A 54,913-nucleotide genomic window follows, 5' to 3' on the forward strand; every position below is an offset into this window, starting at 1 on the left:
CGCCGCACGTCCGATGGGCGCCACGGAGGGCAGCGAGAGTCCGAATCTGCGTGCTGGGTCGAGCAGGCGCATGCGTGCAACACCGAATAGCGGCCGGGTTGCGGCGACGCTCGCCTCCCGAAGCGTATTCGCCGTGGGGGCGGTCTTGCTCGGTGCCGCCGTAGTCGCAGGACTCGGTTACGTCGGCCGAGTTGCTTCGCATCAGGGAGAGCGTGTCGTGTACGAAGGCTCCCTTGCAGACGAGAACTCTTCTGATGCGAGCTTCGAAGTTCATCTGGGACTCAACGACCGCGGTGCACTGCGCACCATCCGAGCGGACTTTGAGGCCAAGGACATCGAAGACTGGCAGCTGGAGGAGATCACGCTCAGTCTCGATCGGGGCACCGAACTTCGTGAGGCATCCAACGGACTCGTCTGCGAAGAGTCCGCCTCCGAGGTTGTGTGCCGGCCTTCGGCGACGACCGTTCTTGGGGAGGGGTTCGTGTTCACCGTTAACGACCGTCGTCCAGGTGGCACATTCACACTCGATCTACGTGCTCGCACCTCAACTGAGCGATCCAGCGGTAAGGCCGAGGCTCGCTGGTAACCGGATCGCGACAGATTCGTAACCTTCGCGTGTCCTGGTAAGGGGCCCCTCATGCGATGATCCATACCATCCGTGCGGGATGCAATGCAAATCACTCAATGGGAGAAGTATGTTTAAACCATATCGGCGAACCATCGCTGCCGCAAGTATTGCGGTCGCGATGGTCTTCGGGGGCGCCGCGGCAGCCAGCGCAGTTCCAAACCCGGACAGCGGGCCAGTGACCGGCGGAACCCTTGTCAGCGTTGACGAACCTCGTGTGACCTTCACTCAAATCAGCACTGGGCGAGACCACTCCGTTGGAATCGCCTCAGACGGCAACACCTACTCGTGGGGCTCGAATGACAACGGACAGCTTGGCATCGGAACAAGTGGCCCGGCGAAGCTGACTCCTGTCCGAGTGAATGCGCCCGCGGGAGTCACTTTCACGCGGGTAAGCGCGGGGTTCCGTTCGTCGATGGCTCTCGGCTCCGACGGGAAACTCTACGCCTGGGGATACAACGGCAGCGGCGCACTGGGTGACGGGACCACCACAGATCGGTTCGCCCCCGTCCCGGTCCAAACTCCTGCCGGGGTGAGTATCACTGAGTTCAGCATGCGATCAAACGCCTCGATGGCGGTCGGTTCCGACGGGAAAACATACTCCTGGGGTGCCAATCTCAATGGCCAACTGGGGGATGGAACCTTCAACAACCGCCCAACACCTGGCCTGGTGACAACGCCAGCCGGAGTAACCTTCACACGCCTCAGCGCGGGCGACGGGCACATGCTGGCTATCGGCTCTGACCAGAAGCTCTACGCCTGGGGAAGCAACGTGAATGGCGAGCTCGGCGATGGCACGGCGACGCTCCGCACGCTGCCAGTCGCAGTACACACGCCTGCCGGAGTCACCTTCAGCCAGGTCAGCGCCGGATACGCCCAATCACACGCTATTGGGTCCGACGGAAACACCTACGGATGGGGCTCCAATCTCTTCGGGCAGCTCGGGGACGGGACGACGACAAACCGTTCGACACCCGTGACGGTTCAGCTTCCCACGGGCGTCACCTTCACGAGCGTCGTATCGAGCGACTACGACAGTGCCGCAATCGGTTCCGATGGTCACACTTACACCTGGGGGCAAAACTCCAACGGTCAGCTTGGCACCGGAACTACCACCCCGCGGACTGTTCCAGGGCAGGTGCAGGAACCGGCCGGAGTCACCTTTACCCAGATCGATGGAAACGGTAGCCGCTACCTCGCAGTTGGTTCTGATGGAAACGGGTACGGATGGGGCTCAAACTCTGGTGCTTTGGGAAACGGTGGCCTCACCAACTCCCCGCTCCCCGTGATGGTGCTCATGGACGTGCAAATCACTGGAGTCACTTTCGACGGTTTGGACGGAACTGGCCTCGTTGACAACGGAGACGGAACTTGGTCCGCGACCACACCGCCGCACGCCGCAGGTCCGGTCGACGTGGTGGTGTCCTGGACGCTGAACGGCGTGGCGCAAACCCCGGTCACCTACGGGGATGGCTTCACCTATGAACCGCTGGCAGTCGCACCAACAATCACTGATCCCTCGGATCAGACCGTGGCGGATGGCGCCACTGCAACGTTCGAGGTCAGCACTACGGGCACCCCGAATCCCACTGTTGTGTGGCAGGTCTCCCGAGACAACGGCGCAACCTGGGAATCGATCACCGCAGACCCTGACGCGACGGTCTCGAGCGACGGACTGAAGGTCACCGTCAAGGGCAGCCCGACGAATGACGGCTACCTGTACCGGGCGACAGCGACCAATAGCGCTGGCAGTGCGACCAGTGCAGGGGCAAAGCTGACTGTTACCAAGACACCGCCGATTCAGGTGGCTCCAAAGATCACGAACCCGAAGGATCAGGTCGTCAAGAACGGGACTTCGGCAAAGTTCACTGTCCAGGCAACCGGTACTCCCACTCCGACAGTGAAGTGGCAGGTGTCTCGCGACGGTGGGCAGACCTGGGAAGCCGTGAGCGCTGACCCCACAGCGAAGCTCTCGAACGGCGGACTGACACTGACTGTCACGGGAAGCAAAGCCAACAATGGCTACCTGTATCGAGCGACGGCATCCAATAGCGTCGGCAGCGCCACGAGCGACGTCGCGAAACTCACGGTGACGCAGAAGGATGAGAACGGCGGCGAAACTCCGAAACCGACCACGCCCCGGGAGACGAAAGTCGATAGCAGTCTCGCGATCACCGGTGCAGGCTCCGAGCAGGGACTGTTGTTCCTGAGCCTCTCCGCTCTGATTCTGGGTGGCGGTCTTGTCGTGACCAACCGTGTTCTGAAGAGGCGCCAGAAGCACTAGAACAGGAAGTCCTTGCAGCAGGCCTTTTAGTCTGCGCATCCGGGCAGCAGTTGCGCCCCACGATGCCGTGCTCGGCAGCGTGGGGCGCAGTGCTCATTTCCGGCTGATCGCGAGAGTCTTGGCCCGAACGTAGCCGTATTCGAGGCATGCGGCCCCGAAGCCGGGACCTTGGTCTCAGCCATTTGGGCCTCCTGCTCCAGCTCACCGATCAGAGCCGCGAGGCGCGCCTGCTTCTCGTTCAGTTCGTCCTGCTTCGGCCAGCCCGCCTGCTCAAGCGCGCGCAGCTCGGTCACCTCCTGCTGGGTCGCATCGAGCTCGACCTGGTGCTCCGCGGTCCTCGCCGGGAGATCCCGCGTGGCCCGCTCGAACGGCAGGGGGAGCTGACGGGGCTTTCCGTCGAGCATTCGCGAGTACAGCATCTGTACCTGGAGCGCCTTGTGCGTGCTACCCGCGACGAATTCGACCAGCGGATCATCCGAGGCGAGCCGGTTCCAGAGCAGTGCCGCTTCCCACACGATGCCTGGGAGGCCACCTGGAGCGATCGCGGGTGCGGAACGTGTTGTGGGGGGCCGAGACCGTGCGAGCCGAACTGCTCGCGGGGGTGCACGACCGAGGTGCGGAGCGCCTGCCCGAGGTCCTTCTGCCCCGTCGATCTCGTCGCCTGCGCCCACGAGGGTGGCTGCGCCGAACCCTGGAACAGCTCCGCCCGGGTATCGGTGACGTGCGGAGCGCGACTCTGCGTTGCCTTGAAGGCGTGCTCAAGCATGTTCGCGTACGACTGCAGGAACAGGCCCTGGTCTCGATCGACCCGATCTGCAGCTGGGGCGTGCCAATGCCGGCCGAGTTTCTGCGTCTCGGGGCGGAGTTTCGCGGCCTCCAGGAGGCGTAGGTCGTCTGCGGTGATGGCCTTCGCTTCGCCGTTCCGGTTCTTCTGCTGGAACATGAGGTCTTCGCGGAGGCCTCGACCCAGCAGAAAACCCCCGCCGAAGCGGGGGTCTCTGGCCCTGGTGAGGAGTGGGCCCGGCGGGGCTCGAACCCGCGACCCGCGGATTAAAAGTCCGATGCTCTGCCAACTGAGCTACAGGCCCGGAACCAACTTACCCGGTCGGGGCCGCCGAGTCATATCGGGTGCTGGCGCGACCGATCTTGGCGTAGGGGGGGCGAGCGAGGGCATGTGGAGCGAAGTCAACCCCGTGTGGTTCCGCACGTTTGCGATCTACGCTTCGACCATGCGTTTCATACCGGCCTCCAGCGATGACCCGCTCCTATCGGCCGATCGTGTGCACTGGTGCCGGCTGGTGAATCCGACCCGCGCCGAGCTCGACGCCGCACGCGAGCGGCATGGTCTGCACCCGCTCATCGTGGAGGACCTCCTCGGTGGACGCCAGCAGCCGAAAGCGGAGCGGTTCGATGGGCATCTGAGCCTCTTCGTCTGGGATGTGCACCGGCGCGGACCCGGCCCGGCGACGACGGATGTCGACCTCGTTCTGATACTGACCGCGGATGTGCTGCTGATCGTGCAGCGCGGCGATGCCGAGGAGGTCCGGCCGCTCGATGCGCTCCTCGCAAAGGCGGGCCCGGTGCCGGTGGATTCTCCGATCTCGGCGGCCTATTGCGTCCTCGAGGCGGTCGTTCGGGACTTCGTGGATCTGGGGACTCGGGTAGAGACCGACCTCGATGAGCTCGAAGCCGAGGTCTTCGACAGCGAGGTCCGGGAGGACTATCGGAAGATCTATCGGCTCCGGCAGCAGATCGGGCGTATCGATCGGGCTGTTCGGGGGCTGTCGCACGTGCTGGACGAAGCCCATTCCGACATTCAGCGGGCGACCGCTCGTCAGCCCGAGCTCAGGCCCTACTTCCGCCATCTCGAGAACGATGCGCGCGGGGTCGCCGAGCTCACGGCCACCGAGTACGCCTCGCTCGACGCCATCGTCTCGAGTCACGAGAGCAATGTGGCGGCTCGACAGAACCAGGACATGCGCACGATTTCCGCGGTCGCGGCACTCCTTGCGATCCCGACCGTCATCGCCGGCATCTATGGCATGAATTTCAAGAATCTTCCCCTGGTGCAGTGGGAGGGCGGCTGGATCGTCATCGGAGTTCTGCTGGCCGTCGTCGACCTGGGTGCCTATCTGATGTTCCGTCGCCGTGGTTGGCTGGGACCCGAACGGCCATCGCAGGAGTAGCGCCGGATTTCGTCGAGACCGAGTTCGTGGGGGGGGGGAAGCTCCCATCGCGAACCCATTCCCGGACTCGTGTCAGCATATGATCGACTGGCGCCCGATGCTCGCGGCGCACCATCATCACCGAACGAATTGGTACCCGTATGTCGCACCCGCAGCAGCCCGTCGATCCGAGCCAGCCCCAGGCCCAGCAGCAGCCGGCCCAAGCGCCGCTCCCGCAGCAGCCCTACCAGCCGCCGCAGGCGCCCCAGAAGAAGGCCATCACGGCGATGCGCCAGGGCGTCATCTCGATCATCACGGGCGGCGTCTCGCTCTTCCTCTTCCCCGCGATCCTCGGCACGATCGGCTTCATCGTCGGCATCTCGGCCATCGTGCTCTCGATCAAGGAGATGAACGCGGGAGCGAAGAATCCGGCGCCGCTGATCCTCGGGATCCTCGGCACCATCATGGGCGCGGTCGGAGTCGGCGGGGCGCTCCTGCTCCAGTTCGCCCGATAGGGCCCGCGGTGCCGGTGATCCGGTACTCGGGGCCGATCCGCGAAGTCGGATTCGCCCCTAGCGTCGAAGGGTGACCGTGCAGATCCCTTCGACCCGACCGACCCGAGCGGGCCGTGCGCTGACCGCCGCCGCCGCGCTCGCCCTCGCCGCCGCGCTGGCGATCATCTGGGCGGGGCGACTCCTCCTCGAGCGACCCGTCTACGTCAGCGAACTGGGGGCGGAGGAGCCGACGGCCCGGTGGTTCAAGTACGCCCTGCTGCTGATCGTGTTCGGAGGTGCGATCGTCGCCTGGCGGGCGAGGGGCGTTCGCCTGCGGCGACGGGACGCGATGTTCGTGCGGCCGGCGGTGCTGCTCGCGATCTCCTCCGCCTGCTTCTTCGTCGCATCCCAGGAGCCCTGCACTTCGGGGTGCCCGATCCCGTTCGCGGACGAGATCCGCTGGCAGGACCTCGTGCACACCTCTTCGGCCGTGATCGCCTTCGGGGCCGCGGCGCTCGCGATGCTGGCGGTCGCGTGCAGCGACGCGGACCGGTCGCTTCGCCGAATTTCGCTGGGGGCTGCCGGCTCGGTGGCGGTGATCGCTGCGACCGGCGGGATCTTCTCGCTGCTGCGGTTCCGCACCGACATCGGCGGCCTGCTGGAGTTCGTCGCGACCTCGATCGGGGTGCTCTGGCTGCTGTGGTTCGGGCTCCGAGTGCAGGCCGGTTCCGGCCGGAGCCGCTCGATCGCCGCGACCGTGCACGCCCCGGCCGGACCGGGGCGTGCACGGCGCGGCCGCGGCCGGAGCGCTGAGACTAGCCCTGCACCGCGGCGAAGCGGCGCTGCACGTCCTCCCAGTTGACGAGGTTCCAGAACGCGTTCACGTAGTCGGCGCGCACGTTCGCGTAGTCGAGGTAGTAGGCGTGCTCCCAGACGTCGAGCTGCAGCAGCGGCGTGACACCCATGGGGGCGTTGCCCTGCTGGTCGAAGAGCTGGAAGATCACCGGCCGCTTGCCGAGCTCGTCCCACGCGAGCACCGACCAACCGGAACCCTGCACGCCGAGCGCGGTCGCCGTGAAGTGGGCGCGGAACCGCTCGATCGATCCGAAGTGCTCACCGAGCGACTCGGCGAGGGCGCCCTCGGGATCTCCGCCGCCGTTCGGCGACAGGTTCTCCCAGAAGATGCTGTGGTTGAGGTGCCCGCCGAGGTTGAAGGCGAGGTCCTTCTCGAGCTTGTTGACGTTCGCCAGGTCGCCGCTCTCGCGGGCGTCGGCGAGCTGCGCGAGCGCGGTGTTCGCGCCGGTCACGTAGGCCTGGTGATGCTTGGAGTGGTGCAGCTCCATGATCCGCGCCGAGATGTGGGGCTCGAGGGCGCTGTAGTCGTAGGGCAGGTCGGGAAGGGTGTATTCGGGCATTGCGATTCCTTTTCTGTCGGCCGCGACGGGTGGCCGCGGCGGGTCGGGGTGCGCGTCGGACGCGCGGCTCAGAGCACGGATCCGGCGTTCCGGAAGGTGCGATCGAGGTAGATCATCGGCTGGGTCGCAGGTGCCGGAGCCTCCGTGAGGATCTCGACCACCTCCGCGACGACGAGCATCGAGGAACCCACCGGGACCTGCTGAATGCTGCGGCTGCGGAGCGCGACCCGCACGCTCTCGAGGTGGGGTTCGCCGGTGTCGAGCGTGCGCCAGCCCTGCGCGGTGGTGAAGCGCTCGCCGCCGGACACCGCGAATTCACGGGCGATCGGCGCGTGCCGGGCGTCGAGGAGGTGGACGAGGAACGAGTCGGCCGCGAGGATCCGCCCGGCGCTGCCGGTGGTGCGCGTGACCGAGAAGACGAGTGCCGCGGGATCGACGGCGACGGAGGCGACGCTGGAGGCGGTGAGGCCGACCGGCCCCTCGGGCGTCGCCGCGGTGATGAGGGCGATGCCGGCGGGATGCTCCCGGAACGCGGCCTTGAACTCGGTCGCGAGGTCGGTGGCGGTGAGGGTCATCGGGCGTTCTCCAGTGCTGCTGCGGGGTCGGGGGCCGAGGGGGCTTCGTCGGACACCGGGTCGGGCGCCGCTGCGCAGCGGAGCAGCTCGGCTCGGTCGGCGATCTTGGTGCGCTCCCGTTCGCGGATCGCGCCGAGGGTCCGTTCGGCGGTGTCGATCCGCAGCCACCCGGCCCAGTCGACCCGGGCGTCGAGGCGCGAGAGGAGGGTTTCGCGCTCGGCCGCGGGCGCGCGTTCGGCGCCGCGCCCGGGGCGCGATCCACCGGACTCGAGGTCGGCGAACAGGCTCGCGACGGTCTCCGCGGCATCGGACTTGGTCGAGCCGATGAGGCCGACCGGTCCGCGGCGGATCCAGCCGGTGGCGTACAGCCGGGGGATCGGCGCGCCGCCCGGGTCCAGCACGCGTCCGTCGGCCTCGGGGATCCGCCCGAGCGCCTCATCGAACGGGACGCCTCGGACCGGGGAGGATCGGTAGCCGATGGTGCGGTAGACCGCACCGACCTCGTGCCGGACGGTCTCGCCCGTGCCGGCGTACCGGCCGAGCGCGTCGGCACGCGTGCGTTCCGCTTCGAGGGCGGTGACGCGGTCCGGCCCGATGAGCCGCGCGGGCTGCTGCCCGAAGTGGAGGTGCACGCGGCGCGAAGCGGTGCGGTCGGCGGGATCGATCGCCGCCCATTCCCGCAGCGTCTCGACGATCAGGCGCCGCTGAGTGAACTGCGCGATCATGCGTTCGGTGTGCTCGTCGGGTCCGACCTCGGCGGGATCCACGATCACGTCGACGTCGTGCCTGGTGCCGAGCTCGCGCAGTTCCAGCGGTGAGAATCGCACGTCGGCGGGGCCGCGCCGGATGAGCAGGTGCAGGTCGCGCAGCGGGTTCTGCGCGAAAGCGGCCTCGACGTGGTCGGGGATGTCGGTGTGCGCGAGGTGCTCGGCGTGGGTGATGAGCATGCGGGCTACGTCGAGCGCCACGTTGCCGGCGCCGATCACCGCGACGGATTCGGCGTCGAGCGGCCACTCGGGCGCCGCGTCGGGATGGCCGTCGTACCAGGCCACGAAGTCGGCGCCGCCGAAGGATCCGGGCAGGTCGGCGCCGGGGATCCCGAGCTCCGCATCGCGGTCGGCGCCGGTGGCGAGCACGACCGCGTCGTACGCGTTCCGGAGCTCGTCGATCGTGAGGTCCGCGCCGATCTCGACGTTGCAGTGCAGCCGGATGCCGGGATGCTCGAGCACGCGGTGCAGCGCGTCCTGGATCTTCTTGATCCGGGGGTGGTCGGGCGAGACCCCGTAGCGCACGAGGCCGTAGGGGGCGGGGAGCTTCTCGAACAGGTCGACGCGCGCCCCGGGGTCGCGGGCGAGGATCAGGTCGGCGGCGTAGACGCCGGCCGGGCCGGCGCCGACGATCGCGATGACCGGCGCGGCCGTGGCGGCCCCGGACGCTCGATCGGGGGAGGCGGCCGTCATACCGTGACCTCCTGCGGGGGCAGGGCCGCCACGATCGGGTGATCGCCCGGGATCGGTCCGGTGCGCGCGGCTCCGCCCGGTGCTCCGGCCTGGTCGAAGAACTCGACGTTGGCCCGGTAGTAGTCGGCCCAGACCTCGGGCAGGTCGTCCTCGTAGTAGATGGCCTCGACGGGGCAGACGGGTTCGCAGGCGCCGCAGTCGACGCACTCGTCGGGGTGGATGTACAGCATCCGATCCCCCTCGTAGATGCAGTCGACGGGGCACTCGTCGACGCAGGCGCGGTCCTTGAGGTCCACGCACGGCAGCGCGATCACGTAGGTCACGCGCACCTCCTTCGTTCGGCATCGGGTCCCGGAATCGGCCCCGCTCCGGTAGGCTAAAACCTCAAGTCGGCTTGAGGTCAAATCGAAGGGGTGGGCGATGGTCGCGGAGCGCATGCACAGTCCGGAGGAGCTGCTGAGCGTCGGCGAGATGAGCCGGCGCACCGGGGTGCCGGTCTCCTCGCTGCACTACTACGAGGGGCTCGGGCTCATCGCCTCGCAGCGGACCGCGGGCAACCAGCGTCGGTACCCGCGCCACATGCTGCGCCGCGTCGCGCTCATCTCGGTGGCGAAGCGGCTCGGGATCCCGCTCGACGACGTGCGCGACGCCTTCGCCGACGTGCCGCTCTCGACCATGCCGAGCCATGAGGACTGGCAGCGCGCCTCGCGCCAGTGGAAGAAGACGCTCGAGCAGCGCAGGCGGGGGATCGAACGGCTCGAACAGGAGCTGACCGGCTGCATCGGCTGCGGCTGCCTGTCGATGAGGGCCTGCAACCTGCTGAACCCCGACGACGAGCTCGGCGAGACCGGCTCGGGTGCGCGGCGCGTGCCCGTGTGACCGCGCGGTCGCTACGATCGGGGGCATGGCACCGGAGCGCAGGCGGCAATCACGTCCGATCATCGTCGTGGGTGCCGGCGTCGTGGGCGCGGCGATCGCGTGCCACCTGGCCCGCGAGGACCGCCCCGTGGTCGTGCTCGACGGCGCCCGACCGGGCAGCGGCGCGACCGGCGACTCGTTCGCGTGGATCGGGCTCGCGAAGAACCGCGCCGACGTCTTCGCGGATCCGCTGCGGCAGCTCGGTGCCGAGGAATTCGACCGGCTCGTGCAGGACCTGCCCGAACCGGTCGGCCTGCGACGGTCGGGCGCGATCACCTGGGAGGACACGGTCGCGCGGACCCGGGCCTTCGTCGCGGCCCACCGCGCCCGCGGGCACGCGGTCGAGCTGCTGAGCGCTGCGGCCGCGCTCGAACGGGAGCCCGCGTTGCGCTGGGCACCGGACGTCGTGGCCTTCGCGCCGGACGACGGAGGTGTCGACCCCGTCGCCCTCACCCGGGCCATGCTCCGCGATGCCGAAGCGCACTGCGCGGAGATCCGGCTCGAGGAGCCCGTCGGATCCGTCATCGTCGAGGAGGGGCGCGTCGTCGGCGTCGAGACCTCCGCGGGCGAGGTGCGCGGCTCGACGGTCGTGCTGGCCGCCGGAACGGCGATCCCTGCGCTCGCCGCGACCGCCGGCGTGCGCGCAGAGGTCGAGAGCTCCCCGTGCGCGCTGATCCGGTTCCGGACCCCGGAGCCGCTGGTGCGCGGGATCCTCTCGACCCCGGACTTCGAGATCCGGCAGCTCGACGACACGACGCTGATCGCCGCCGAGGACGTGCCGCCCGGGTTCGACGGCGACCCGCGCGAACTCGCCGAGCCGACGCTGCGCGCGATCCGCGAGGAACTGCGCGGCGGGGACCGGGTCGAGCTGATCGACGCGGTCATCGCGGATCGACCGATCCCGGCGGGCGGGCGGCTGCTCGGTTTCGCCGACGGGATCGACGGGCTGTACCTGGCCGCGGTCCACCCGGCGATCATGCTCGCGGGTGCGATCGGCGCCCGCGTCGCGCGCGATCTCGCCTGAGCGCTCGGGAACGGCGGTTTCCTGACTTCAGTTAGGATCGTGTGAGCATCTCCCGACCCGCGCCTACCGGAGGCGCACGCATCCCCCTCGGAGCCCGCACATGAATTCGAACGACTGCGTACTCGCCGCGACCGGATCCGGCCTCCCGCTCGGGCCGATCCTGCTGATCGCCGCACTCCTGCTCGTGGTGGGCGCCGTCGTGCTGCTCGCGGTCTCGAAGCGCACCCGCGCCGCGCTCGCGACGCTCGCGGTCGGTGCGATCCTTGTCGGCGCCCTGGGGATGCCGGCCGACCCCGCCCAGGCCGCGAGCGGTTCGGATTCCTGTGCGAAGCCGACGCCGACCACGCCGATCGACCCGGATCCTCAGCCGACGCCGACGCCGACGCCGACGCCGACGCCGACGCCGACGCCGACCCCGACGCCGACGAAGAAGTTCCCCGACCTCGCGGCTTCCACCGTGTTCCCGAAGGGGGAGCTGGAGATCGGCTCCGAGGGGTCGATCGTGTACACGGTGCGCAACGCGGGAGCCGTGGCCACGACGGCGCCGATCGATGCGACCATCTCGCTCGCCCCCATGTCTCCGTTCGCGCTCGTGTTCGATCATGCGACGACCAGCGCGACCGTCGACGGCAGCACGATCACCGTGAGCAATCCGACGGTCTCGGTGACCGGCACCGGCACCGCGACCAACCCGTTCGAACTGCGCATCGGCGCGGTCCTCGAGCCCGGAGACTCGGTCTCCGTGGCCATCGGGATCCGGGTACCGAAGGGTGCCGCAGGCGCGTCCGGATCGGCCGATCTCTTCATCACGAAGGGTACGGGCGGTGGAGAGCGCCCTGCGACCAACAACCTTGCGACGGCGCTGCTGCGCGCGGCCCCGGCTGCGCAGGGCTGCACGGCGATCAATGACAAGTCCGCGACGGCCGATACCGACGGTGACGGCGTCGTCGATGCCTGCGACCTCGACTCCGACAACGACGGCATCCTCGATAGCGAGGAGGACCTCGATCGCAACGGCCGGTTCCTCGACGACGACACCGAGGGCGACATCCTGGTGACGCCGGTGCTCGGCGACGGGGTGTCCGCCGCCTTCGATCTCGACTCCGACAACGACGGGATCCTCGACCTGATGGAGGGGCGTCCGTTCACGCGGGCGCAGATCGATGCGTTCGACGCCGATCGCAACGGCGTGTTCGACGCGGGCCAGGCGTTCGGTGCGAACGGGCTGCTGGATGCGCTCGAGACCGCCCCCGATTCCGGAGTGCTGAAGCCCGAGTTCGTGTCGATCCGCAATACCGACGGAGATGACAAGCCCGACTTCGTGGATCTCACGAGCAACGGGACCGATCTGGACCTCTACGCGATCGGACGGTCCGATCTGGATCTCCTCGGCGGCGGGTTCGTCTCGGTCGGGGTCGACGCGGATCGCGACGGCATCCAGATCGGGGTCGACACGGACCTCATCGTCCGGGGTGCTCCGGCGTCGCCGTACTCGCCCTATTCGAGCTGAGCCGCCGTCTCGGTTCCGGTCTCGACCGGCGGCAGGAACGCCGCCGCGATCCAGGTGGTGATCGGCATCGCGAGCACGAGGCCGATGCTGCCGCAGAGGGTGCGCACGATCTCGGTCACCAGGTCATCGCCGGTCAGCGTCGAGAGCAGCGGCCGGTCGGTCAGGGCGAGCAGGATCAGGACCCCGAGGGATGCGCCGGCGTAGGCGAACACGATCGTGTAGACGGTCGAAGCGATGTGGTCGCGGCCGATGCGCATCGCCCGCTTCGCGATCTCGCCGCGTCCGAGGTGCGGGGCCGCCGCGCGCAGCTCCCAGACCGCGGAGGCCTGGGTGATGGTGACGTCGTTCAGCACCCCGAGCCCGGCGATGATGATCGCGCAGGTCAGCATGCCCCGGAAGTCGATGCTCCCGGCGACGCCCGAGAGGCGCGCTGCGGCCTCGTCGCCGAGCCCGCTGAGCCGCGTCGCGTGCACCGCGAGGGTCGAGATCCCCGCGGTGATGAGGATCCCGCACAGCGTCCCGACGAGCGCGGCCGTGGTGCGCAGGTTGGGGCCGTGCACCGGGTAGAGGATGATGAACACGATCGCGAAGGAGCCGACGATGCCCACCAGCGCACCGGGTGCACCGGTCACGATGGCGGGCAGGACGAAGGCGAGGATCACGCCCCCGCTGAGCGCGAGCGCCCCGAGGGCGAGCAGGCCGCGCAGGCGCCCGACGGCGAGCAGCACCACGAGGAACAGTGCCGAGAGCACGACGAGGGCGAGTCCGCGATGGATCCCCGAGATGCTGTAGCTGTAACGCTCGGACGCCGCTCCGTCGGAGGCGCGCGGGTCACCCGCGGGCGGTTCTGCGCGCGGCGCCCCGAGCAGCTCGACGGTATCGCGCGGTTGGAGCCCCGACGATGCGAGCGAGCCGCGGGCCGGGACGTCGATCACCCGGCCGGTGTCCGGCCCGGAGGTGATGCCGATCCCGATCGTGAGGCAGGAGCGGTCGGGATCGGCCCCGGATGTCGCGGCACCGGTCCGCGGCTGCGTCCCGTCGCCGCAGCCGGTGTCGACGCTGACGACCTCGCCCTCGACGAAGATGGTGCCCGGCCCCGCGAACGGCACCCGCTCGATCACCTTGGCCGCTTCGCCCGCGTTCGGCCAGAGCAGCGCGAGTCCGAGGCCGGTGAGGAGCGCCACCGCGAGCAGCAGCGGGAGCGCGACCCGGACGGCGGTGCGGGAGTGCTCGAGGCCCGTCGGCGGTCGTCCGTGGCCGTGCGTGTGCTTGTCCATAATGATTCTCATTATGGACTATGTCGGCGCCCCGACGCGGCCGCCCCGACGCGGCCGCCCCGACGCGGCCGCCCCGACGCGGACGCCCCTACGCGGCGGTGCCGCCCCCGTCGAGCCGCAGCCGGTACCCCATGCCTGCCTCGGTGAGCAGGTAGCGCGGGCGGGCGGGATCCGGCTCGAGCTTCTTGCGCAGCTGAGAGAGGTAGAGCCGGAGGTAGCCGGTGTCGGTGACGTGCTCCGAGCCCCAGATGCTCGTGAGCAGCAGGTGCCGGGTGACGAGTCGGCCCTCGTTGCGCACGAGGAGTTCGAGCACCTGCCACTCGGTCGGGGTGAGCCGGATCGTCTGCGCCGCGCCGTCGACGGTGCGGGTCACGGTGCGCGCGGCGAGATCCACCGTCGTGTCCCCGAACGAGACCACCGGGGTTTGCTCGGGCTGCGCCCGGCGCCGGGTGAGCGCGCGCACCCGAGCGAGCAGCTCGTCGATGGAGAACGGCTTCGTCACGTAGTCGTCGGCCCCGGCGTCGAGCGCCTCGACCTTGTCGGCGGCGTCGGTGCGCCCCGAGACGACGAGGATCGGCACCTCCGACCAGCCGCGGATCGCCTGGATCACTTCGACCCCGTCGAGATTCGGCATGCCGAGATCGAGCAGCACGAGGTCGGGCCGGTGGTCGACCGCGGCTCCGATGGCCTCGGCGCCGTCGGAGGCGACGGCGACGTCGTATCCCTTGGCGGCCAGCGTGATCCGCAGCGCGCGGAGGATCTGCGGGTCGTCGTCGGCGATCAGGATCCTCATCGGGCCTCCTCGGTCGGCTGGGCGGTCAGGCGGGGCAGCGAGACCACCATGGTGAGCCCGCCGCCGGGAGTGTCCTCGGGCTCCAACGTGCCGCCCATGCCCTCGGTGAACCCCTTCGACAGGGCGAGCCCGAGCCCGAGCCCCGTCGAATTGTCGGTATCGCCCAGGCGCTGGAACGGCACGAAGACGTCGTCGCGGCGTTCCTCGGGGATCCCGGGTCCCTGGTCGACGATCCGGATCTCCACCGTATCGGCGAAGCTGCTGGTGGTCACCCGCACGGGTGCGTGCGCGGGAGCGTGGCGCGCCGCGTTCGCGAGCAGGTTCACGACGACGCGCTGCAGCAGCACGGGATCCGCGAGCACCTGCGGCGCGTCCGGGTCCAGATCCAGCTCGACGTCGGACGGGCCGAGTCCGAGCTCGTCGAGCGCGGGCGCGATCACGTCGACCGGGTCGACGGGGATCGGCGCGATGGCGAGCACCCCGGCCTGTAAACGGCTGACGTCGAGCAGATCGGTCACGAGCGCGGCGAGCGATCCGAGGCTCTCGTCGGCGGTCTCGAGCAGTTCGGCGCGATCCTCGGGGCTCAGCGCCGACCCCGCTGCGCGGAGTCCGCCGACGGCGGCCGTCGCCGCGGCCAGGGGCCGGCGCAGATCGTGGCTGAGCGCCGAGAGCAGGGCGCCCCGCACGCGGTCGGACGCGGCGATCGGGGCGATCTCGCTCGCGACCTCGGTGAGCTCGCGCACCTCGAGCGCGGCCTCGAGCTGCGCCGCGAGCACGGTCAGGAGCCGGTGCTCCGAGGCGGCGGGCTCGGGGCCGTCGAGCTCGAAGCGAGCGGTCGGACCGACGGGCAGGCTGACGGTCGCGGGGCCGGCGACCGGGATCCCGGAGGACGCGATGAGCACGTCTCCGTCGCGCAGCTGCGCACCCGTCCGGGCGAACGCCTCGCGCGCGCGATCCACGATCGCCTGCACCGCGTCCTGCCCCCGGATCACGCTGCCGGCGACGGTCTGGATCAGCTCGGACTCTGCAGCGGATCGGCGTGCGGCGCGGCTGCGCCGTGCGGCACGGTCGACGACGATGCTGACGAGCACCGCGATGATCACGTAGAGCAGCAGCGCGAGCATGTGCAGCGGGTCGGCGATCGACACGGTGTAGAGCGGCCGGATGAAGAAGTAGTCGAGCGTGAGGCCCGAGAGCACGGCGGCGAACAGGGCGGGCCAGATGCCGCCGACGATCGCGACCACGACTACGAGCAGCTGGTAGCTGAGCACGTCGCTCGTGATCGACTCGGGGCTGCGGGTGAGGCTCAGCGCCCAGGTGAGCAGGGGTCCTCCGGTGAGCGCGACGACGAGGCCTGCGATCCGCCGTTTCGCGGTGAGCGCCCCGCCTCGGCGGGGGAGCGCGCGGCGGCGGCCCGCCGCGGCGTGCGTGACGATGTGCACGTCGATGTCGCCGGACTCGCGGATCACGGTCGCGCCGATCCCGGGGCCGGTGAGTGCCGCGGAGAGGCGCCCGCGCCGGCTGACCCCGACGACGAGCTGCGTGGCGTTCACCGAGCGGGCGAAGTCGACGAGCGCCGTCGGCACGTCGTCGCCGACGACCTGGTGGTAGGTGCCGCCCAGCTGCTCGGCGAGTGCGCGCAGCTGCACGAGCTCGCCCGGCCGGGACCCTGCGAGGCCGTCCTGCGTCGTGACGTGCACGGCGATCAGCTCGCCGCCGGACGAGCGGGCCGCGATCCGGGCGCCGCGCCGCAGCAGGGTCTCGCCCTCCGGCCCGCCGGTGAGGGTGACGACCACGCGCTCGCGGGTCTCCCAGGTGCGCTCGATCCCGTGCTGCGCGCGGTAGTCGCGCAGGGCCTGGTCGACCTCGTCGGCGAGCCAGAGCAGCGCGAGCTCGCGCAGCGCGGTGAGGTTGCCGAGTCGGAAGTAGTTCGACAGGGCCGCGTCGATGCGCTCGGCTGGGTACACGAGGCCGCCCGAGAGCCGGTCTCGCAGCGCCTGCGGGGCGAGGTCGACCACCTCGACCTGGTGGGCGCCGCGCAGGATCTCGTCGGGGATCGTCTCGCGCTGCGCCGCTCCGGTGATCTGCTCGACCACGTCGGTGAGGGAGGCGATGTGTTGGATGTTGACCGTCGAGATCACGTCGACGCCCGCGTCGAGCAGTTCGGCGACGTCCTCCCACCGCTTCGCGTTGCGGGACCCGGGGGCGTTCGTGTGCGCGAGCTCATCGACGAGCGCGACGTCGGGCCGGCGCTCGATCACGGCGTCGAGGTCCATCTCGGACAGGGAGACCCCGCGGTGCTCGACCTGGCGCAGCGGTGCGCGGGGCAGTCCCGCCGTCATGCGCGCCGTCGCCGCGCGACCGTGGGTCTCGACCACGGCGATCACGACGTCGCGGCCCTCCGCCGAGAGCCTGACGCCCTCCTCGAGCATGGCGTACGTCTTGCCGACGCCGGGGGCGGCGCCGAGGAGCACGCGGAGCCGTCCCCGTCCGGTCATGCTGCTATCCCTTCGCCGAATCCAACGCTAGGTTCAGCGTGAGCACGTCGACCACAGGCTCGCCGATGAAACCGAGCGCGCGGCCCTCGGTGTGCGCGGCGACGAGGGCGCGGACGCGATCCGCGGAGAGGCCCCGCTCCCGGGCGACGCGTTCCACCTGGATCGCGGCGTACGCGGGGCTGATCTGCGGATCGAGGCCGGAGGCCGATGCCGTGACGGCATCGGCCGGAACCGCGCGCTCGGCGACCCCGTTGAACGCGGCGATCCGCGCCTTGCGCTCGCGGATCGCCGCGACGAGGTCGGGGTTCGACGGACCGAGGTTCGAACCCGACGACGCTCGGCCGTCGTAGCCGTCGCCCGCGGCCGAGGGGCGGGGCTGGAAGTACCGCGGCAGCGGCGCGCCCGTCGGGTCCGAGAAGGACTGCGCGACGAGGGCCGAGCCGACGACCCTGCCGCCGACGTCGCGCACGAGCGAGCCGTTCGCCTGCGCGGGCAGCGCGATCTGGCCGATGCCGGTGACGACGAGCGGGTAGGCGACGCCGAGCACGAGCGTGCAGACCAGCATGGCCCGGATCGCGACCCAGGCCGTGCGGCCCGCGGTGCGGGATGAGACGTTCATTCGATGGCTCCTAGTACGAGGGGGTTCGGGATCAGAATCCGGGGATCAGGCGGACGACGAGGTCGATCAGCCAGATCCCGATGAAGGGCGCGACCACGCCGCCGAGACCGTAGATCAGCAGGTTGCGGCCGAGCGTCTGCGAGGCGCTGAGCGGTCGGTATCGCACGCCCCGGAGCGCGAGCGGCACGAGCAGCACGATCACGATCGCGTTGAACACGATCGCCGAGAGCACCGCCGAAGCGGGGGAGTGCAGGCCCATGAGGTTCAGCGCGGAGAGGCCGGGGAACACCCCCATGAACATCGCGGGCACGATCGCGAAGTACTTCGCGACGTCGTTCGCGATCGAGAAGGTGGTGAGCGCGCCGCGCGTGATGAGCAGCTGCTTGCCGATGCGGACGATGTCGATGAGCTTCGTCGGGTCGGAGTCGAGGTCGACCATGTTGCCGGCCTCCTTCGCGGCCGAGGTGCCCGAGTTCATCGCGACGCCCACGTCCGCCTGCGCGAGCGCGGGGGCGTCGTTCGTGCCGTCGCCCGTCATCGCCACCATGCGGCCGCCGGCCTGCTCCTTCCGGATGTACGCGAGCTTGTCCTCCGGCGTGGCCTCGGCGATGAAGTCGTCGACACCGGCCTCGCGGGCGATGGCGGCGGCGGTAAGCGGGTTGTCGCCCGTCACCATGACCGTGCGGATGCCCATCGCTCGGAGCTCGCCGAAGCGCTCGGTGAGGCCCTCCTTCACCACGTCCTTCAGATGGATCACGCCGAGCAGCCGGCTGTCTCCCGAAGCGCCGCGCACCGCCACGACGAGCGGGGTGCCGCCGCTGCGCGAGATCCCCTCGACGATTCCGTCGAGCTCGGCGCGCAGCTTGCCGGCCGCTGGCGATCCCTCGGCCTCGAGCCAGGCCGCGACCGCGCTGCCCGCGCCCTTCCGGATCATGCCGCCGTCGGGCAGGTCGAGCCCCGACATGCGCGTCTGAGCGGTGAAGGGCACGACCTCGCCGACGCCGTCCGCGTCGGGCCGTTCTCCGGCCCGCTCGGCGAGCTCGACGATCGACTGCCCCTCCGGGGTGGGGTCCGCGAGCGACGACAGGGCCGCGGCGCGCACGAGCTCCCGCTCGTCGACGCCGCTCAGCGGCACGAACGCCGACGCGCGACGGTTGCCGTAGGTGATGGTGCCGGTCTTGTCGAGCAGCAGCGTCGTCACGTCGCCCGCGGCCTCGACCGCGCGGCCCGACATGGCGAGCACGTTTCGCTGCACGAGTCGATCCATGCCGGCGATGCCGATCGCCGAGAGCAGCGCGCCGATGGTCGTCGGGATCAGGCAGACGAGCAGGGCCACGAGCACGGTCAGGCTCACGGGGCTCGCCGCATATGAGGCGATCGGGTTCAGCGTCAGCACGACCACCACGAAGATGATCGACAGTGCCGCGAGCAGGATCGACAGCGCGATCTCGTTGGGGGTGCGCTGGCGGGAGGCACCCTCGACGAGGGCGATCATCCGGTCGACGAAGGTCTCGCCCGGCTTCGACGTGATGCGCACTACGATCCGGTCGGACAGCACCCGCGTGCCGCCCGTGACCGCGCTGCGGTCGCCGCCGGATTCGCGGATCACGGGAGCGGACTCGCCGGTGATCGCGGACTCGTCGACCGATGCGATGCCGTGGACCACGTCGCCGTCGCCCGGGATCAGCTCGCCCGCGGTCACGATCACCGCGTCGCCGAGCCGCAGTTCCGCAGAGGGGATCTCCGCAGTCGCCGCACGCTCGGCGCCGGGATCGGCGTCGGCGTCGTACTGCTCGACGCGGTGCGCGACCGTGCTGGTGCGCGTACGCCGCAGGGTCTCGGCCTGCGCCTTGCCGCGCCCCTCGGCGATCGACTCGGCGAGGTTCGCGAAGAGCACGGTCAGCCAGAGCCAGATCGCGATCGCCCAGGTGAACGGCGCGGGCACCGCGCTGCCGCCCGACGCCGCGGGTCCGCCGAGGAACGGCTCGGCGACGGCGAGAACGGTGGTGAGCGCGGCCCCCAGCCAGACGACGAACATGACGGGGTTGCGCCACTGCTGGCGCGGATCCAGCTTGCGCACCGCGCCGGGGAGCGCCGCCCGGAACTGGGCGGCCGAGAGGCCCGAGCGCGTGCGCCGCACGGCGACGGCCTCCGGGACCTGCTGTGTGGAAACGGACATGGCTATCGAAGCCCTTCTGCCAGGGGACCCAGCGTGAGAACGGGGAAGAACGTGAGGGCCGTGACGAGCACGGTGACGGAGGCGAGCATGCCCACGAACAGCGGGCGGTGCGTCGGCAGGGTGCCCGCGGTCGCGGGGATCCGATCCTGAGACGCGAACGAGCCGGCCAGCGCGAGCACGAGCGCGATCGGGATGAACCGGCCGAGCAGGATCGCGGTGCCGAGCGCCCAGTCGAGCCAGGGCGTGCTCGCCGTCAGCCCGGCGAACGCCGAACCGTTGTTGTTCGCGGCCGAGGTGAAGGCGTAGAGCACTTCAGAGGTGCCGTGCACGCCGTGGTTCAGGATCGACGTGCCGGTGACGCTGTCGCGCACGCCGGGGATCGCGAAGCTCAGCGCCGTGCCGACGAGCACGAGCGTCGGCGAGACGAGGATGTAGAGGCTCGCGAGCTTGATCTCGCGCGGCCCGATCTTCTTCCCGAGGTACTCGGGCGTGCGGCCGATCAGCAGACCGGCCACGAACACCGCGATGATCGCGAGCACCAGGATCCCGTAGAGGCCCGACCCGACGCCGCCGGGCGAGACCTCGCCGAGCATCATGTTCAGCATCGGCAGCATGCCGCCGAGCGCCGTGTACGAGTCGTGCATCGAGTTCACCGCGCCGGTCGAGGTACCCGTGCTGGTCGTCGCGAACAGCGTGGATCCGATGATCCCGAAACGCTGCTCCTTGCCCTCCACCGCGCCGCCCGCCAGCTGCGGGGCGGGGCCGCTGCCGCCGGCCTCGAGCATCAGCAGGATCGCGAAGGACGCCGTGAAGAGCAGCGCCATGACCGCGAGCACCGCGTTGCCCTGGCGGGTATCGCCCACCATGCGTCCGAAGGTTCGGGTCAGCGCGAACGGAATCATCAGCATGAGCACGATCTCGAACAGGTTGGTCCACCCGGTCGGGTTCTCGAACGGGTGCGCCGAGTTTGCGTTGAAGAAGCCGCCGCCGTTGGTGCCGAGCAGCTTGATCGCCTCCTGCGACGCGACCGGACCGCCGGGGATGCTCTGCGTGGCGCCGGCGAGCGTGCGCACCTCGGTGAAGCCCGCGAAGTTCTGGATCACGCCGCCGACGAGCAGCACGAGGGCCGCGACGAAGGCGATGGGCAGCAGCACGCGCACGAGGCCGCGCACGAGGTCGACCCAGAAGTTGCCGATCGTGCCGCCGCGGCGGGCCGCGAGGCCGCGCACCAGCGCAATCGCGACCGCCATGCCGACGGCCGCAGACGTGAAGTTCTGCACGGCCAGGCCGGCCATCTGCACGGCGTAGCCGAGCGTGCTCTCGGGAGCGTAGGACTGCCAGTTCGTGTTGCCGACGAACGACGCGGCCGTGTTGAACGCGAGGTGCTCGGACGGCGCCGGCAGACCGAGCGCCTGCGGGAGCAGCGGCTGCAACCGCTGCATGCCGTAGAGCAGCAGCAGGCCGACGAGCGAGAACAGCAGCACGCTGCGCAGGTACGCCTGCCAGGTCTGCTCGGAGCGGGAATCGACCCCGAGCAGCCGGTAGGCCCCGCGCTCGACGCGCCAGTCCTTCCGCGAGGTGTAGACCCAGGCGAGATAGTCGCCCAGGGGGCGCACGAGCGCGCCGACGACGAGCGCGACCGTGGCGAACGAGAGGAGCGCGAACCACCAGGTCATCAGAAACGCTCCGGCTTCACGAGCGCGACCACGAGCATCACGAGGATCGCGATGCCGAGGATCGCGCCGACGATCTCGAAGACCATCACAGCTTCTCCACCGCCTTCCCGATCAGACCGACGAGCGCGAAGATCGCGATCGCACCGAGCACGGTGACGACATCAAGCACGAGAGACTCCCAGTTGGTGAGGATCGCGGCCCCGGGACGGGGACCGCGCACCGGGCTGCGGCAGCAGGCCTGCGACCGGTGCGAAGCTCATGCAACACCCGTCCGCGGGCTCCGGTTGGCGTCCTCACGGAATCCATACGGGCCGGGGACCAGCGCATACGGATTCCATACGGGGATGTGGAGCCCTCGCGGTTCCCGGGCCCGCGGCGTACCGTGGAAGCCACCGATCGGAGCGGATCATGGCCGGAGCAGCGGGTGCAGCGGGCGCATCGAGCGCGGAACGGCGGCGTACGAGGGCCGCGCGGTTCGCGGCGACCGTGCTCGCGATCCTCGCAGCGACCGGGTGCGCGCAGGCTCCGGAGGCGCCGGTGCGGTCGGCGTCCGCGGAACCGAGCCCGGATGCGCCGAGCCCCTCGGGAAGCGCTTCCGTCGGATGCGACGCCGCGCGGCCCGATCCCGAGCCGACCGGGATCGCCGACCTGATCATCGGCCCGTTGAGCTACGGCGCGGCCGCCGAGGGGATCCGCACCGCGGACGGGCGGCCCGCCGCCCCCGGGCCCGATGGGATCGCCTTCTACAAGATCGGCACCCGGCTCGCGCTCGGCGCGAGCGCCACCGTCGCGATCGGCGACCCGGCCCGCGCGTACGCCGGGATCCGCACCGAGCAGGGGAGCGACGGCGGATACTCCTCCGTCTCCTACGAGGCGTGCGCGCCCGGCGACCCGCGGATCACCGGGGACGACGCGCCAGCCCCGGTGGGCGTCTGGTGGGTCGGCGGCTTCCTGCTGAGGGACCGCGACTCCGCCTGCCTGCCGCTCGAGATCACCGTCGGCGACGACCCGACCGTGCACCGCGTCGATCTCGCGCTGCCGGCCGGCGCGTGCGGGTGAGCGCGCGACCGGGCGCTCGGACGGGTGCGCGGGTCCGCTCAGGAACGGTGCGGCCCGCCCGGAATGCGACGCCCGGGCGACGCGTTGGAACCCGGCGTAGACTCTCCGCGTCGCGCCCGCCGTGCGTGACGCAACCCCGATCCCGAGGAGGCGCATGACGCGCGAATTCCAGAAGCCGATGCTGCAGCCGAGCGCCACGTTCGACTGGATCATCGGAGCCGACGACCCCGCGACCACGCACCGCCTCGCGCAGGAGACCTCCTGGGCCCTGCTCGATCGTGTGCGCAGCGTCGCCGACCCCGAGATCGTCGAGCGCGTCGTGCAGCTCGCGAACGGGCGCGGACTCGAGGACGTCGCCGAACTCTGGTCGCACGCGGGCTCCCACTCGCTCGCGGGTGTGCTCTGGCGCCTGTACCTGATCCGCCGCATCGCAGCCGGAGACCCCGAGGGCACCGCCGACCTGTTCCGGCGCGGAGCCGCGGCGGCCGTCACCATCGACCCCGTCGTCGCGGGCGCCGCCGAACCGGTCACCCCCGAATCGATCGCCGCCCTGTGCGACACGATCCTGCGGGGCGTCTTCGCGGGCGACCTCGCCATCGCGCTCGACCGGGCCGCCGCCTACTGCCGGATCCTCTCGCTCGGCTCCGCAGACCTCGCCGACTCCCGCGATCCCCACGACGACGCCCACGCCGAGCACCTCACCAAGCGCTCGCTCCGCTACGCGACCCTCGCCGAAGAGCTGCACGCCGGCGCTCGCCGCTGGCGCGACGGCAGCCTCGACTGAGCGAGCACGCCCGGGCTGCGCAGCGACTCTTGCGCTCAGCGGCGCCGCGTTAGAATGTTCCTGCCGGGCCGCAGTAACCCCGGGCTCCAAATTCAGCCGCTTCGAGCGGCCTTCCGCCGAGAGGCGTTCTGCGGTCCGGTTCTTTCATGCCCGGGGCCGATCCGCCCCGGGCTTTTTCGTGTCCGTGCGCGCCCTCGGGGAACGGGTCTGCTGACGAGGACCGGGTCGGCTGACGGGGGTCAGATCTGCTGACGCGGACCGGGTCTGTTGACGAGGACCGGGTTTGCTGATGAGGACCGGGTCTGCTGATGAGGACCGGGTCTGCTTGGGGTGATCTGAACCGGCGCTCGACACCGGAACCGGTCCTCGATAGGAGACCCGACCCCGGTCAGCGGGACCGGTTGTCGATACCGGAACCGGTCCTCGACACCGGGACCGGCTCTCGGCAGAGGAGGGCACTCTCGGCATCGGCTGTCGGGCTGTCGGGCTGTCGGGCCGGCGGGCCGGCGGGCCGACGGGCCTCGTGCCAAACCCCGACCCCGACCCCCGAACCCCCCCCGACCTCGAGACACCGACTGCCGGGCCCCAACCCCGAAAACGCGGATGGGCTCCTCCGCGAGAAGCGGAGGAGCCCATCCGTGAGCGGGGAGCGGCTGCTTACCCGAAGCGGCCCGAGACGTAGTCCTCGGTCGCCTGCACCTTGGGCGTCGAGAAGATCGTCTTGGTGTCGTCGAACTCGATGAGCTTGCCGGGCTTGCCGGTGCCCGCGATGTTGAAGAACGCGGTGCGGTCCGAGACGCGCGAGGCCTGCTGCATGTTGTGGGTCACGATCACGATCGTGTACTCCGACTTCAGTTCGTCGATCAGGTCCTCGATGGCGAGGGTCGAGATCGGATCGAGCGCCGAGCAGGGCTCGTCCATGAGGAGCACGTCGGGCGACACCGCGATCGCCCGGGCGATGCAGAGGCGCTGCTGCTGGCCGCCGGAGAGGCCCGAACCGGGCTTGTCGAGGCGGTCCTTGACCTCCTTCCAGAGGTTCGCGCCCTGCAGGGAGCGCTCGACGAGCGCGTCGGCGTCGCTCGCCGACATGCGGCGGTTGTTGAGCCGCACGCCGGCGAGGACGTTCTCGCGGATCGACATGGTGGGGAACGGGTTGGGGCGCTGGAACACCATGCCGACCTGGCGGCGCACGAGCACCGGGTCGACGCCCGTGCCGTACAGGTCCTCGCCGTCGAGCAGCACCTCGCCCTCGACGCGCGCGCCGGGGATGACCTCGTGCATGCGGTTGAGCGTGCGGAGGAAGGTGGACTTGCCGCAACCCGACGGACCGATGAACGCGGTGACGCTGCGGGGCTCGATGTTGATCGAGACCCCCTCGACGGCCAGGAAGTTCGAGTAGTAGACGTTGAGGTCGTTGACCTCGATGCGCTTCGACACTGGGTGGGTTTCCTTCGGTTCGTAAGATTCGGGTTATCGGCCGGTCTTCGGCGAGAAGTACTTCGCGACGAGACGGGCGATGAGATTGAGCGCCATCACGATCAGGATGAGCACGAGGGCCGCGGCCCAGGCTCGATCGAGGAAGGCTTCGACCGGGTTGCCCTGGTTCGCGTACTGCGTGTACACGTACACGGGGAGCGACTGCATGCGGTCGGCGAACAGGTTGTAGTTCATCGAGGCGGTGAAGCCCGCGGTGATCAGCAGCGGCGCGGTCTCGCCGATGACTCGGGCGATGGCGAGCACGACGCCCGTGGTGATGCCGGCGATCGAGGTGGGGAGCACGACCTTCACGATGGTGAGCCACTTCGGCACGCCGAGCGCGTAGGAGGCCTCGCGCAGTTCGTGCGGCACGAGCTTCAGCATCTCCTCGCTCGAGCGGACGACCACGGGGATCATCAGCACCGAGAGCGCGACGGCGCCGACGATGCCCATGCGCACGCCGGGGCCGAGGAACAGCGCGAAGAGCGCGTAGGCGAAGAGGCCGGCGACGATCGACGGGATGCCGGTCATAACGTCGACCAGGAAGGTGATCGTCTTCGCGATGCGGCCGCGGCCGTACTCGACGAGGTAGATCGAGGTCATGAGGCCGAGGGGGACCGAGATGATCGTCGCGGCGAGCGTGATCAGCAGCGTGCCGATCATGGCGTGCAGGGCCCCGCCGCCCTCGCCGACGACGTTGCGCATCGACGAGGTGAAGAACGTCGCATCCATGCGGGCGATGCCGTTCCCGATGACCGTGATCGCGACCGAGACGAGCGGCACCATGGCGAGCAGGAACGCGCCGGTGACGAGGCCGGTGATCAGGCGATCGGTGGCCTGGCGCCGGCCCTCGACCGCGGCGGTGATGCCCGTCGACGCGACCAGGTAGAGGATCGCGCCGACCAGCACGGCGCCGACGACGCTGAAGTCGCCTCCCGCGGCCGCGGCGAGCAGCGCGAAGAGGGCGAACGAGATGACGAGGCTGGCCCCGAGGATGATCCAGGGGGTGCTGCGCGGGAGCCGGTTGCCCGAGAGCGCGGAGCCGGCGGAGACGGGGCGGATGGTGACGGCGGCCATCAGTTGGCTCCAGAGAACTCGGCCCGGCGGCTCACGATCCAGCGGGCGATCGCGTTGACCAGGAAGGTGACGATGAAGAGGATGAGGCCCGTGGCGATGAGGATGTTGATGTTCTCGCCGTACGCCTCGGGGAACGACAGCGCGATGTTCGCGGCGATCGTCGAGGGGTTCTCGGAGGTGAGGAGCTTGAGGCTCACGATGCCGGTGGCCGAGAGCACCATGGCGACGGCCATGGTCTCGCCGAGCGCGCGGCCGAGGCCGAGCATGGCGGCCGAGACGATGCCGGGGCGGCCGAAGGGCAGCACGGCCATCTTGATCATCTCCCAGCGGGTGGCGCCGAGCGCGAGCGCGGCCTCCTCGTGGAGCACGGGGGCCTGCAGGAAGATCTCGCGGCAGATGGCGGTCATGATCGGCAGCACCATGACCGCGAGCACGATGGCCGCGGTGAGGATGGTGCGGCCGGTGCCGCTGACGGTGCCGCCGAAGAGGGGGATCCAGCCGAGGTTGCTGTTGAGCCAGACGAAGACCGGCTGCACCGCGGGGGCGAGCACGCCGATGCCCCACAGGCCGAAGACGACGCTCGGCACGGCGGCGAGCAGATCGACGACGTATCCGAGCACCTGTGCGAGCTTGCGGGGTGCGTAGTGCGAGATGAAGAGGGCGATGCCGATGGAGAGCGGCAGCGCGATGACGAGGGCGAGGACGGCCGCCCACACGGTTCCGAAGATGAGCGGGCCGACGTAGGCCCAGAAGTTCGAGGTGAGGAGCGAGGCCGATTCCTTCGTCGCGACGAACGCGGGGAGGCTCCTCGTGATCAGGAAGATCGCCACCGCGGCCAGGGTGACGAGGATCATGCTGCCCGCGAAGATCGCGGAGCGGGAGAAGATGCGATCGCCGAGGCTCAAGACCGGCTTGGCTGCCGCGGTGGGTGCGGTCACGGGGACGGGGCTCCTTCGAATACTGGTGAGAACGGCGCGAAGGGCGGCCGGGATCGTGTCCCGGCCGCCCTCTGCACGTTACTTGATCGCGTCGACCGCGGTCTTGACCTTGGCGGCGAGCGCCGAGGGGAGCGGGGCGCTGCCGGACGCCTCGGCGGCGGCCTTCTGGCCCTCTTCGCCGGTGACGTATCCGAAGTACGACTTCACGAGCTCGGCGTTCTTGGCGTCCGCGTACTGCTCGCAGCCGATGAGGTAGCTGATGAGCACGATCGGGTACACGCCCTCCTTGTCGGAGGTGCGGTCGATCTTGACGGCGAGGTCGTTCGCGGTGCGACCGGTCTCGAGCTCCGAGTGCTCGGCGATGGCCGAAGCCGCCTCGGGGCTGTACTTGACGTACTTGTCGCCCACCTTGATCTCGACGGTGCCGAGCTTGCCGGCCTTCGACGCGTCGGCGTAGCCGATGGTGCCGACGCCCTTGGTCACGGCCTGCACGACGCCCGAGGTGCCCGATGCGCCCTCGCCGCCGAGCTCCTTCGGCCACTCCTCCACCGAACCGGCGGCCCAGTCGGCGCCGCCCGCGGCTGCGAGGTAGTCGGTGAAGTTGCCCGTGGTGCCCGACTTGTCGGAGCGGTGCACGGCGGTGATGTTGGTGTCGGGGAGCTTCGCGTCGGGGTTCTGCGAGGCGATGGCCTGATCGTTCCACTTGGTGATCTTGCCCGAGAAGATCTTCGCGACGGTCGGCGCGTCGAGCTTGAGTGAATCGACGCCCTCGACGTTGAAGATGATCGCGATGGGCGAGATGTAGGCGGGGACCTCGACGATGCCGGTGTCCGGGGCGCAGCCCTTGAACGGGCCGGCCTTGATCTCTTCGGCCTTGAACGCGCGGTCGGAACCTGCGAAGGCGCTGGCGCCCTGCTGGAAGGTCTCGCGACCGGCACCCGAGCCCGAGGGCTCGTAGTTGATGGTGACCTTGTCGTTGGCCTGCTGGAACGCAGCGATCCAGGCCTGCTGCGCCGAATCCTGCGAGGACGCGCCGGCGCCGTTGAGCTCACCGGAGAGGTTCGACTTCGAGGCGCTCTCGGAGGGGGTGGTCCCGCCCGACTCGTTGGCAGCGCAGGAGGTCAGCGCGATCGCGGCGATGCCGCCGATCGCTGCGATCTTGATCGCGGGAGAGATCTTCACAGTCAGATCCTGTCCATTTCTTCTGATGAACCGGCGCCGGGGCGCCGCGGGCTGGATGCCTCGGTTCCCAAGGTAGGCAGCGCATGTGACGAGCGATCTTCCGTCGGGTGAACAGCAGGTGAACGCCCGTCGAGAGGCGCGTGATCCCGCGCGGTTTCCGGTGGCGCGGCGACCTGGACAACTTGCGGTGCGTGCGTCCGTGGCGGCTGGGAAACACGGGCGGATCCTCGCCGGGGAGCGGGGCCGCGGCTAGACTCGTGCCGTGATCATCCGGTTCGGCAGTGCCCTCGGGCGTACGGAGGTCCCCGTCGGCATCGCCGTCGGGGGCAGGTGAGGACCTCGCCCCCGCCGCCGCGCTCCGCGCGTGCGGCGAACTCGTCGAGCCAGAAAATCACTCGCCCCGCACGTGCGGGCGACGCTGCCGATGCGCAGGTCGCCGCGATCGTGCCGGGCACGACCGAAAGCAGTCGATCATGCTTCCCCTGAACGAATCCATCATCCGCTCGTCCTTCGTCAACGCCTCCCGCAGGGAGGCGAAGGACGCCGTGCTGCCCGACTTCCTCGACGCCGTGGCCTGGGACGCGCTCGACTTCCTCGGGTGGCGCGACCCGAAGTTCGCGAAGCGGGCCTATGTCGTGCTGCCGTCGCTCGACGGCGACCCGGTCGGGGTCGTGCTGCGCCAGGCCGATGCCGCGCCGCGGTCGCGCGCCATGTGCAGCTGGTGCCGCGACGTGCGCCTGCCGAACGACGTCGTCTTCTGGAGCGCCCGCCGGGTCGGCGATGCCGGTCGTCGCGGCGCGACGGTGGGCACCCTGATCTGCCGCGACTTCGAGTGCTCGCACAACGTGCGCAACGATCCGCCGCCCGCCTACGAGGGCTACGACGTCGCAGCGGCGCGCGCGCAGCGCATCGACGAGCTGCGCCTCAAGGTCGCGGGTTTCGCCGACATGCTGGTGACCGGGCGCTGAGTACGGAGTCGCCGAGCCCCCGGAGTCAAGCGAGCAGTCGCAGGGCTCCGGGGGCGACCGAGATTTCGAAGGGGCCGACGCCGACCGGTTCCCCGTCGGCGTAGGCGACCTCGGATCCGGCCTCGATCCCGACCCGTCCGGTCCGCTCCATGCGCACCTCCGGCAGGCGGGCGTGCCGTCCGCGGGCCAGCACCCCGAGCACGCTCAGGAGCCGGACCGTGCTGCACGCGTCGACCATGAGGAGGTCGAGCGCGCCGTCGTCGGGTTCCGCCTGCGGCGTGAGCGGGATCCCTCCGCCGATCGCCCGGATGTTCATCACGGTCGCGAGGAGTCCCGTGAATGCGCGTCGGCGCGCCGGATCCGCACCGGTGCCGGCACCGGAACCCGTGCCGGAGCCGACTGCGCCGGCGCCCGGACCGGAGCCGACTGCGTCGGTGTCTCGGGTCCATCGCACGGCGAAGGCGCGAGGCGCGATGGTGAGTACCTCGACGATGAGCGCGAGGTGGTAGCGGAACGGGCCGAGGGGCAGCCTGATCGCGTTCGCGCGGCGGTTCACCGCCGCGTCGAACCCGACGGACAGGCCTCCGGCGAACCAGTGCTCGCGCTCCTGTCCGGGCCGCTCGGGGTCGGGCAGGTGCACCACGCCGAGGTCGACCGATCGCGGCGCCGATTCCGCGGCGAGGATCCGCTCGACCGCGGCGACGGGGTCGTGCGGGAGCCCGAACTGCCGGGCGAAGTCGTTGCCGCTGCCTGCAGGTACGATCCCCAGCGGTAGTCGGCGCGCCTCGGGGACCTGGAGGACGAGGCCGAGGATCCCGTCGCCGCCGACGAGCACGAGGCCGCGCAGTCCGGTCCCGGTCGCGGCGCGCAACTGCTCCCGGCAGTGGGCGGCGTCCCGCCCCGAGATCGGCACGACCCGCACGCCTCGTTCGGCGAGCGCGCGCGCCGTGCGCACCGCGGCGCGCTTGCCCCGGCCGAACGCCGAGAACGGGTTCACGACGAGCCCGAAGGGGAGGCCGTCATCGAGGCCGTCGGTGTTCATCGCCCCAGAATATTCGATGAAACCCCTGTGGTGCGGCCGCTCAGTGCCTGACGGGATACACCTCGACGCCGAGGATCCCGGCGCCGGGGTGGGTGCGCGAGAAGTGGAAGACCGAGAAGCCGCCCGGGGGCAGCGCCGCGGCCTCTTGCAGGTAGTCGCCGGGCAGGCTGCCGGTGGCCAGCGCGAGTTCGCGCGCGACATCGGGCAGCACGGGCCGGTGGGTGCAGATGATCGTGTTCCTGCCCTTGCGCACGACCTTGCCGACGATGCTGCGCAGCTCGTCGGTGCTGCCGGCGTCCCAAGCCTCCTGGCTGAGGCCCTCGTGCACGCGGACCGTCTTGCGAAGATGGTGCGCGAGCGGGGCGACCGTGCGCATGCAGCGCTCGGCGTTCGACGAGAGGATCCGCTTGGGGCCGAACGAGTCGAGCATGGCGATCAGGTTCTCGGCCTGATCCTCGCCGGCGTCGGCGAGCGGCCGGGTGCGGTCCTCGGGGAACATCGCGCTCCGGGGCTCGGCTTTCGCGTGCCGCAGCAGGATCACCGAGAAGGTCTCGGTGGCGTCGCGATCCGCGAAGCGCTGGAACACGTCGAGGATCTCGCGGTCGGCGGGGTAGCTCAACCGCTTGCGCGCTTTGCTCAGCGGCACCCACTCGAGTGCTGCGACCTCTTTGTTGGGACGGAAGGTCGACGACTGCACCGCCTGCTCGGTCACCTCCGCGGCCCAGTACTGCACGGTCTTCTCGCCGTTGCCGGGCATCCGGTAGTGGATCGTGCCCAGGTTCGCGCCGAGACGTACGGTGAGACCCGTCTCCTCGTGCGTCTCGCGCACCGCGGCCTGCGGCATGCTCTCACCGGGATCCAGCTTGCCCTTGGGGAACGATACGTCGCGCTGCTTGGTGCGGTGGATGAGCAGCACCATGAGCTGCTCGCGGCCGTCGGAGCGCACGACACGGCGCCAGCACACCGTGCCCGCAGCGAGGATCGGGCTCGGCGCCGCAGCGCTCATCGGGCTCCCCGGCTCCGCGCCTCGGCGCGATCCACCATCACGAGATCCTGCAGATCGGGCAGTGGCTCGCCCTCCTCGCTGACCACGCGGCGGGACCAGCTCCCGTCGGGCAGCATGCGCCACGACGAGACCTCGTCGCTGAACGCGAACGAGAAGAAGCGGTCGATGCGTGCGAGGTGCTCGCGGTCGATCAGGCGGACGAGCACCTCGATGCGGCGATCGAGGTTGCGGTGCATGAGGTCGGCGCTGCCGATGTAGACCTCGCGGTCGCCCGCGTTCTCGAAGGCGTAGATGCGCGAGTGCTCGAGGTAGCGTCCGAGCACCGAGCGCACCCGGATGTTCTCCGACAGGCCGGGCACGCCGGCCCGGATCGAGCAGATGCCGCGCACCCAGATCTCGATGGGGACTCCGGCGCGGCTCGCGCGGTAGAGCGCGTCGATGATCGCCTCGTCGACCATCGAGTTGGCCTTGAGCTTGATCCCGCTCGGGCGCCCGGCGCGCGCGTGCTCGGCCTCGCGCTCGATGCGGTCGAGCAGGCCCTGCCGGAGCTGCAGGGGCGCCACCAGCAGCCGGTCGTACTGCGTCTCGATCGCGTAGCCCGAAAGCACGTTGAAGAGGCGGGTCACGTCGCGGCCGACCTCGTCGGAGGACGTGAACAGGCCGAAGTCCTCGTAGATGCGGCTGGTCTTCGGGTTGTAGTTGCCGGTGCCGATGTGGCAGTAGTGCCGCAGCCGGCCCTGCTCCTCGCGGATCACGTGCACGAGCTTGCAGTGGGTCTTGAGACCGACGAGGCCGTAGACCACGTGCACGCCCGCCTGCTCGAGCTTGCGGGCCCACGTGATGTTGGCCTCCTCGTCGAAGCGGGCCTTGATCTCGACGAGCGCGAGCACCTGCTTGCCGGCCTCGGCCGCCTTGATGAGCGAGGCGACGATCGGGCTGTCGCCCGAGGTGCGGTAGAGCGTCTGCTTGATGGCGAGCACGTCGGGGTCGGTCGCGGCCTGCTCGACGAACGCCTGCACGCTGGTCGAGAACGACTCGTAGGGGTGGTGCACGAGCACCTCGCGGCGCGCGATCGCGCGGAACACGTCGGGCTTCTCGCTCGGCGTGTTCGGACGGAACTGCGGGTGGGTCACCGGGATGTGCGGCGTGAACTTGAGATCGGGGCGCTCGATGCGGGTCACCGCGAAGAGACCGCCGAGGTCGAGCGGCGCGGGCAGCGTGTAGACCTGCTCCTCGTCGATGTCGAACTCGCGCACCAGCAGATCGAGCGTGGCCTCGTCCATGTCGTCCGAGATCTCGAGGCGGATCGGCGGGCCGAAGCGGCGACGCAGCAGCTCCTTCTCGAGCGCCTGGATCAGGTTCTCGGTCTCGTCCTCCTCGATCTCCACGTCCTCGTTGCGGGTCACGCGGAACACGTGGTGATCGATCACCTCCATGCCGGGGAAGAGGCCGTCGAGCTGGTTCGCGATGAGCTCCTCGAGCGAGATGAAGCGCACGTCCTCGGCCGACTCCCGGCGATCGACGCGCACGTACCGGGGGATCATCTGCGGCACCTTGAGGCGCGCGAACTCGACCTTGTCGGTGCGCGGATTGCGCACCCGGATCGACAGGTTGAGCGCGCGGCCCGAGATGTAGGGGAACGGGTGCGCCGGGTCGACCGCGAGCGGCATGAGGACGGGGTAGATGTGCTGCTCGTAGTACTCGGTCAGGATCGCGTGGTCGGCGTCGTCGAGCGTGTCCCAGTCGACGATCTTGACCCCGGCCTCCGCGAGCCCGGGCTGCACCTGCTCGGCGAAGCAGCGCGCGTGGCGCAGCTGCAGCTCGTAGGCGACGCGGTTGATCTCGGCGAGCACCTCGGTCGGTGCGCGGCCGACGTTGGTGGGGACCGCGAGGCCCGTGACGATGCGGCGCTTGAGGCCCGCGACGCGCACCATGAAGAACTCGTCGAGGTTCGACGCGAAGATCGCGAGGAAGTTCGCCCGCTCGAGCAGCGGCACGGTCGGATCCTCGGCGAGTTCGAGCACGCGCTGGTTGAAGGCGAGCCAGCTGAGCTCGCGATCGAGATACCGGTCGGCCGGCAGGTCGTCGGTCTCGGCGTGCTGGATCGCGTCCGTCTGGTGGCGGGTGTCGTCGCTCATGATCCCCATTCTGTCACTCGGGGTCGGCCCGGCACCCGCCGTTCACGAGGAGTTCTCCGCGGTGTCGCCCGGCGTCGCGCGGCGCAGCCACTGCCGGCTCTCGCGCTCGAGCGCGAAGCCGGCCCGCTCGTACAGGCGGATCGCGCGCTCGTTGGTGCCGTCGACGTAGAGCGAGACCCGGCCGGGCCGGTGCGCCGACATGCGCGCGAGTGTCGCGTCGAGCAGCGCGCGGCCGAGTCCTCGGCCGCCGTACGCCGGGTCGACGCCGAGCACGTACAGCTCGCACTCGACCTCGTCGTCGCCGCGCACGGTCTTGACCCACGCGAAGCCGGCGAGGGGTGCGCCCGGACGCGACGCGTCGGCGGCGAGCAGCACGTCGTCGGCCGCGAACCAGGGCTCGCGCGCGAGCGTCGCGAAGTCGTCCGCCGTCATCGCGCCCTGCTCGGGGTGATCGGCGAAGGCGCGGGCGTTGACACGGACCCGCTCGGCGAGCTGCGTCGCGTTGGCGGGGTCGGCCGCCGGGCTCGCGAACCCCGCGGCGAGGATCGGTGCGGCGGGGTCGGGGGAGCCCTGGGGAAGACGCTCGGGATCGAGCGTCATCAGGTGGAGCGAGCGGACCGGCGCGAACCCGGCCGCGCCCAGCAGCGCCTCCGCCGCGGGGTTCGTTCCGTGCACCCAGGCGCGCAGCTCGCCGCTCGCCTCGGGCAGCTCCAGCAGCTCGGCGAGCGCCGCGGTCGCGACGCCGCGCCCGCGCGCGTCGGGGCGCACCACGAGATCGAGCTCGCCGGCGCCCACGATGCCGACCGCGTCCGGTGACGCCCCGGGATCCGCGCCGAACGCGAGCACGCGCCGGTTCCCCTGCGCGGCTCCGGCGACGGCCTGGTCCGAGACGGGGGCGGCGCCGTCGGCGCGCTCGGCCGCGTCGAGCAGTGCGCGTACCGCGGTCCAGCCGTCCGCGGATCCGGGATCGATCTCGGTGCTCATTCGCCGTCCTCCGTGTCCTGCGATTCGCGCGCGAAGCCGTAGCCCACGCCGCGCACCGTGCCGATGAGCGAGTCGTGCTCGCCGAGCTTCGCGCGCAGTCGGCGCACGTGCACGTCGACCGTGCGCGTGCCGCCGAAGTAGTCGGTGCCCCAGACGTCGCTGAGCAGCTGCTCGCGCGTGAACACGCGCCCGGGGTGTGCGGCGAGGAAGTGCAGCAGCTCGAACTCCTTGTAGGTGAGGTCGAGCGGCCGGTCGTGCAGGCGCGCGGTGAACGTCTCCTCGTCGATGCGGAGACCGGTCGCGCCCGTCTCGGCGGTTCCCGCCCCCCGCCGCTGCGCCCGCTCGCAGGCGAGGCGCAGGCGCAGGTCGATCTCGGCCGGGGAAGCGGTCGGCAGCAGCACGTCGTCGACGCCCCACTCGGTCGTGACCGCGGCGAGCGTGGACTCCGCGATGACGAGCAGCACCGGGGTGGCGGTGCTCGAGGCGAGGGCCTGGCCGGCGCTGCGCGCGAGCCGCGGATGCTGGGTGCCGTCGATGAGCACGGCGTCGGACCGCGCCGCGAGGCTCGGACTCGGCTCGATCGACAGCGGTGCTGCGCGCAGCTCGTGGGCCAGCAGCTCCACGCCCGGGAGCGCGTCGGCCGGGTCCTGGTCGGCGAGGCAGAGCAGCTGCATCGGTGCGCTCCCCTCTGCCGCGGCGATCGAGACCCCTCCATCCTAGGCGGAGCGCTGTGCCACAATGGCCGGGTGAGCGACACCGACGAAGTGCATTCCTGGCAACTGCCGAGGCTGATCATCGCCTGGGCCGTCGCCGCCGTGATCGGCGTGCTCGTGACCGTGCTTGAGCACGACGCCGAGCAGCGCTTCGCCTGGCTCGCGCTCGCCATCGGGGCGAGCACGCTCGTCACCTTCGCCCTGCAGCTCGGCACGGCCCAGCGCGAGGGGTTCATCACGCGCACGGCGTTCAGCGTCGCGGGCTCGGTCGTGGTCATCGCCGTGATCGACCTCATCGGCCTGCTCGTCGGCTGAAGGGCGCCTCCGCGCTGGTAGCATGGGGCCATGCTCGCTCTCGAACTCTTCTTCCTCGGACTGCTCGGCCTGGCTTCGCTCTCCATCGCGTGGGTGGCCGGCACCGTCGTCTACAAGCTGTTCAAGGGTCAGCGCTAGGCCGCGTGCCCAGCAGCTTCCTGCGACTTCCCGGCGCCGTCGAGGCGTCGGAATCCGGCGTCGCCGCGCACTACGGCGCTCCGCTCATCGAGCAGCGGGCGCTCGAAGCCGGTGACGCGATCGTCGATCTCGGCCATCACGAGGTCCTCACCGTCTCGGGCCCCGATCGTCTGAGCTGGGTGCACTCGTTCACCAGCCAGAGCCTCATCGGCCTGCGCCCGGGTGACTCCGCCGAGACCCTGCTGCTCGATCCCAACGGGCGCATCGAGCAGCCCATCCGCGTCGTCGACGACGGGGAGCGTCTCTGGCTGCTCGTCGATCCCGGTCGCGGTGCCGATCTGCTGGCCTTCCTGCTCCGCATGCGCTTCGCGCTGCGCGTCGAGATCGAGGATCGCAGCGCCGACTTCGCGACCGTGCTCGTCATGGGCGACGGACCCGCGGCGTCCGCGGTCGAGTCGCTCGGCATCGCCGCGGCGGTGTGGCGCGATCCGTGGGGCCAGCTCGCGCACGGCGGTGCCCAGTACGCGGGTCGGCACCCCGGCGAGGGCTGGAACGCGATCCGCTTCGTCGTGCCGCGCACCGAGCTCGAACGCGTCGCCGCGCTCGTCGACGGCACCGCGATCCGCGCGGCCGGGCTCTCAGCGCTCGACGCGCTCGAGATCCAAGCGGCGCGCCCGTCCGCGGCTGAGCTCGACGAGCGGGCGATCCCGCACGAGTTCGACTGGCTGCGATCCGCCGTGCACCTGAACAAGGGCTGCTACCGCGGGCAGGAGACGGTGGCGAAGGTGCACAACCTCGGCCACCCGCCGCGGCGCCTCGTGCTGCTGCACCTCGACGGTTCCTCAGGCGAGCTGCCCGAGGGCGGCGCGCTCGTCTTCCGCGCGGGCGAAGCCGCCGGGGCCGAGGCGCGACCGGTCGGCCGGGTGACCCGGGCCGGCCTGCACCACGAGTGGGGCGGGATCGCGCTCGCGCTGCTCAAGCGTTCGGTGCCCGAGGACGCGGCGCTCGAGGTCCGGATCGGCGAGGGGCCGGATTCGGTCGCGGCCGCGCAGGAGACGATCGTGCCCGCGGACGCCGGTGCGACGCGCGGCGTCCCCCGTCTGCCGCGCATCTGAATCCGGTCGCGCGCTCGCCTAGACTTGGGGCATGACGAACACGCTGATCCTGCTTCGCCACGGCCAGAGCGAATGGAACCAGAAGAACCTGTTCACCGGCTGGGTCGATGTGCGACTCACCGATCAGGGCCGCGGCGAGGCCGCGCGCGCCGGTGAACTGCTCGCCGAGGCGGGGCTGCTGCCCGACGTGCTGCACACCTCCGTGCTCAGCCGCGCGATCCAGACCGCGAACCTCGCGCTCGAGAGCGCCGACCGCATGTGGATCCCGGTCCGTCGATCCTGGCGCCTCAACGAGCGCCATTACGGCGCGCTGCAGGGCCTCGACAAGGCCGAGACGCTGCAGAAGTACGGCGAGGAGCAGTTCATGGAGTGGCGTCGTTCCTTCGATACCCCGCCGCCCGTGCTCGACGACGCGAGCGAGTGGTCGCAGGCGAACGATCCCCGCTACGACGGCATCGACGGAGAGAAGCCGCGCACCGAGTGCCTGAAGGACGTCATCGAGCGGATGGTCCCGTACTGGGAGAACGCGATCGTGCCCGACCTGAACGCGGGCAACACGGTGCTCGTCACGGCGCACGGCAACTCGCTGCGCGCGCTCGTCAAGCACCTCGAGGGCATCTCCGACGACGACATCGCGGGTCTCAACATCCCGACGGGCATGCCGCTCGTCTACGAGATCGACGACGCGGGCCGCCCGACCGGCCCCGGCCGCTACCTCGACCCCGAGGCCGCCGCCGCCGGCGCCGCCGCGGTCGCCAGCCAGGGCCGCTGACCGCGCACATCGACCGGGTCGTGGTCGCGCCCTCCGGATGAGGAGGCGCGACCCCGGCCCGGTCTGCTGCGTTCCGGGCCGGTTCGCCCGCGTCAGTCGCGCTCGATGAGGGCGGTTGCGATCGCCGCGATCCCCTCGCCGCGACCGGTGAATCCGAGGCCGTCGCTCGTCGTGGCGCCGAGGCTCACGGGGGCGCCGACGAGTGCGCTCATGCGCGCCTCGGCCTCGGCCCGCCGCGGCGCGAACTTGGGCCGGTTGCCGACGATCTGCACGGAGACGTTGACGGGGCGCCAGCCCGCGGCGCCCAGGCGGTCGAGCGCGAGGCGCACGAAGCCGGTGCTGTCGGCGTTCTCGGTGCCGGGCAGATCCACGCCGACGAGGCCGCCGATGTCACCGAGGCCGGCGGCCGAGAGCAGCGCGTCGACGATGGCGTGGCACACGACGTCGCCGTCGCTGTGCCCCGACAGCCCCGCCTCGCCCGGCCAGTCGAGTCCCGCGAGGCGCAAGGCCGCCTCCGGATCGTACGCGTGCACGTCGACGCCCGTGCCGACGCGGATCATCGCGCGTCCGCGGAGCCGCCGCCGAACCGCTCGAAGAGCGCTTCGAGGATCGCCCGGTCCTCGGGGGTCGTGAGTTTGTGCGCCCGCTGCTCGCCGGCGACCGTGCGCACGGTCCCGCCGGCGCGCTGCACGACCTCGGCGTCGTCCGTCGGCGGCGCCTCATGCCGCGCCGGATCGCCGTCCTGCAGCTGCGCGGTCGCGTGCGCGGCGGCGAGCAGTTCGCGCGGGAAGCCCTGCGGCGTCTGCACCGCGACGAGGGCCGAACGGTCGACGGTCTCGCGCACGACGCCGTCGCCGCCCACCCGCTTCAGGGTGTCGGCGACGGGCAGCGCGGGCACCACCGCGGTCCCGGTGCGCAGCACCTCGGCGGCGACGCGATCGAACAGCTCCGGGCTCGCGAACGGCCGGGCCGCATCGTGCACGAGCACCGTCGTCACCGAGTCGGGCAGCGCATCGATCCCGAACCGGACCGATTCGTGGCGCTCCCGTCCGCCGGGGACCACCGCGGTCGACCAGGCGCAGCCGTCGGGGAGCGCGGCATCGAGCAGTTCGAGCGCCTCGGCGGCGCGCTCAGCCGGCACGACCACCGCGATATGCCCGGCGTGGGGGAGCGCGGTCACCGCGCGGAGCGCGTGCTCGAGCAGGGTGCGTCCGCCGATCTCGACGAAGGCCTTGGGGACACCCGCGCCGAGCCGGGTACCGCTACCGGCGCCGACGAGCACCACGCCGAGACTGCCGATGGGGTGCGGGGTGCTGCCGGTCCCGGGGTGCTCGTTCGCGAGCGGTGAGCGTTCCATAGGGTCAGAGTACCGCGCGGGGACCCGCCGGGCCCGGGTCCACCCCCGGAAACGCAGAACGCCCCGCTCGGGGCGGGGCGTTCTGCGTGCGACGGGGCGGGCCTAGGAGGCCAGCACCTCGTCGAGCATCTCGGATGCCTTGTCTTCGTCGGTCTTCTCGGCGAGCGCGAGCTCGGAGACGAGGATCTGCCGGGCCTTGGCCAGCATGCGCTTCTCGCCGGCGGACAGCGAGCGGACCTCCTGGTCGCGGCGCCACAGGTCGCGCACGACCTCGGACACCTTGATGACGTCGCCCGAGGCGAGCTTCTCGAGGTTCGCCTTGTAGCGGCGGGACCAGTTGGTGGGCTCCTCGGTGAACGGGGCGCGCAGGACCTCGAAGACCTGCTCGAGGCCCTCCTGGTCGATGACGTCGCGGACGCCGACCAGATCGCAGTTCTCTGCCGGCACCTCGATGGTCAGGTCGCCCTGGTTCACCTGGAGCTTGAGGAAGAGCTTCTCTTCGCCGCCCAGTTTGCGCGTCTTGACCTCGATGATCTTGGCCGCGCCGTGATGGGGATAGACGACAGTCTCTCCGACCTCAAATTGCATGGAGTGGCTCCTTCGTGTTCCAACCTCTAGAATACCACACCGACATACCGCTAGTAAGGGCAGCCTAAGCTGCACCGAGTTGCGCGCTGCCGGTAGGATGATTCCAAACTGCTCGCGGAGCGGGCAGGGACTCGACCACCATCGCTTCGGAGGATCTCCTTGAAGATTCGGATCGCCTCATCCATCGCCCTCGCGGCGGCGCTCACCCTCGGCGCGACCGGCTGCAGCCTGATCGCGGCGCAGGACACGCTGATCCAGTACGCGCCGAGCGACGGGGTCGACGCCAACGTCAACGGCGTCGAGGTGCGCAACCTCATGCTGGTCGCCGACGAGAGCGGCGAGCAGCAGAACGTCGTCTTCACCGGCATCAACGCCGGCGAGAAGGCGCAGCAGCTGACCATCTCGTTCATGGCCGACGGCCAGCAGGTCGCCACCTCCGAGTTCGAGGTGCCCGCGGGCACCACCAAGTTCGGCGATCCCGAAGGCGAGCAGACCCCGGTGCTCGTGCAGATCCCCGAGGCGAAGGCCGGCACGCTCGTCGACGCCTACCTGTCGACCCCGGGTTCGGCCGAGGTGCAGCACCGGATCCCCGTGCTCGACGGCTCCCTCAAGGAGTACCGCCCCTACGTGCTGACGGCGGAGCAGGTCGCGAAGTTCTCGGGTCCCGCCGAGAAGGCCGCCGACGCGAAGGCCGGCGCGGAGTCGACTCCCGCCAACTGACGCCCCGCGCGAACGACGGAGGGCCCGCAGGCATCGCCTGCGGGCCCTCCGTCGTTTCCTGCCCGGGGTCGGCGCGCTCAGGCGAAGCGGTAGCCGACGCCGCGGACCGTCGTGACGATCGTGGGGTCGGACGGCACCGGCTCGATCCGGGATCGGATCCGCTTGATGTGCACGTCGAGGGTCTTGGTGTCGCCGTAGTAGTTGCTGCCCCACACGCGGTCGATGAGCTGGCCGCGGGTGAGCACCCTGCCGGAGTGCCGCATGAGCAGCTCGAGCAGCTCGAACTCGCGCAGGGGCATCGAGATCTCCTCACCCCGCACCGAGACGGTGTGGCGCTCGGTGTCGAGGCGCACCCCGAGCTCCTCCAGCACGCCCTCCTCGGCCTCTTCCTCTTCCGGCTCACCGGCGTGGCCGCGGCGCAGGGCGGCGCGGACGCGGGCCAGCAGCTCGCGGGTCGAGTAGGGCTTCGTGATGTAGTCGTCGGCGCCGAGCTCGAGTCCCACCACGATGTCGATCTCGCTGTCCTTCGCGGTCAGCATGATGATCGGCACCTGCGAGCGGGCACGGATCGACCGGCAGACCTCGGTCCCGGGCAGGCCCGGCAGCATGAGGTCGAGCAGCACCAGCTCGAACTGCTCCTCGGGGAAGACGCGGATCGCCTCCGAGCCGTCCGCGACGACCCGGACCCGGTACCCCTCTCGTTCGAGCAGGAACGCGAGCGGTTGCGAGATCGATTCCTCGTCCTCGACCAGCAGGATGCGCTGACTCACGCCGTGACCTCTTTCTTCCGCGATGCGGAGGCTTGCTTCTGGTTCTTCTTGGTCTTCGCCGATCCGCGGGCCTTCTTCGCCTTCTTCGATCGCGGGTCCTCGCCGAGGTCGACGAGCGGGAAGGTCAGGCTGAAGCTGGACCCGACGCCCGGCTGCGACCAGACCTCGATGTCCCCGCCGTGCGAGCGCATGGTGTGCCTGGCGATGCTCAGGCCGAGGCCCGTGCCGCCGCCCGCGCGGCTGCGCGAGGCGTCCACCCGGTAGAAGCGCTCGAAGATGCGGGGGAGGAGCTCGGCGGGGATGCCGTCTCCCTGATCGGTGACGGTCACGACGCAGGCGCGATCGGTGACCTCCATGCCGATCCCGACCCGGCCCCCGTCGGGGGAGTGGCGGATGGCGTTGCTCAGCAGATTGGCGAGGGCGACGCCGAGCGACGCCTGCCGACCGAGGGTGACGAGATCGCCGAGTTCGGCGGCGGGCTCGGTGACGACGAGCTCGACGCCGTGCTGCTCGGCGTAGGTGCGGTGGGCGTCCACCTCGGCCCGCACGAGGCCGCGCAGCGGCACCGGCTCCCGGTCCTCGGGCTGCACGGTGCCCTGGGCCTCGGAGAGCTGGATGATGTCGCGCGAGAGGTTGCCGAGGCGCTGCGATTCCTTCATCAGGGTCTGCGCGAAACCACGGACCCGATCGGGCTCGTCGGCGGCTTCGTGCACGGCCTCCGAAAGCAGGCTGATCGCCGCGATGGGCGTCTTGAGCTCGTGGCTGACGTTCGCGATGAAGTCGCGGCGCATCGCGTTGACGCGCTGCTCCTCGCCGAGGTCCTCGGCGATCACCACGAGGAATCGGCGCTGGATCCGGAACAGGTGCACGCGCACGGTGTCCGCGGTGTCGTCCGCCGACGGCTGCCGGGTCTCGGTCATGCCCGTCGACATCACGCGACGGGCCTGTGCCAGGAAGTCCTGCTCGCGCAACTGCTCGCCTGTGATCCGGGCGTCGTCGCGGGCGGCCGGGTTCGCGTACACGGGGGAGAGGGAGGAATCGAGGATCACGGCGAAGCTGTCATGCTCGTTCAGGATCTCGACCGCGACCTCGGGGAGCTCGGGGCGCAGCGCGGCGGCTCGTCGGCGGCCTGCTGAGCGTGCGGCGGTGATCGTCGCCGTGACCAGGACTCCGATGAGGATCCCCAGGCCGATGGAGGCGAGCACGAGCAGAGTCGGGGTCATGGCACCCATGGTATTCGGCGGCGATCGACCGGAGCCCCGTGTTCAACTCCTGTTTACCTGAGGGCCGGGAGGCGTTCACGGCCGTGGGGAACACTGATGCCGTAACGTTGCGTGCGACGCGCCCTCTCGGCGCGCCGGAGGAAAGGGAACCGTTCGATATGCGTGAAGTCTTCCAGCAGGAGCTGCGCGAGGTGCAGGACCGCCTCGTGGAGATCGCTGAGCTCGTGAAGGACGCGATCCAGCAGGCGACCACCGCCTTCGGGAACTCCGACGTCGCTCTCGCGGAGCAGGTCATCGACAGCAGCGAGGCGGTCGAGGAGCAGGCGGGCGCGCTCGACGAGCTCACCATCGACATCCTCGCCCGGCAGCAGCCGGTCGCGTCCGACCTCCGCCTCATGGTGGGCGCGCTGCGCATGAGCGCCTCGCTCGAGCGCATGGCGGACCTCGCCCAGCACATCGCCCAGCTCGCGCGCTACCGCTACCCCGAGAGCGCGATCCCCAAGGGCCTGAAGAAGACCTTCGTGCGCATGGGCGAACTCGACGTGCTCATGGCCGAGAAGCTCGTCGAGCTGCTCCGCAACCAGGACCCGGCCACGATCGACGTGATCCGCGACATGGACGACGACATCGACGAGCTGCACGCCAAGGTGTTCGAGAAGGTGCTCAGCGACAAGCTGCAGGCCGACCCGACCGGCGTGGTCGACGCCACCCTCGCGAGCCGCTACCACGAGCGCTTCGGCGATCACGCGGTCCACATCTCGAAGCAGATGAACTTCTTCCTGCGCGGAGAGCTCGAGTAGGCGGGATCGGCGTCACAGGGGGCGATCGCCCCTGGTGAGGCCGTAGACTCGAAGGATGCAACAGCGGATCTACGACTCACGGACCCAGGACGTCGTCGACTTCGTCCCGCGCGAAGCGGGCCGGGTCGGACTCTACGTCTGCGGGCCGACCGTGCAGTCCGCGCCGCACATCGGCCACCTGCGCAGCGCGCTCGTGTACGACCAGATGCGGCGCTGGTTCGAAGCGAGCGGCCTCGAGGTCTCGCTGATCCGCAACGTCACCGACATCGACGACAAGATCCTCGACAACGCACGCATCGCGCGGGAGGCCGGCGGATCCGAGGAATGGTGGGCGCTGGCCTACCGGGTCGAGCGCGACTTCACCGCCGCGTACGACGCGATCGGTGTGCTGCCGCCCACCTACGAGCCGCGCGCGACCGCGAACATCCGCGAGATGGTCGAGCTGATCGAGCTGCTGATCGAGCGGGGCCACGCCTACCGCGCGGCCGACGGCTCGGCGAGCGTCTACTTCGACACCGCGAGCTGGCCCGAATACGGCGCGCTCACGCGGCAGCGCCGCGAGCAGATGGAGGACGCCGCCGATTCGGAGCCGGTGGGCAAGCGGGATCCCCGCGACTTCGCCCTCTGGAAGGCGTCGCGCGAATCGGAGCCCGCGACCGCGTCGTGGCCGTCCCCGTGGGGCGCCGGGCGTCCGGGCTGGCACATCGAGTGCTCGGCCATGGCGACCCGCTACCTCGGCACCGAGTTCGACATCCACGGCGGCGGTCTCGACCTGCGCTTCCCGCACCACGAGAACGAGCTGGCGCAGTCGTCGGCGGCGGGGCACGGCTTCGCCCGGCACTGGATCCACAACGGCCTCGTGAACACCGGAGGCCAGAAGATGTCGAAGTCGCTCGGCAACTCGCTCTTCGCCCACGATCTGCTGGCCCAGACGCGGCCGATCGTGCTGCGCTACTTCCTCGGCTCGGCCCACTACCGCTCGGTGCTCGAGTTCTCGGAGACCTCGCTGACCGAGGCCTCGGCGGCGTTCGAGCGCATCGAGGGCTTCGTGGCGCGCGCGACCGAGCGCTCCGGCGCGGCGCCCGAGCCGGGCGCGCTGCCGCAGGCGTTCGTCGACGCGATGCTCGACGACTTCGCGGTGCCGCAGGCGCTCGCTGCGCTGCACGAGGCCGTGCGCGCGGGCAACACCGCGATCGACGCCGATGACGCTGAGGGGCTGCGCGTGCGCGCGGGCGAGGTCATCGCCATGCTGCGCGTGCTCGGGCTCGACCCCGCCGACCCGGTCTGGCGCGCGAGCGCCGCGGCGGGCGCGGGCGCGGCCGCCGAGGGTGCGCTCGACGCGCTCGTCGGCGCACTGATCGCGCAGCGCGCGGAGGCGCGCGCCAACAAGGACTTCGCTACGAGCGACGCGATCCGCGACCGGCTGCAGGCCGCGGGCATCGCACTCGAAGATCGTCAGAACGGAACGGGCTGGAGCCTCGCATGAGCAACAAGAGTGGGCGCGCAGGCGCCGTACGCAAGAAGAGCCGCGGCAAGGCGGTCGGGTCGGGCGGTCAGGGCCGCCAGGCGTTGGAGGGCCGCAAGCCGACCCCCAAGGCGGAGGATCGCCCGTACCACCCGGCGGGTAAGGCCAAGGCCGCGCGCGAGCGTCTGAACGCGGCGCGCGACCGCCACGGCAGCCGCGGCGGTAGCTCGGGCGAACGCGTGCAGCGCTCCACCCGCAAGCCGGTCGACACCGAGCTCGTCACGGGCCGCAACGCGGTGCTCGAGGCGCTGCGCACCAAGACCCCGGCGACCGCGCTCTACGTCGCGGCCAAGGTCGAGATGGACGATCGCATGCGCGAGATCCTCGGCCTGGCGGTCGGGCGCGGGGTCCCCGTGCTCGAGGTGATGCGCGCCGAGCTCGACCGCATGACCATGCGCGATACGGTGCACCAGGGCGTGCTGCTCAAGGTGCCGCCCTACGAGTACGCGCACCCGCTCGAGGTGCTCGATCAGGTCGAGGAGCGCGGCGAGAACCCGCTGCTCGTCGCGCTCGACGGGGTCACGGATCCGCGCAACCTGGGCGCGATCATCCGCTCGGTCGCCGCGTTCGGCGGCCAGGGCGTCATCGTGCCGCAGCGCCGCTCGGTCGGCCTGAACGCCGCAGCGTGGAAGACCTCCGCGGGTGCCGCGGCGCGGGTGCCCGTGGCGATGGCCACGAACCTCACCCGGACCCTCAAGGACCTGAAGAAGCGCGGCGTCTTCGTGATCGGCCTCGACGGGGGCGGCGATGTCGAGCTGCCCGGCCTCGAGCTCGCGGATCGCCCCGTGGTGCTCGTGGTGGGCAGCGAGGGCGAAGGGCTGTCGCGCCTCGTCACCGAGACCTGCGACGTGATCGTCTCGGTGCCGATCTCGGCCGCGACGGAGTCGCTCAACGCGGGCATCGCGGCGAGCGTCACCCTCTACGAGGTGTCGAAGCTCCGCGCCGAGCGCGCGGCCGTCTCCGAGTAGGCGTCGGCGGTTCACAGCACCGTCAGCGAGGTCGCGATCCAGCGCCTGCGCAGGTACTCGAGGCGCATCGGTACCGCATAGGCGCGCACCGCCGTGTGCAGGGTGACGGACGCCTCCGCCACGTTCGGGCGCGGCCTCGTGATGTGCGCGGGGCCGGCCTCCGGCACCGAGCGACGCTGGTCGCCGAGCACGCGGCGACGCTCCTCGTGCATCGCGCGGAGCCGTTCGAGCCGTCGGGCCACGAGCGGAGTGATCCACGGGCCCAGCTGCGCGGCGGTTCGGGTGCCGTCGATGATCTCGAACGCGCGGACCGCCAGGTTCCGCACCAGGCGGGGCGGCGGTTCCGGGATGTCGTCGGGCACCGGATCCTGCGGCTTCGGCCACTGCAGGTGGTGCTCCGAGCTCTGCGGTCTCCGATGACGGTGCGGGGGCGGCGAGTGCTGATGGGCGCGCGAGCGCATGCGGGTGTCGGGCACGGGATCCTCTCGAAGCTGGACGGACGTCCCCCACAGACCCCGGACCCGATCCGCATCGCCGGGCGGCGTGCGATCGGATGACTTCCACCCTAGAAAACCGGATCAATCGACGGTCAAGCGCGTCCTGGCCGTGGGATCCGAGGCATCCGGCGTCTGCGCCCGGTCTTCAGTGCCGCCTGTCGGCGTCGGTCCGCGTTCCGGGGCCGCTGCGCGAAACGTTAGGCTGATCCCGTGTCGACGCTGCAGAATCTCGCCGAGAAGTACTCGAACCTCAGCCAGGAGGAGATCGAGTGGCTCGATCTGCTCGTGCTCGACTGGCCGCTGCTCGCCGACCTCGCGCTCGGCGACGTCGTGCTCTGGGCTCCGACCGACGCGGGCGAGTACCTCGCGGTCGCGCACAGCCGCCCCGCCGGCTCGGTCACGCTGTTCTACCGGGACGTGATCGGCGACTTCCTCCGCCCCGACTGGCGCGACCTCGTCGACGAGGCGATGACCACCCGGGCTCCCGTGGTCTCCACCTCGCCGGCCTGGTACGAGGAGAACCCGATGAACCTCACCGCGTTCTCGGTGAGCCGTCGCGACGAGCAGGGGCGTCTGCAGGGGCCGTTCGCGGTCGTCACGCTGCACACGAGCAGCGCCGACCAGCAGAGCGCTTCGCGCATCGGGGCCGCGTTCCGGGAGTGCGCCTCCGACCTCTTCTCCATGATCCAGCACGGGCTCTTCCCCTCACCAGGCACGACCAAGGGCCGCGAGCGCGGCGCTCCCCGCGCCGCGGACGGGCTCGTGCGAGTCGCCCCCGACGGCGAGGTCACCTTCGCGAGCCCCAACACGCAGACGACCTTCACGCTGCTCGGATACCGCGACGAGCTCGAGGGCGAGAAGCTGAGCGAGGTGCTCGCCGAGCTGCTGATGGGCCAGTTCGACACCAACGAGTCGCTGCCGCTCATCACGCAGGGCAAGATCGCGAAGCGCGCCGACATCGAGGCGAGGGGACGCGTGGTGACCCTCCGGTCGATCCCCGTGATCCGCGACGGCGAGCGGGCGGGCGGCATCATCCTGACCCGCGACGTGACCGATCTGCGTCAGCAGGAGCAGGAGCTCATCACCAAGGACGCGACGATCCGCGAGATCCATCACCGGGTCAAGAACAACCTGCAGACGGTCGCCTCGCTGCTGCGGGTGCAGGCCCGCCGGGCGCGCAGCGAGGAGGCCAAAGAGGTGCTCGGCCAGGCCATGCGCCGTGTCGCGGCCATCGCGGTCGTGCACGACACCCTGTCGACGGGGCTCTCGCAGATCGTCGACTTCGACGTGGTCTTCGACCGGGTGCTCGGGCTGGCGGCCGAGGTCGCGAGCCTGCACGGCACCACGGTGCACCCGAGCAAGGAGGGCAAGTTCGGTGAGCTGCCCTCGGAGTACGCGACGCCGCTCGCGCTGGCTCTCACCGAGGTCGTCACCAACGCGGTCGAGCACGGGCTCGCGGGGCGCGAGGGCGAGGTCATCATCCGGGCCGACCGTACCGACGACCGGCTCGCGGTCGAGGTCATCGACACCGGATCCGGCCTGCCCGACGGTCGCGTCGGCGACGGTCTCGGTACGCAGATCGTGCGCACCCTCATCGAGGGCGAGCTCGGCGGATCGATCTCGTGGGGTTCCGACGCCCGGGGCGGTACCCGGGTCGCGATCGAGGTGCCGCTGCACTGGATCCGCACCGACACCCGCGAGATCCCGCGGATCAGCACCACGGCGTAGGCGCCGCACGTCGAGATGCCCCGTGCTGCGGTCGCAGACCGCGGCACGGGGCATCTCCGTCTCGGGGACTCAGCTCCGGCGGCGGGCGCGGGCGTTCCGGACGAGAATCCCCGCGCTGACGCCGAGCAGCAGGACCCCGAGGCCGAGCACGGTGCCCGAGATCCACACGGCCGGATCGACGGTGCCCGGAGCGAGGGACACCTGGACCACGAAGGCGCAGAACGCCAGGATCAGCGATCCCCAGACGATGGGCCCGGTGCGCACCCGGCGGCGCGGTTCGGCCGATTGCGCCTGCGGGAACGGCTGCGGCCCGTGAGTCTGCTCCGCCTGCGGGGCCTGTTCGGCCTGCGGGGCCTGTTCGGCCTGCTCTGCCTGCGGGGCGGCCGGCTCCGCCGGCTCCGCCGCGAGATCCGCCGCGGGATCTTCCGAGGGAACCTCCGCGGGGACGGGCTCGAGCGGCGCGGTCGGATCCTGAGCGTTCATCGGGTGCCTCTCTGGTTCGACGCCGACGAGTCGACGACGGTGACGTTCCCGCCGAGCACTCGGACGGTCACGCGGGTGGTGGGGCCGGGCTCGCCGGCACCCGTCTCGATGGTGCGGGCCACCAGCGGGCCGGACTGCTTGAAGTCGATGCCGTCCCGCTGTTCGGTGATGTTGCCAGCTCCGACCTCGACGCGTACTCGCGCGGGTCGGTCCGAGGGCGCCTGCACCTTGGCGTTGCCGGCGAGCACCCAGACCTCGTAGTCCTCGCCGGCCTGCTGCGAATCGAGCGCGCCGAGGTCGAGCACGGTGGTTCCCGCGAGCATGACCGTCGCGGGTGCCTCCGCACCGGCGTCGAGGTGCCCGAAGGGCTGGAACCGGCTGCCCCAGGGCAGCACCGCGGCGAACAGGACCGCGACGACGCCGCAGGCGGAGAGGAATCCGATCCAGCCGGTGCGGCGGCCGCGGATCCCGGCGACGACGAGCGAGAGCGCGAGGACGACGAGCGCCGCGATCATCGAGGCGAGCAGCGCACCCGCGGTGTCGCCCGGGATGTGCGAGGCGCCGAGCGCCTGCGACTGCTGCGCCCACAGCGCCGTGGCGCCGGCGGCGAGCAGGGCGAGCGCGAGGGTGAGCACGGTGTGCACGGGGCCGAGGCGCGTGGCGCGCTGCTCGGCGCGATGCTGCGCGGTCCAGGCTGCGGACCGCGCGTTGACGTCTGCGGTCCACTCGTCGGCGCGCTTGCCCGCCCGCTCGCCCCAGGCGTTCGCCCGTTCGCTGAACTGCTGGCCCCAGGCCTCGGCACGTTCACCGGTGCGCTGGCCCCAGGCTTCGGCACGGTCGGCGAAGTCCCGGGTCTGCTGGCCGAATGATGCCGCCGGATCCTGCGGGGTTCCGGCGGTGCCGGGCTGTGCGGGGTCACCGGGCTGCGACGGCTGCCCGGGCGCAGCGCCGGGCGTGCCCGGGGCTTGCCGCCCGCCGCCGAAGGCGCGACTCAGCCATACGATGCCGAGCACGATGATCGCGGCCCAGCAGAGCCAGGCGATCGTGCCCGAGAGCCAACCCGGGATCCCGATGGCGCCCCAGAGATCCCAGTGCCAGATGCCGAAGTTCGGCACGCCGGCGACGGAGGGGACGAGGAGCCCGATGACGACCGGGATGAAGACGAGCGTCGCGAGGATGATCGTGACGGTCAGCATCCCGGCCGAGGCTCGCCCCCGGAAGACCTCCTCCAGGTGGATGTGGCCGAGGGAGTTGGGCAGCAGGAGCCAGCCAGCGAGGTAGAGCAGGACGCCCGGCCCGCCGAGCAGCGCGAGCACCACGAAGATGCCGCGCACGATCAGCGGGTCGATGCCGAAGCGTGCCGCGAGGCCCGAGGCGACGCCGGCGAACCAGCGGTCGTCGCTGCGCTGGACCCGGAGGCCGCGGATCCATTCGAAGAAGCCCGCGCCGAAGGGGCGCCCGCCCGGAGCGCCTGCGGGGCCGGGATTCGCGGGACCGGAGCCGCCGGGGGCGCCGGGAGGGGGAGTCGTTTCGTTCATGCTTCGAGTCTGGTTCCGGCCCGGGCGGCTCGGCTATGGGGGATCACCCTGAGCCGACCCCCATTCCGCACCCCGAGCCCCCCGGTTTCCGGCTCCGGGTGCTTGGATGGAGACATGGATCGCCCCGCTCTCACGAGACCCGACGACGGCCGCCTGCTCGCGGGCGTCTGCGCCGGGCTCGCGGCGCACCTCGGCATCCCGGTCGCGGGCGTGCGGATCGTGTTCGCGGCCCTGCTGCTCGCGAGCGGTGCGGGCGGAATCCTCTACCTGTGGTTCTGGGCGACCGTGCCCCGGGTCGGCTCCGACGAGGGGATCCTTCCGATGCGGCGCGTGCTGACGCGTCCGGCGGCGAAGGCCGCCGCGGCCCCACCGACCGACCGACCGCCGGCCCGGCCGACCGCCCGGGCGGCGGCCTCGGAACCTGCCGCGGACCGTGAGCCGCCGGCACCGGTGCGCGAGCCGGGCGCGCGGCGTCCCATCGCCGAGATCGTGCTCGGCGCGAGCCTGCTGGTCGCAGGCCTCGCGCTCGTCCTGAACCAGCTGGGCGTCGACCTGCGGCTCGAGGTGATCCTGCCGGGCCTCGCGGTGCTCGTGGGCGTCGGTCTCGCCTGGTGGCAGATCGCCGACCGTGATCGACCCGAGCGCAATCAGGTGCCGCGGGTGCTCGGCGCGCTCGCCCTGGTCGCCGTCGGCGTACTCATGTTCTTCGTGACGGCCAAGCAGCCCAGCGCCTGGACCGTGATCGCGGCGGCGGTCGCGGTGCTCGTCGGCGTCGCGCTCGCCATCGCGCCGTGGGTGCTCCGGGTCAACCGCGAGCTGATCGCCGAGCGATCCGGCCGTGCCCGCGAGGCCGAGCGCGCCGAGATCGCTGCCCACCTGCACGACTCCGTGCTGCAGACGCTGGCCCTGATCCAGCAGCGATCCGAGCCGGGCAGCGAGGTCGCCCGCATCGCCCGCGGGCAGGAGCGCGAGCTGCGGGAGTGGCTGTTCCGCTCGGCCGACGGCGGCGGCCCCGAGGAGCGCACCGAGATCGCCGCCTCGCTGCGGGCGCACGCGGCGGTGCTCGAAGCGGATCACCCCGTGCGATTCGAACTCGTCGTCGTCGGCTCCGGCGGCGCCGCCCCGGATCCGATCGTGGCGGCGGCGAAGGAAGCGATGCTCAACGCGGCCAGGCACGCCGGCGGCGAGGCCACGGTCTACATCGAGACGGGACAGGACCGGGTCTCGGTCGACGTGACCGATCGCGGCCCCGGCCTCGACCCTGCCGAGCTGCCCGAGGGGCGCATGGGCGTGCGGGAATCGATCCTGGGCCGCATGGAGCGGGCGGGCGGCACCGCCCGGATCGTGCCCGGGCCGGGAGGCGCCGGCACTGCCGTGCGGCTCGCGATGCCGATGGCCGCGGCGCACGAGGACACGAACGAGAGGGTGGAACGCTGATGGACACGCAGGAGCAGGCGATCCGGGTGGTGATCGTCGACGACCACCAGATCTTCCGGACGGGGCTCCGCGCCGAGCTCGGTCCGGAGCTCGAGGTGATCGGGGAGGCCGCCGATGTCGATGCGGCTGTCGGGATCATCGAGCGGGAGCGTCCCGAGGTGGTGCTGCTCGACGTCCATCTGCCGGGCGGGGCCGGCGGCGGCGGAGCCGAGGTACTGCGGCGCACTGCGGCGATCCCGGGCGTGCGCTGCCTGGCGCTCAGCGTTTCGGACGCGGCCGACGACGTCGTCAGCGTGATCCGCGCCGGTGCGCGCGGCTACCTCACGAAGACGGCCTCGGGCGCGGAGGTGACCGCCGCGGTCGTTCGGGTGCGGGGCGGTGACGCGGTGTTCTCGCCGCGGCTCGCGGGCTTCGTGCTCGACGCCTTCGGTGCCGGCACGGGCGAGACGGCGCTGGCCGACGACGAGCTCGACCGACTGTCGGCCCGCGAGCAGGAGGTCATGCGGATGATCGCGCGGGGCTACGCCTACAAGGAGGTCGCGGCGGAGCTGTTCCTCTCGGTCAAGACGGTCGAGACGCACGTGTCGAACGTGCTGCGCAAGCTGCAGCTCTCGAACCGGCACGAGCTCACCGCCTGGGCGCTCAGCCGCCGACTGCTCTGACCCCCCGTCAGTCCCAGCCGGGCAGCCAGCGGTGCGCCTGCCAGAACCACTCGGCCATGGGGATCCCCGACCAGACCGGGAAGAAGAAGGCGGCGAGGGCGACCGCGAAGCCGAGCACGAGCGCGACGGTCAGCCGCCGCCCGAGCAGCGACTCCCGGCTCCCGTCGAGCCGCATGCCGCGGGCGGAGGCGCGCTCCGAACGGATCGGAATGGCCCACAGCATGCCGAGGACCAGGGCGAGCCCGATCGCCGAGAACGGGGTCAGCACGACGGCGTAGAACTCGAACACGGCGCTGCGCTTCACCGTGAGCAGCCAGGGCAGCCAACCCGAGGCGTAGCCGACGAGCACGAACGCGGCCGCGGGCATCAGCGGGCTCGCGACGAGCGATCGGGAAACACGATGGCGCGGGGCCGGCGGTGCGAACGCGGGCTCCGCCGCGGGCCTGGCGCGGGCCGCTCGGGCGGCGAGCCGCCCCGCGGCTCGGAGCGGGCTGCCGACGCCGATCGCGGTGCGCAGCACGAGCCAGATCAGCACGAGCAGCGCGAGGACCCCACCCCAGGTGACGACGATGTTGGGCAGCGGCGACACCACCGAGACGCATCCTCCGGCCCAGGGGCAGGACGCTCCCTGCGGGATCTGCTGCAGGTACATCGCCGTCGGCCGGAGGTCGAGCGGCCAGGTGATGGGGTGCGAGGCGTACGGGTGCGGAGCCGAGAGCGACCCGTGCCAGGCGAGCATGTCGGAGTGGTAGCGCAGCAGGTCCGCCCACCAGGATCCCTTCGGGGTACGGTCCCAGCCGCCCGGCGTGACGATCCAGCCGATCCAGGTCGCGAGGTACGCGATGGCGGCGGCGGGCAGCGCGATGAGCCCCGTGATGAAGGCCTGCGCGAGCGCGTCGAGCAGAGGCGTCTTCGCTCCCAGCCGGAGGCGGCGCAGTAGATCCTGCACGACGACCAGCACGAGGAACGCCGCGAGCGGGTAGAGCCCGGACCACTTGATCCCCGCGGCGGCGCCGAACGTGAGACCCGCCGCCAGCAGCCACGGACGTCGCCACACCAGGGGTGCGAAGCGGGCCCCGCTCAGCGCCGACTCGCGCAGCACGCGCCCCGTCTGCTCGTGGTCGCGCCACATGAACAGCGCACCGAGCACGATCGCGAGCGCCAGGAAGCCGTCGAGCAGGCTGACCCGACTGAGCACCACGTGCACGCCGTCGAGCGCGAGCAGCAGGCCGGCGATGCAGGCGATCGCGATGCTGCGACTCATGCGCCAGGCCAGCCTCATCGTCACCCCGACCGTCGCCACGCCCGCGATCGCGGCCGAGACGCGCCAGCCCCAGCCGTTGTCGGGGCCGAACAGCAGCACGCCCAGGCCGATCAGCCACTTGCCGAGCGGCGGGTGCACCGCGTTCGACGCGGCATCGGTGAACGCACGCGCGTTCGCCGAGGTGAGCGCGGGGTCGTCGTTCGGCCAGGTCGTCGGATAGCCGTGCGTGAGCTGGCTGATCGCGTCGCGCACGTAGTAGAGCTCGTCGAAGACGAGGCTGCCGGGGCGTGCGAGCATCCAGAGGCGCAGTGCCGCCGCGAGCAGCAGCACGAGCACCGGCGCCAGGCGGCGCATCCGGAGGAGAAGCCGCTCGGTGCTCGACATGGTTCCACCCTACGGTGCGCGCCGGGGGATCCCTCGCGGGTAGCATTGGGGGCGTGCTGACTCGTCTGTCCAATTACTTCCTGAAGACGCTCCGCGAGGACCCGGCCGATGCCGAGGTCGCGAGCCACAAGCTGCTGGTGCGCGCCGGCTACATCCGGCGTCAGTCGCCGGGCGTGTTCGCCTGGCTGCCGCTCGGCCTGCGGGTCAAGGGCCGCATCGAGCAGATCGTGCGCGAGGAGATGATCGCCGCGGGCGCCCACGAGGTGCACTTCCCGGCCATGCTGCCGCGCGAGGCGTACGAGTCGACGGGCCGCTGGGAAGAATACGGCGACAACATGTTCCGCCTGCAGGATCGCCACGGCGCCGACCACCTGCTCGCTCCGACGCACGAGGAGGCCTTCACCGTGATGGTGAAGGACATCGTCGCCTCCTACAAGGATCTGCCGCTCATGCTGTTCCAGATCCAGGACAAGTACCGCGACGAGGCGCGCCCCCGCGCGGGCCTCCTCCGTGGCCGCGAGTTCACCATGAAGGACGCCTACTCCTTCGACGTGAGCGATGCGGGCCTCGACGCCAGCTACCAGAAGCAGCGCGACGCTTACGAGCGCATCTTTCAGCGGCTCGGCCTCGAATACGTCATCGTCTCGGCCGACGCCGGCGCCATGGGCGGCTCGCGCAGCGAGGAGTTCCTGCTGCCGATCGGGATCGGCGAGGACACCTTCGTGCGTTCGGCCGGCGGCTACGCCGCGAACGTCGAGGCGTACGTCACGCCCGTGCCCGAGGCGATCCCCTTCGACGGGCAGCCCGCGGCGCAGGTCTTCGACTCGCCGGACACCCCGACCATCGACACCCTCGTGGCGCACGCGAACGCGGCGCTTCCGCGGGAGGACGGACGCGCGTGGACCGCGGCCGACACGCTCAAGAACGTGGTGCTCGCGGTGACCTCGCCCGAGGGCGAACGGTCGCTGGTGATCGTCGGTATCCCGGGCGACCGCGAGGCCGACCTGAAGCGCGCCGAGGTCGCCTTCGGCGGCTTCGAGGTCGAGCCCGCCACCGCGGCCGACTTCGCGAAGCATCCGGGCCTCGTCAAGGGCTACATCGGCCCCGGCACCGTCGACGCGCCCGTGCTCGGCGAGGAGTCCGCGACCGGGATCCGCTACCTGCTCGATCCCCGCGTCGTGCCCGGCACCTCGTGGATCACGGGCGCCAACGCCGATGAGAAGCACGTCGCCTACCTGGTCGCCGGCCGCGACTTCGTCGCCGACGGCACCGCCGAGGTCGCCGCCGTGCGCGACGGGGATCCCGCGCCCGACGGATCGGGCCCCATCTCGACCGCGCGCGGCATGGAGATCGGCCACGTGTTCCAGCTCGGACGCAAGTACGCCGAGGCGCTCGGCCTCAAGGTGCTCGACGAGAACGGCAAGCTCGTCACCGTCACGATGGGCTCCTACGGCATCGGCGTGACCCGCATCATGGCGATCCTCGCCGAGCTGCACCACGACGACCGCGGCCTGATCTGGCCCCGCGCCATCGCGCCCTTCGACGTGCATCTCGTCGCGACGGGCAAGGATCCCGAGGTGTTCGCCCTCGCCGAGAAGCTCGCCGCCGACCTCGACTCGGCGGGCGTCGAGGTGCTGTTCGACGACCGTCCCAAGGTGTCGCCCGGCGTGAAGTTCGGCGACGCGGAGCTCATCGGCGTACCGCGCGTGGTCGTGGTCGGCCGCGACGCGACCGAGGGCTTCGCCGAGGT

General features: G+C 70.9%; 53 protein-coding genes and 1 tRNA gene (2 of these 54 only partly in view). 22 read left to right on the forward strand and 32 right to left on the reverse strand.

Annotation, left to right across the window (positions count from 1 at the left end):
- Positions 1 to 586, forward strand: partial view of a sigma-70 family RNA polymerase sigma factor gene (locus BMH31_RS00765; RefSeq protein ID WP_099722840.1) — the end only. Its footprint begins 827 nt before the window's first position; 586 of the gene's 1,413 nt are visible here — the last part of the coding sequence; its start codon lies off the left edge, out of view; its stop codon occupies positions 584 to 586.
- Between the two features lie 160 nt (positions 587 to 746).
- Positions 747 to 2,909, forward strand: coding sequence for an immunoglobulin domain-containing protein (locus BMH31_RS00770; RefSeq protein WP_256382372.1), 2,163 nt, complete (start codon positions 747 to 749; stop codon positions 2,907 to 2,909).
- Positions 2,910 to 2,935: 26 nt separating this feature from the next.
- Here BMH31_RS00770 and BMH31_RS00775 read toward each other — a convergent pair whose 3' ends face one another.
- Both BMH31_RS00775 and BMH31_RS00780 read right to left on the reverse strand, forming a co-directional pair.
- Entirely contained in the window at positions 2,936 to 3,424 is a 489-nt protein-coding gene (locus BMH31_RS00775) for a hypothetical protein (protein WP_099722842.1), read from the reverse strand.
- 500 nt (positions 3,425 to 3,924) lie between these two features.
- Positions 3,925 to 3,997: transfer RNA gene (locus tag BMH31_RS00780), tRNA-Lys, on the reverse strand.
- A gap of 141 nt (positions 3,998 to 4,138) precedes the next feature.
- Here BMH31_RS00780 and BMH31_RS00785 point away from each other — a divergent pair.
- The 3 genes from BMH31_RS00785 (at position 4,139) to BMH31_RS00795 (ending at position 6,430) form a co-directional block, all read left to right on the forward strand.
- Entirely contained in the window at positions 4,139 to 5,095 is a 957-nt protein-coding gene (locus tag BMH31_RS00785; RefSeq protein WP_158234926.1) for a CorA family divalent cation transporter, read from the forward strand.
- A 140-nt stretch (positions 5,096 to 5,235) separates the two neighbouring features.
- Positions 5,236 to 5,589, forward strand: a complete 354-nt coding sequence (locus BMH31_RS15450) for a hypothetical protein (protein WP_158234927.1) — start codon at positions 5,236 to 5,238, stop codon at positions 5,587 to 5,589.
- A gap of 70 nt (positions 5,590 to 5,659) precedes the next feature.
- Positions 5,660 to 6,430 (forward strand): DUF998 domain-containing protein, encoded by a 771-nt coding sequence (locus BMH31_RS00795; protein ID WP_099722844.1) that lies wholly within the window; start codon positions 5,660 to 5,662, stop codon positions 6,428 to 6,430.
- On the opposite strand, the gene BMH31_RS00800 is transcribed toward BMH31_RS00795, so the two are convergent.
- The 4 genes from BMH31_RS00800 to fdxA form a co-directional block, all read right to left on the reverse strand.
- Positions 6,384 to 6,983: a superoxide dismutase gene (locus tag BMH31_RS00800; protein ID WP_099722845.1), complete on the reverse strand. Its 600-nt coding sequence runs from the start codon at positions 6,981 to 6,983 to the stop codon at positions 6,384 to 6,386. The two genes, BMH31_RS00795 and BMH31_RS00800, sit on opposite strands and share 47 nt — an antisense overlap.
- A gap of 68 nt (positions 6,984 to 7,051) precedes the next feature.
- A complete protein-coding gene (locus BMH31_RS00805; protein WP_099722846.1) occupies positions 7,052 to 7,558 on the reverse strand; it encodes a flavin reductase family protein in 507 nt (168 codons plus the stop codon).
- Positions 7,555 to 9,018: an FAD-dependent oxidoreductase gene (locus BMH31_RS00810; protein ID WP_099722847.1), complete on the reverse strand. Its 1,464-nt coding sequence runs from the start codon at positions 9,016 to 9,018 to the stop codon at positions 7,555 to 7,557. Before BMH31_RS00810 ends, BMH31_RS00805 begins: the two co-directional genes overlap by 4 nt.
- The gene (gene fdxA / locus BMH31_RS00815) at positions 9,015 to 9,341 is read right to left on the reverse strand and encodes a ferredoxin (protein ID WP_099722848.1); all 327 of its coding nucleotides are present in this window, start codon (positions 9,339 to 9,341) and stop codon (positions 9,015 to 9,017) included. The genes BMH31_RS00810 and fdxA overlap by 4 nt, the downstream gene beginning before the upstream one ends.
- A gap of 97 nt (positions 9,342 to 9,438) precedes the next feature.
- Between fdxA and soxR the strand changes: the two genes are divergently transcribed.
- The 3 genes from soxR (at position 9,439) to BMH31_RS00835 (ending at position 12,470) form a co-directional block, all read left to right on the forward strand.
- Complete coding sequence (gene soxR, locus BMH31_RS00820; protein ID WP_241898068.1) at positions 9,439 to 9,897, forward strand: redox-sensitive transcriptional activator SoxR; 459 nt, start codon at positions 9,439 to 9,441, stop codon at positions 9,895 to 9,897.
- Between the two features lie 25 nt (positions 9,898 to 9,922).
- A complete protein-coding gene (locus BMH31_RS00825) occupies positions 9,923 to 10,960 on the forward strand; it encodes an FAD-binding oxidoreductase (protein ID WP_099722849.1) in 1,038 nt (345 codons plus the stop codon).
- Between the two features lie 100 nt (positions 10,961 to 11,060).
- Positions 11,061 to 12,470 carry a thrombospondin type 3 repeat-containing protein gene (locus BMH31_RS00835; protein ID WP_158234928.1) on the forward strand — a complete coding sequence of 470 codons (1,410 nt, stop codon included), beginning with the start codon at positions 11,061 to 11,063 and terminating at the stop codon, positions 12,468 to 12,470.
- On the opposite strand, the gene BMH31_RS00840 is transcribed toward BMH31_RS00835, so the two are convergent.
- From BMH31_RS00840 to BMH31_RS15805, 8 genes are all read right to left on the reverse strand, one after another.
- Positions 12,458 to 13,747 carry a YibE/F family protein gene (locus BMH31_RS00840; protein ID WP_158234929.1) on the reverse strand — a complete coding sequence of 430 codons (1,290 nt, stop codon included), beginning with the start codon at positions 13,745 to 13,747 and terminating at the stop codon, positions 12,458 to 12,460. The two genes, BMH31_RS00835 and BMH31_RS00840, sit on opposite strands and share 13 nt — an antisense overlap.
- Before the next feature lie 88 nt (positions 13,748 to 13,835).
- On the reverse strand, positions 13,836 to 14,540 hold the full coding sequence (locus BMH31_RS00845; protein WP_099722853.1) for a response regulator transcription factor: 705 nt from the start codon (positions 14,538 to 14,540) through the stop codon (positions 13,836 to 13,838).
- Positions 14,537 to 17,038 (reverse strand): DUF4118 domain-containing protein, encoded by a 2,502-nt coding sequence (locus tag BMH31_RS00850; RefSeq protein ID WP_099722854.1) that lies wholly within the window; start codon positions 17,036 to 17,038, stop codon positions 14,537 to 14,539. The genes BMH31_RS00845 and BMH31_RS00850 overlap by 4 nt, the downstream gene beginning before the upstream one ends.
- 4 nt (positions 17,039 to 17,042) lie before the next feature.
- The gene (gene kdpC / locus BMH31_RS00855) at positions 17,043 to 17,657 is read right to left on the reverse strand and encodes a potassium-transporting ATPase subunit KdpC (RefSeq protein WP_099750295.1); all 615 of its coding nucleotides are present in this window, start codon (positions 17,655 to 17,657) and stop codon (positions 17,043 to 17,045) included.
- 31 nt (positions 17,658 to 17,688) lie between these two features.
- Positions 17,689 to 19,836 carry a potassium-transporting ATPase subunit KdpB gene (gene kdpB / locus BMH31_RS00860; RefSeq protein ID WP_099722856.1) on the reverse strand — a complete coding sequence of 716 codons (2,148 nt, stop codon included), beginning with the start codon at positions 19,834 to 19,836 and terminating at the stop codon, positions 17,689 to 17,691.
- A 2-nt stretch (positions 19,837 to 19,838) separates the two neighbouring features.
- Positions 19,839 to 21,512, reverse strand: coding sequence for a potassium-transporting ATPase subunit KdpA (gene kdpA, locus BMH31_RS00865; protein WP_099722857.1), 1,674 nt, complete (start codon positions 21,510 to 21,512; stop codon positions 19,839 to 19,841).
- Positions 21,512 to 21,598, reverse strand: a complete 87-nt coding sequence (locus BMH31_RS00870; protein WP_241898086.1) for a potassium-transporting ATPase subunit F — start codon at positions 21,596 to 21,598, stop codon at positions 21,512 to 21,514. The genes kdpA and BMH31_RS00870 overlap by 1 nt, the downstream gene beginning before the upstream one ends.
- Positions 21,598 to 21,732, reverse strand: coding sequence for a hypothetical protein (locus BMH31_RS15805; RefSeq protein WP_255350871.1), 135 nt, complete (start codon positions 21,730 to 21,732; stop codon positions 21,598 to 21,600). The genes BMH31_RS00870 and BMH31_RS15805 overlap by 1 nt, the downstream gene beginning before the upstream one ends.
- A gap of 188 nt (positions 21,733 to 21,920) precedes the next feature.
- Here BMH31_RS15805 and BMH31_RS00875 point away from each other — a divergent pair, with 188 nt between their 5' ends.
- Together BMH31_RS00875 and BMH31_RS00880 are read left to right on the forward strand one after the other, a co-directional pair.
- Positions 21,921 to 22,571, forward strand: coding sequence for a hypothetical protein (locus BMH31_RS00875; protein WP_099722859.1), 651 nt, complete (start codon positions 21,921 to 21,923; stop codon positions 22,569 to 22,571).
- A gap of 154 nt (positions 22,572 to 22,725) precedes the next feature.
- The gene (locus BMH31_RS00880; protein ID WP_099722860.1) at positions 22,726 to 23,355 is read left to right on the forward strand and encodes a hypothetical protein; all 630 of its coding nucleotides are present in this window, start codon (positions 22,726 to 22,728) and stop codon (positions 23,353 to 23,355) included.
- Between the two features lie 657 nt (positions 23,356 to 24,012).
- Here the strand turns inward: BMH31_RS00880 and pstB are convergent.
- The 4 genes from pstB to pstS all read right to left on the reverse strand — a co-directional run bounded on the left by pstB (position 24,013) and on the right by pstS (position 28,028).
- Complete coding sequence (gene pstB / locus BMH31_RS00885) at positions 24,013 to 24,792, reverse strand: phosphate ABC transporter ATP-binding protein PstB (RefSeq protein ID WP_099723480.1); 780 nt, start codon at positions 24,790 to 24,792, stop codon at positions 24,013 to 24,015.
- A gap of 33 nt (positions 24,793 to 24,825) precedes the next feature.
- Positions 24,826 to 25,908, reverse strand: a complete 1,083-nt coding sequence (pstA, locus tag BMH31_RS00890; protein WP_099723481.1) for a phosphate ABC transporter permease PstA — start codon at positions 25,906 to 25,908, stop codon at positions 24,826 to 24,828.
- Positions 25,908 to 26,846, reverse strand: a complete 939-nt coding sequence (gene pstC, locus BMH31_RS00895; protein WP_046454022.1) for a phosphate ABC transporter permease subunit PstC — start codon at positions 26,844 to 26,846, stop codon at positions 25,908 to 25,910. The genes pstA and pstC overlap by 1 nt, the downstream gene beginning before the upstream one ends.
- Positions 26,847 to 26,924: 78 nt before the next feature.
- On the reverse strand, positions 26,925 to 28,028 hold the full coding sequence (gene pstS, locus BMH31_RS00900; protein WP_099723482.1) for a phosphate ABC transporter substrate-binding protein PstS: 1,104 nt from the start codon (positions 28,026 to 28,028) through the stop codon (positions 26,925 to 26,927).
- A gap of 473 nt (positions 28,029 to 28,501) precedes the next feature.
- Between pstS and BMH31_RS00905 the strand changes: the two genes are divergently transcribed.
- Complete coding sequence (locus BMH31_RS00905; RefSeq protein ID WP_099723483.1) at positions 28,502 to 28,996, forward strand: FBP domain-containing protein; 495 nt, start codon at positions 28,502 to 28,504, stop codon at positions 28,994 to 28,996.
- A 25-nt stretch (positions 28,997 to 29,021) separates the two neighbouring features.
- On the opposite strand, the gene BMH31_RS00910 is transcribed toward BMH31_RS00905, so the two are convergent.
- Genes BMH31_RS00910 through BMH31_RS00930 form a run of 5 tightly spaced genes read right to left on the reverse strand, consistent with a single transcriptional unit; the run spans position 29,022 to position 34,840 of the window.
- A complete protein-coding gene (locus BMH31_RS00910) occupies positions 29,022 to 30,038 on the reverse strand; it encodes a diacylglycerol kinase family protein (protein ID WP_099723484.1) in 1,017 nt (338 codons plus the stop codon).
- Positions 30,039 to 30,078: 40 nt separating this feature from the next.
- The gene (locus BMH31_RS00915) at positions 30,079 to 31,044 is read right to left on the reverse strand and encodes an NUDIX domain-containing protein (RefSeq protein WP_099723485.1); all 966 of its coding nucleotides are present in this window, start codon (positions 31,042 to 31,044) and stop codon (positions 30,079 to 30,081) included.
- Positions 31,041 to 33,182: an RNA degradosome polyphosphate kinase gene (locus tag BMH31_RS00920; protein ID WP_099723486.1), complete on the reverse strand. Its 2,142-nt coding sequence runs from the start codon at positions 33,180 to 33,182 to the stop codon at positions 31,041 to 31,043. The genes BMH31_RS00915 and BMH31_RS00920 overlap by 4 nt, the downstream gene beginning before the upstream one ends.
- A gap of 42 nt (positions 33,183 to 33,224) precedes the next feature.
- The gene (mshD, locus tag BMH31_RS00925) at positions 33,225 to 34,166 is read right to left on the reverse strand and encodes a mycothiol synthase (RefSeq protein WP_099723487.1); all 942 of its coding nucleotides are present in this window, start codon (positions 34,164 to 34,166) and stop codon (positions 33,225 to 33,227) included.
- Positions 34,163 to 34,840, reverse strand: a complete 678-nt coding sequence (locus BMH31_RS00930; protein ID WP_099723488.1) for a response regulator transcription factor — start codon at positions 34,838 to 34,840, stop codon at positions 34,163 to 34,165. Before BMH31_RS00930 ends, mshD begins: the two co-directional genes overlap by 4 nt.
- A 72-nt stretch (positions 34,841 to 34,912) precedes the next feature.
- Between BMH31_RS00930 and BMH31_RS00935 the strand changes: the two genes are divergently transcribed.
- From BMH31_RS00935 to BMH31_RS00945, 3 genes are all read left to right on the forward strand, one after another.
- Positions 34,913 to 35,194, forward strand: a complete 282-nt coding sequence (locus BMH31_RS00935; protein ID WP_241898070.1) for a hypothetical protein — start codon at positions 34,913 to 34,915, stop codon at positions 35,192 to 35,194.
- Positions 35,195 to 35,337: 143 nt separating this feature from the next.
- Positions 35,338 to 36,447, forward strand: a complete 1,110-nt coding sequence (locus BMH31_RS00940) for a glycine cleavage T C-terminal barrel domain-containing protein (RefSeq protein ID WP_099723489.1) — start codon at positions 35,338 to 35,340, stop codon at positions 36,445 to 36,447.
- Between the two features lie 31 nt (positions 36,448 to 36,478).
- On the forward strand, positions 36,479 to 37,219 hold the full coding sequence (locus tag BMH31_RS00945; RefSeq protein WP_099723490.1) for a phosphoglyceromutase: 741 nt from the start codon (positions 36,479 to 36,481) through the stop codon (positions 37,217 to 37,219).
- A gap of 92 nt (positions 37,220 to 37,311) precedes the next feature.
- On the opposite strand, the gene ispF is transcribed toward BMH31_RS00945, so the two are convergent.
- From ispF to BMH31_RS00960, 3 genes are all read right to left on the reverse strand, one after another.
- Positions 37,312 to 37,779, reverse strand: a complete 468-nt coding sequence (gene ispF, locus BMH31_RS00950; protein WP_099723491.1) for a 2-C-methyl-D-erythritol 2,4-cyclodiphosphate synthase — start codon at positions 37,777 to 37,779, stop codon at positions 37,312 to 37,314.
- On the reverse strand, positions 37,776 to 38,576 hold the full coding sequence (gene ispD, locus BMH31_RS00955; protein WP_099723492.1) for a 2-C-methyl-D-erythritol 4-phosphate cytidylyltransferase: 801 nt from the start codon (positions 38,574 to 38,576) through the stop codon (positions 37,776 to 37,778). Before ispD ends, ispF begins: the two co-directional genes overlap by 4 nt.
- A gap of 102 nt (positions 38,577 to 38,678) precedes the next feature.
- The gene (locus BMH31_RS00960) at positions 38,679 to 39,164 is read right to left on the reverse strand and encodes a CarD family transcriptional regulator (protein WP_046454009.1); all 486 of its coding nucleotides are present in this window, start codon (positions 39,162 to 39,164) and stop codon (positions 38,679 to 38,681) included.
- A 159-nt stretch (positions 39,165 to 39,323) separates the two neighbouring features.
- On the opposite strand from BMH31_RS00960, the gene BMH31_RS00965 reads away from it, so the two are divergent.
- The gene (locus BMH31_RS00965) at positions 39,324 to 39,884 is read left to right on the forward strand and encodes a DNA modification methylase (RefSeq protein WP_099723493.1); all 561 of its coding nucleotides are present in this window, start codon (positions 39,324 to 39,326) and stop codon (positions 39,882 to 39,884) included.
- 77 nt (positions 39,885 to 39,961) lie between these two features.
- Here the strand turns inward: BMH31_RS00965 and BMH31_RS00970 are convergent, their stop codons facing one another.
- Together BMH31_RS00970 and BMH31_RS00975 are read right to left on the reverse strand one after the other, a co-directional pair.
- The gene (locus BMH31_RS00970) at positions 39,962 to 40,654 is read right to left on the reverse strand and encodes a response regulator transcription factor (RefSeq protein WP_046453870.1); all 693 of its coding nucleotides are present in this window, start codon (positions 40,652 to 40,654) and stop codon (positions 39,962 to 39,964) included.
- Complete coding sequence (locus BMH31_RS00975; protein WP_099723627.1) at positions 40,651 to 41,877, reverse strand: ATP-binding protein; 1,227 nt, start codon at positions 41,875 to 41,877, stop codon at positions 40,651 to 40,653. Before BMH31_RS00975 ends, BMH31_RS00970 begins: the two co-directional genes overlap by 4 nt.
- 158 nt (positions 41,878 to 42,035) lie before the next feature.
- Here BMH31_RS00975 and phoU point away from each other — a divergent pair, with 158 nt between their 5' ends.
- From phoU to rlmB, 3 genes are read left to right on the forward strand one after another with little or no spacing between them, the layout of a single operon-like run.
- Positions 42,036 to 42,677 (forward strand): phosphate signaling complex protein PhoU, encoded by a 642-nt coding sequence (gene phoU / locus BMH31_RS00980; protein ID WP_099723494.1) that lies wholly within the window; start codon positions 42,036 to 42,038, stop codon positions 42,675 to 42,677.
- A 55-nt stretch (positions 42,678 to 42,732) separates the two neighbouring features.
- Complete coding sequence (gene cysS, locus BMH31_RS00985) at positions 42,733 to 44,163, forward strand: cysteine--tRNA ligase (RefSeq protein WP_099723495.1); 1,431 nt, start codon at positions 42,733 to 42,735, stop codon at positions 44,161 to 44,163.
- Positions 44,160 to 45,170 carry a 23S rRNA (guanosine(2251)-2'-O)-methyltransferase RlmB gene (rlmB, locus tag BMH31_RS00990; protein ID WP_099723496.1) on the forward strand — a complete coding sequence of 337 codons (1,011 nt, stop codon included), beginning with the start codon at positions 44,160 to 44,162 and terminating at the stop codon, positions 45,168 to 45,170. Before cysS ends, rlmB begins: the two co-directional genes overlap by 4 nt.
- 11 nt (positions 45,171 to 45,181) lie before the next feature.
- On the opposite strand, the gene BMH31_RS00995 is transcribed toward rlmB, so the two are convergent.
- Positions 45,182 to 45,646, reverse strand: a complete 465-nt coding sequence (locus BMH31_RS00995) for an Rv3235 family protein (RefSeq protein ID WP_099723497.1) — start codon at positions 45,644 to 45,646, stop codon at positions 45,182 to 45,184.
- A 231-nt stretch (positions 45,647 to 45,877) separates the two neighbouring features.
- On the opposite strand from BMH31_RS00995, the gene BMH31_RS01000 reads away from it, so the two are divergent.
- Positions 45,878 to 47,395: a histidine kinase N-terminal domain-containing protein gene (locus BMH31_RS01000; RefSeq protein ID WP_099723498.1), complete on the forward strand. Its 1,518-nt coding sequence runs from the start codon at positions 45,878 to 45,880 to the stop codon at positions 47,393 to 47,395.
- Positions 47,396 to 47,464: 69 nt separating this feature from the next.
- Here BMH31_RS01000 and BMH31_RS01005 read toward each other — a convergent pair whose 3' ends face one another.
- Both BMH31_RS01005 and BMH31_RS01010 read right to left on the reverse strand, forming a co-directional pair.
- Positions 47,465 to 47,878 (reverse strand): hypothetical protein, encoded by a 414-nt coding sequence (locus BMH31_RS01005; RefSeq protein ID WP_099723499.1) that lies wholly within the window; start codon positions 47,876 to 47,878, stop codon positions 47,465 to 47,467.
- Positions 47,875 to 49,416: a PspC domain-containing protein gene (locus BMH31_RS01010; RefSeq protein ID WP_099723500.1), complete on the reverse strand. Its 1,542-nt coding sequence runs from the start codon at positions 49,414 to 49,416 to the stop codon at positions 47,875 to 47,877. The genes BMH31_RS01005 and BMH31_RS01010 overlap by 4 nt, the downstream gene beginning before the upstream one ends.
- Positions 49,417 to 49,530: 114 nt before the next feature.
- On the opposite strand from BMH31_RS01010, the gene BMH31_RS01015 reads away from it, so the two are divergent.
- Together BMH31_RS01015 and BMH31_RS01020 are read left to right on the forward strand one after the other, a co-directional pair.
- Positions 49,531 to 50,853, forward strand: coding sequence for an ATP-binding protein (locus BMH31_RS01015; RefSeq protein ID WP_099723501.1), 1,323 nt, complete (start codon positions 49,531 to 49,533; stop codon positions 50,851 to 50,853).
- Complete coding sequence (locus BMH31_RS01020; RefSeq protein WP_099723502.1) at positions 50,853 to 51,515, forward strand: response regulator transcription factor; 663 nt, start codon at positions 50,853 to 50,855, stop codon at positions 51,513 to 51,515. Before BMH31_RS01015 ends, BMH31_RS01020 begins: the two co-directional genes overlap by 1 nt.
- A gap of 7 nt (positions 51,516 to 51,522) precedes the next feature.
- Here BMH31_RS01020 and BMH31_RS01025 read toward each other — a convergent pair whose 3' ends face one another.
- Positions 51,523 to 53,163 carry a phospholipid carrier-dependent glycosyltransferase gene (locus BMH31_RS01025; protein WP_241898072.1) on the reverse strand — a complete coding sequence of 547 codons (1,641 nt, stop codon included), beginning with the start codon at positions 53,161 to 53,163 and terminating at the stop codon, positions 51,523 to 51,525.
- A 53-nt stretch (positions 53,164 to 53,216) separates the two neighbouring features.
- Between BMH31_RS01025 and BMH31_RS01030 the strand changes: the two genes are divergently transcribed.
- On the forward strand, positions 53,217 to 54,913 hold the 5' portion of the coding sequence (locus BMH31_RS01030) for a proline--tRNA ligase (protein ID WP_099723503.1). It continues 70 nt past the right edge of the window; only the first 1,697 of its 1,767 coding nucleotides appear in the window; its start codon is at positions 53,217 to 53,219; the stop codon falls past the right edge of the window.

Origin of the sequence: Leucobacter sp. OLIS6, assembly GCF_002752355.1 — a bacterium.
Taxonomy (GTDB): Bacteria; Actinomycetota; Actinomycetes; order Actinomycetales; family Microbacteriaceae; genus Leucobacter.

What these genes read in the sequence shown, in the direction of transcription:
- BMH31_RS00960 (WP_046454009.1), bottom strand. Translation starts at nt 39,164, where the DNA reads ATGCAATTTGAGGTCGGAGAGACTGTCGTCTATCCCCATCACGGCGCG.
- BMH31_RS01015 (WP_099723501.1), top strand. Translation starts at nt 49,531, where the DNA reads ATGGATCGCCCCGCTCTCACGAGACCCGACGACGGCCGCCTGCTCGCG.
- kdpA (WP_099722857.1), bottom strand. Translation starts at nt 21,512, where the DNA reads ATGACCTGGTGGTTCGCGCTCCTCTCGTTCGCCACGGTCGCGCTCGTC.
- BMH31_RS00840 (WP_158234929.1), bottom strand. Translation starts at nt 13,747, where the DNA reads ATGGACAAGCACACGCACGGCCACGGACGACCGCCGACGGGCCTCGAG.
- BMH31_RS00910 (WP_099723484.1), bottom strand. Translation starts at nt 30,038, where the DNA reads ATGAACACCGACGGCCTCGATGACGGCCTCCCCTTCGGGCTCGTCGTG.
- BMH31_RS00870 (WP_241898086.1), bottom strand. Translation starts at nt 21,598, where the DNA reads ATGGTCTTCGAGATCGTCGGCGCGATCCTCGGCATCGCGATCCTCGTG.
- BMH31_RS00805 (WP_099722846.1), bottom strand. Translation starts at nt 7,558, where the DNA reads ATGACCCTCACCGCCACCGACCTCGCGACCGAGTTCAAGGCCGCGTTC.
- cysS (WP_099723495.1), top strand. Translation starts at nt 42,733, where the DNA reads ATGCAACAGCGGATCTACGACTCACGGACCCAGGACGTCGTCGACTTC.
- BMH31_RS00800 (WP_099722845.1), bottom strand. Translation starts at nt 6,983, where the DNA reads ATGCCCGAATACACCCTTCCCGACCTGCCCTACGACTACAGCGCCCTC.
- BMH31_RS01025 (WP_241898072.1), bottom strand. Translation starts at nt 53,163, where the DNA reads ATGTCGAGCACCGAGCGGCTTCTCCTCCGGATGCGCCGCCTGGCGCCG.
- BMH31_RS00915 (WP_099723485.1), bottom strand. Translation starts at nt 31,044, where the DNA reads ATGAGCGCTGCGGCGCCGAGCCCGATCCTCGCTGCGGGCACGGTGTGC.
- BMH31_RS00945 (WP_099723490.1), top strand. Translation starts at nt 36,479, where the DNA reads ATGACGAACACGCTGATCCTGCTTCGCCACGGCCAGAGCGAATGGAAC.
- soxR (WP_241898068.1), top strand. Translation starts at nt 9,439, where the DNA reads ATGGTCGCGGAGCGCATGCACAGTCCGGAGGAGCTGCTGAGCGTCGGC.
- BMH31_RS01005 (WP_099723499.1), bottom strand. Translation starts at nt 47,878, where the DNA reads ATGAACGCTCAGGATCCGACCGCGCCGCTCGAGCCCGTCCCCGCGGAG.
- BMH31_RS00930 (WP_099723488.1), bottom strand. Translation starts at nt 34,840, where the DNA reads ATGCAGCTGCTCTGCCTCGCCGACCAGGACCCGGCCGACGCGCTCCCG.
- ispD (WP_099723492.1), bottom strand. Translation starts at nt 38,576, where the DNA reads ATGGAACGCTCACCGCTCGCGAACGAGCACCCCGGGACCGGCAGCACC.
- BMH31_RS00875 (WP_099722859.1), top strand. Translation starts at nt 21,921, where the DNA reads ATGGCCGGAGCAGCGGGTGCAGCGGGCGCATCGAGCGCGGAACGGCGG.
- BMH31_RS00770 (WP_256382372.1), top strand. Translation starts at nt 747, where the DNA reads ATGGTCTTCGGGGGCGCCGCGGCAGCCAGCGCAGTTCCAAACCCGGAC.
- BMH31_RS01020 (WP_099723502.1), top strand. Translation starts at nt 50,853, where the DNA reads ATGGACACGCAGGAGCAGGCGATCCGGGTGGTGATCGTCGACGACCAC.
- pstA (WP_099723481.1), bottom strand. Translation starts at nt 25,908, where the DNA reads ATGGCCGCCGTCACCATCCGCCCCGTCTCCGCCGGCTCCGCGCTCTCG.
- BMH31_RS15450 (WP_158234927.1), top strand. Translation starts at nt 5,236, where the DNA reads ATGTCGCACCCGCAGCAGCCCGTCGATCCGAGCCAGCCCCAGGCCCAG.
- phoU (WP_099723494.1), top strand. Translation starts at nt 42,036, where the DNA reads ATGCGTGAAGTCTTCCAGCAGGAGCTGCGCGAGGTGCAGGACCGCCTC.
- BMH31_RS00850 (WP_099722854.1), bottom strand. Translation starts at nt 17,038, where the DNA reads ATGACCGGACGGGGACGGCTCCGCGTGCTCCTCGGCGCCGCCCCCGGC.
- BMH31_RS00845 (WP_099722853.1), bottom strand. Translation starts at nt 14,540, where the DNA reads ATGAGGATCCTGATCGCCGACGACGACCCGCAGATCCTCCGCGCGCTG.
- kdpC (WP_099750295.1), bottom strand. Translation starts at nt 17,657, where the DNA reads ATGAACGTCTCATCCCGCACCGCGGGCCGCACGGCCTGGGTCGCGATC.
- BMH31_RS00975 (WP_099723627.1), bottom strand. Translation starts at nt 41,877, where the DNA reads ATGACCCCGACTCTGCTCGTGCTCGCCTCCATCGGCCTGGGGATCCTC.
- BMH31_RS00825 (WP_099722849.1), top strand. Translation starts at nt 9,923, where the DNA reads ATGGCACCGGAGCGCAGGCGGCAATCACGTCCGATCATCGTCGTGGGT.
- BMH31_RS01010 (WP_099723500.1), bottom strand. Translation starts at nt 49,416, where the DNA reads ATGAACGAAACGACTCCCCCTCCCGGCGCCCCCGGCGGCTCCGGTCCC.
- mshD (WP_099723487.1), bottom strand. Translation starts at nt 34,166, where the DNA reads ATGAGCACCGAGATCGATCCCGGATCCGCGGACGGCTGGACCGCGGTA.
- BMH31_RS00810 (WP_099722847.1), bottom strand. Translation starts at nt 9,018, where the DNA reads ATGACGGCCGCCTCCCCCGATCGAGCGTCCGGGGCCGCCACGGCCGCG.
- BMH31_RS00920 (WP_099723486.1), bottom strand. Translation starts at nt 33,182, where the DNA reads ATGAGCGACGACACCCGCCACCAGACGGACGCGATCCAGCACGCCGAG.
- BMH31_RS00785 (WP_158234926.1), top strand. Translation starts at nt 4,139, where the DNA reads ATGCGTTTCATACCGGCCTCCAGCGATGACCCGCTCCTATCGGCCGAT.
- rlmB (WP_099723496.1), top strand. Translation starts at nt 44,160, where the DNA reads ATGAGCAACAAGAGTGGGCGCGCAGGCGCCGTACGCAAGAAGAGCCGC.
- BMH31_RS00835 (WP_158234928.1), top strand. Translation starts at nt 11,061, where the DNA reads ATGAATTCGAACGACTGCGTACTCGCCGCGACCGGATCCGGCCTCCCG.
- kdpB (WP_099722856.1), bottom strand. Translation starts at nt 19,836, where the DNA reads ATGTCCGTTTCCACACAGCAGGTCCCGGAGGCCGTCGCCGTGCGGCGC.
- BMH31_RS00880 (WP_099722860.1), top strand. Translation starts at nt 22,726, where the DNA reads ATGACGCGCGAATTCCAGAAGCCGATGCTGCAGCCGAGCGCCACGTTC.
- BMH31_RS00905 (WP_099723483.1), top strand. Translation starts at nt 28,502, where the DNA reads ATGCTTCCCCTGAACGAATCCATCATCCGCTCGTCCTTCGTCAACGCC.
- ispF (WP_099723491.1), bottom strand. Translation starts at nt 37,779, where the DNA reads ATGATCCGCGTCGGCACGGGCGTCGACGTGCACGCGTACGATCCGGAG.